The 56,785-nt window shown below is 55.4% G+C and carries 56 protein-coding genes and 2 pseudogenes (1 of these 58 cut by a window edge); 46 read left to right on the top strand and 12 right to left on the bottom strand.

Annotation, left to right across the window (positions count from 1 at the left end):
- The 6 genes from accD to HMPREF1144_RS27470 form a co-directional block, all read left to right on the top strand.
- Positions 1–798 carry the 3' portion of an acetyl-CoA carboxylase, carboxyltransferase subunit beta gene (gene accD / locus HMPREF1144_RS27495; RefSeq protein ID WP_004870882.1) on the top strand. The gene continues 117 nt to the left of window position 1, outside the view, so 798 of the gene's 915 nt are visible here — the last part of the coding sequence; its start codon lies off the left edge, out of view; the stop codon is at positions 796–798.
- 71 nt (positions 799–869) lie between these two features.
- The gene (gene folC / locus HMPREF1144_RS27490) at positions 870–2,138 is read left to right on the top strand and encodes a bifunctional tetrahydrofolate synthase/dihydrofolate synthase (protein WP_004852892.1); all 1,269 of its coding nucleotides are present in this window, start codon (positions 870–872) and stop codon (positions 2,136–2,138) included.
- The gene (dedD, locus tag HMPREF1144_RS27485; RefSeq protein WP_004852890.1) at positions 2,128–2,817 is read left to right on the top strand and encodes a cell division protein DedD; all 690 of its coding nucleotides are present in this window, start codon (positions 2,128–2,130) and stop codon (positions 2,815–2,817) included. The genes folC and dedD overlap by 11 nt, the downstream gene beginning before the upstream one ends.
- 199 nt (positions 2,818–3,016) lie before the next feature.
- Entirely contained in the window at positions 3,017–3,505 is a 489-nt protein-coding gene (gene cvpA / locus HMPREF1144_RS27480) for a colicin V production protein (RefSeq protein ID WP_004104143.1), read from the top strand.
- Positions 3,506–3,538: 33 nt separating this feature from the next.
- Positions 3,539–5,056 (top strand): amidophosphoribosyltransferase, encoded by a 1,518-nt coding sequence (gene purF, locus HMPREF1144_RS27475; protein ID WP_004123211.1) that lies wholly within the window; start codon positions 3,539–3,541, stop codon positions 5,054–5,056.
- A gap of 136 nt (positions 5,057–5,192) precedes the next feature.
- Complete coding sequence (locus HMPREF1144_RS27470; RefSeq protein WP_009654655.1) at positions 5,193–5,762, top strand: UbiX family flavin prenyltransferase; 570 nt, start codon at positions 5,193–5,195, stop codon at positions 5,760–5,762.
- A gap of 112 nt (positions 5,763–5,874) precedes the next feature.
- Here HMPREF1144_RS27470 and HMPREF1144_RS34035 read toward each other — a convergent pair.
- Positions 5,875–6,024: pseudogene (locus tag HMPREF1144_RS34035) on the bottom strand (hypothetical protein).
- A gap of 29 nt (positions 6,025–6,053) precedes the next feature.
- Here HMPREF1144_RS34035 and argT point away from each other — a divergent pair.
- From argT to hisP, 5 genes are all read left to right on the top strand, one after another.
- On the top strand, positions 6,054–6,836 hold the full coding sequence (gene argT / locus HMPREF1144_RS27465) for a lysine/arginine/ornithine ABC transporter substrate-binding protein ArgT (RefSeq protein WP_004123206.1): 783 nt from the start codon (positions 6,054–6,056) through the stop codon (positions 6,834–6,836).
- 257 nt (positions 6,837–7,093) lie between these two features.
- Entirely contained in the window at positions 7,094–7,876 is a 783-nt protein-coding gene (gene hisJ / locus HMPREF1144_RS27460; protein WP_004123203.1) for a histidine ABC transporter substrate-binding protein HisJ, read from the top strand.
- A gap of 66 nt (positions 7,877–7,942) precedes the next feature.
- Positions 7,943–8,629, top strand: coding sequence for a histidine ABC transporter permease HisQ (locus HMPREF1144_RS27455; protein ID WP_004852884.1), 687 nt, complete (start codon positions 7,943–7,945; stop codon positions 8,627–8,629).
- On the top strand, positions 8,626–9,342 hold the full coding sequence (gene hisM, locus HMPREF1144_RS27450; RefSeq protein WP_004852883.1) for a histidine ABC transporter permease HisM: 717 nt from the start codon (positions 8,626–8,628) through the stop codon (positions 9,340–9,342). Before HMPREF1144_RS27455 ends, hisM begins: the two co-directional genes overlap by 4 nt.
- Before the next feature lie 7 nt (positions 9,343–9,349).
- Positions 9,350–10,123, top strand: a complete 774-nt coding sequence (gene hisP / locus HMPREF1144_RS27445; protein ID WP_004852881.1) for a histidine ABC transporter ATP-binding protein HisP — start codon at positions 9,350–9,352, stop codon at positions 10,121–10,123.
- Positions 10,124–10,164: 41 nt separating this feature from the next.
- Here hisP and HMPREF1144_RS27440 read toward each other — a convergent pair whose 3' ends face one another.
- The 5 genes from HMPREF1144_RS27440 to yfcG form a co-directional block, all read right to left on the bottom strand.
- A complete protein-coding gene (locus tag HMPREF1144_RS27440) occupies positions 10,165–10,662 on the bottom strand; it encodes a GNAT family N-acetyltransferase (RefSeq protein ID WP_071532323.1) in 498 nt (165 codons plus the stop codon).
- Positions 10,663–10,729: 67 nt separating this feature from the next.
- Positions 10,730–10,951 (bottom strand): hypothetical protein, encoded by a 222-nt coding sequence (locus HMPREF1144_RS27435; RefSeq protein WP_009654646.1) that lies wholly within the window; start codon positions 10,949–10,951, stop codon positions 10,730–10,732.
- Positions 10,952–10,999: 48 nt separating this feature from the next.
- A complete protein-coding gene (locus HMPREF1144_RS27430) occupies positions 11,000–11,893 on the bottom strand; it encodes a TIGR01777 family oxidoreductase (RefSeq protein WP_004852876.1) in 894 nt (297 codons plus the stop codon).
- A gap of 20 nt (positions 11,894–11,913) precedes the next feature.
- Positions 11,914–12,276 (bottom strand): dihydroneopterin triphosphate 2'-epimerase, encoded by a 363-nt coding sequence (gene folX, locus HMPREF1144_RS27425; RefSeq protein WP_004104107.1) that lies wholly within the window; start codon positions 12,274–12,276, stop codon positions 11,914–11,916.
- 65 nt (positions 12,277–12,341) lie between these two features.
- Entirely contained in the window at positions 12,342–12,971 is a 630-nt protein-coding gene (yfcG, locus tag HMPREF1144_RS27420) for a GSH-dependent disulfide bond oxidoreductase (protein ID WP_009654670.1), read from the bottom strand.
- A gap of 209 nt (positions 12,972–13,180) precedes the next feature.
- On the opposite strand from yfcG, the gene yfcF reads away from it, so the two are divergent.
- From yfcF to yfcD, 3 genes are read left to right on the top strand one after another with little or no spacing between them, the layout of a single operon-like run.
- A complete protein-coding gene (yfcF, locus tag HMPREF1144_RS27415; protein ID WP_004852870.1) occupies positions 13,181–13,825 on the top strand; it encodes a glutathione transferase in 645 nt (214 codons plus the stop codon).
- A 56-nt stretch (positions 13,826–13,881) separates the two neighbouring features.
- Positions 13,882–14,433: a phosphodiesterase gene (yfcE, locus tag HMPREF1144_RS27410; protein ID WP_004852868.1), complete on the top strand. Its 552-nt coding sequence runs from the start codon at positions 13,882–13,884 to the stop codon at positions 14,431–14,433.
- Positions 14,434–14,491: 58 nt separating this feature from the next.
- Positions 14,492–15,046, top strand: coding sequence for an NUDIX hydrolase YfcD (gene yfcD / locus HMPREF1144_RS27405; RefSeq protein ID WP_004852867.1), 555 nt, complete (start codon positions 14,492–14,494; stop codon positions 15,044–15,046).
- Positions 15,047–15,050: 4 nt separating this feature from the next.
- Here yfcD and HMPREF1144_RS27400 read toward each other — a convergent pair whose 3' ends face one another.
- Positions 15,051–16,070, bottom strand: coding sequence for a LacI family DNA-binding transcriptional regulator (locus HMPREF1144_RS27400; protein WP_004852866.1), 1,020 nt, complete (start codon positions 16,068–16,070; stop codon positions 15,051–15,053).
- 235 nt (positions 16,071–16,305) lie between these two features.
- Here HMPREF1144_RS27400 and HMPREF1144_RS27395 point away from each other — a divergent pair, with 235 nt between their 5' ends.
- From HMPREF1144_RS27395 to HMPREF1144_RS27375, 5 genes are all read left to right on the top strand, one after another.
- On the top strand, positions 16,306–16,749 hold the full coding sequence (locus tag HMPREF1144_RS27395; RefSeq protein ID WP_004852865.1) for a PTS sugar transporter subunit IIA: 444 nt from the start codon (positions 16,306–16,308) through the stop codon (positions 16,747–16,749).
- A 79-nt stretch (positions 16,750–16,828) separates the two neighbouring features.
- Entirely contained in the window at positions 16,829–17,101 is a 273-nt protein-coding gene (locus HMPREF1144_RS27390; RefSeq protein ID WP_004870916.1) for a PTS sugar transporter subunit IIB, read from the top strand.
- Positions 17,102–17,121: 20 nt separating this feature from the next.
- Positions 17,122–18,513 carry a PTS ascorbate transporter subunit IIC gene (locus tag HMPREF1144_RS27385; protein ID WP_004852862.1) on the top strand — a complete coding sequence of 464 codons (1,392 nt, stop codon included), beginning with the start codon at positions 17,122–17,124 and terminating at the stop codon, positions 18,511–18,513.
- The gene (locus tag HMPREF1144_RS27380; RefSeq protein WP_009654660.1) at positions 18,510–19,340 is read left to right on the top strand and encodes a transketolase; all 831 of its coding nucleotides are present in this window, start codon (positions 18,510–18,512) and stop codon (positions 19,338–19,340) included. The genes HMPREF1144_RS27385 and HMPREF1144_RS27380 overlap by 4 nt, the downstream gene beginning before the upstream one ends.
- Complete coding sequence (locus HMPREF1144_RS27375) at positions 19,333–20,286, top strand: transketolase family protein (RefSeq protein ID WP_004852860.1); 954 nt, start codon at positions 19,333–19,335, stop codon at positions 20,284–20,286. Before HMPREF1144_RS27380 ends, HMPREF1144_RS27375 begins: the two co-directional genes overlap by 8 nt.
- 47 nt (positions 20,287–20,333) lie before the next feature.
- On the opposite strand, the gene pta is transcribed toward HMPREF1144_RS27375, so the two are convergent.
- Complete coding sequence (gene pta, locus HMPREF1144_RS27370; RefSeq protein ID WP_004852859.1) at positions 20,334–22,478, bottom strand: phosphate acetyltransferase; 2,145 nt, start codon at positions 22,476–22,478, stop codon at positions 20,334–20,336.
- A gap of 200 nt (positions 22,479–22,678) precedes the next feature.
- Positions 22,679–23,881: an acetate kinase gene (gene ackA, locus HMPREF1144_RS27365; protein ID WP_004123156.1), complete on the bottom strand. Its 1,203-nt coding sequence runs from the start codon at positions 23,879–23,881 to the stop codon at positions 22,679–22,681.
- A gap of 336 nt (positions 23,882–24,217) precedes the next feature.
- Between ackA and yfbV the strand changes: the two genes are divergently transcribed.
- From yfbV to HMPREF1144_RS27345, 4 genes are all read left to right on the top strand, one after another.
- Positions 24,218–24,673, top strand: coding sequence for a terminus macrodomain insulation protein YfbV (gene yfbV, locus HMPREF1144_RS27360; RefSeq protein ID WP_004104090.1), 456 nt, complete (start codon positions 24,218–24,220; stop codon positions 24,671–24,673).
- A gap of 86 nt (positions 24,674–24,759) precedes the next feature.
- Entirely contained in the window at positions 24,760–25,254 is a 495-nt protein-coding gene (locus HMPREF1144_RS27355) for a YfbU family protein (RefSeq protein WP_004852855.1), read from the top strand.
- Positions 25,255–25,265: 11 nt separating this feature from the next.
- Positions 25,266–25,925, top strand: coding sequence for a sugar phosphatase (locus tag HMPREF1144_RS27350; RefSeq protein ID WP_009654668.1), 660 nt, complete (start codon positions 25,266–25,268; stop codon positions 25,923–25,925).
- Between the two features lie 76 nt (positions 25,926–26,001).
- The gene (locus tag HMPREF1144_RS27345) at positions 26,002–27,834 is read left to right on the top strand and encodes an SLC13 family permease (protein WP_009654671.1); all 1,833 of its coding nucleotides are present in this window, start codon (positions 26,002–26,004) and stop codon (positions 27,832–27,834) included.
- A 53-nt stretch (positions 27,835–27,887) separates the two neighbouring features.
- Here HMPREF1144_RS27345 and yfbR read toward each other — a convergent pair whose 3' ends face one another.
- Complete coding sequence (gene yfbR, locus HMPREF1144_RS27340; protein ID WP_004852850.1) at positions 27,888–28,487, bottom strand: 5'-deoxynucleotidase; 600 nt, start codon at positions 28,485–28,487, stop codon at positions 27,888–27,890.
- A gap of 87 nt (positions 28,488–28,574) precedes the next feature.
- Positions 28,575–29,792: an alanine transaminase AlaA gene (gene alaA, locus HMPREF1144_RS27335; protein ID WP_004852849.1), complete on the bottom strand. Its 1,218-nt coding sequence runs from the start codon at positions 29,790–29,792 to the stop codon at positions 28,575–28,577.
- 885 nt (positions 29,793–30,677) lie between these two features.
- Here alaA and HMPREF1144_RS27330 point away from each other — a divergent pair.
- The 21 genes from HMPREF1144_RS27330 to HMPREF1144_RS27230 all read left to right on the top strand — a co-directional run bounded on the left by HMPREF1144_RS27330 (position 30,678) and on the right by HMPREF1144_RS27230 (position 54,441).
- Complete coding sequence (locus tag HMPREF1144_RS27330) at positions 30,678–31,604, top strand: LysR family transcriptional regulator (RefSeq protein WP_004852846.1); 927 nt, start codon at positions 30,678–30,680, stop codon at positions 31,602–31,604.
- 652 nt (positions 31,605–32,256) lie between these two features.
- Entirely contained in the window at positions 32,257–32,703 is a 447-nt protein-coding gene (gene nuoA / locus HMPREF1144_RS27325; RefSeq protein ID WP_004123140.1) for an NADH-quinone oxidoreductase subunit NuoA, read from the top strand.
- Positions 32,704–32,718: 15 nt separating this feature from the next.
- Positions 32,719–33,393, top strand: coding sequence for an NADH-quinone oxidoreductase subunit NuoB (gene nuoB / locus HMPREF1144_RS27320; RefSeq protein ID WP_002913178.1), 675 nt, complete (start codon positions 32,719–32,721; stop codon positions 33,391–33,393).
- Between the two features lie 86 nt (positions 33,394–33,479).
- The gene (gene nuoC / locus HMPREF1144_RS27315) at positions 33,480–35,288 is read left to right on the top strand and encodes an NADH-quinone oxidoreductase subunit C/D (protein WP_004104077.1); all 1,809 of its coding nucleotides are present in this window, start codon (positions 33,480–33,482) and stop codon (positions 35,286–35,288) included.
- Positions 35,289–35,290: 2 nt separating this feature from the next.
- The gene (nuoE, locus tag HMPREF1144_RS27310) at positions 35,291–35,791 is read left to right on the top strand and encodes an NADH-quinone oxidoreductase subunit NuoE (protein ID WP_004104075.1); all 501 of its coding nucleotides are present in this window, start codon (positions 35,291–35,293) and stop codon (positions 35,789–35,791) included.
- A complete protein-coding gene (gene nuoF, locus HMPREF1144_RS27305; protein ID WP_004852841.1) occupies positions 35,788–37,125 on the top strand; it encodes an NADH-quinone oxidoreductase subunit NuoF in 1,338 nt (445 codons plus the stop codon). Before nuoE ends, nuoF begins: the two co-directional genes overlap by 4 nt.
- Positions 37,126–37,157: 32 nt before the next feature.
- Entirely contained in the window at positions 37,158–39,884 is a 2,727-nt protein-coding gene (nuoG, locus tag HMPREF1144_RS27300) for an NADH-quinone oxidoreductase subunit NuoG (RefSeq protein WP_004852839.1), read from the top strand.
- Positions 39,881–40,858 carry an NADH-quinone oxidoreductase subunit NuoH gene (nuoH, locus tag HMPREF1144_RS27295; protein ID WP_004104068.1) on the top strand — a complete coding sequence of 326 codons (978 nt, stop codon included), beginning with the start codon at positions 39,881–39,883 and terminating at the stop codon, positions 40,856–40,858. Before nuoG ends, nuoH begins: the two co-directional genes overlap by 4 nt.
- Before the next feature lie 14 nt (positions 40,859–40,872).
- A complete protein-coding gene (gene nuoI, locus HMPREF1144_RS27290) occupies positions 40,873–41,415 on the top strand; it encodes an NADH-quinone oxidoreductase subunit NuoI (protein WP_004104066.1) in 543 nt (180 codons plus the stop codon).
- A gap of 10 nt (positions 41,416–41,425) precedes the next feature.
- On the top strand, positions 41,426–41,980 hold the full coding sequence (gene nuoJ, locus HMPREF1144_RS27285) for an NADH-quinone oxidoreductase subunit J (protein ID WP_004852836.1): 555 nt from the start codon (positions 41,426–41,428) through the stop codon (positions 41,978–41,980).
- Positions 41,977–42,279, top strand: coding sequence for an NADH-quinone oxidoreductase subunit NuoK (nuoK, locus tag HMPREF1144_RS27280; protein WP_004104062.1), 303 nt, complete (start codon positions 41,977–41,979; stop codon positions 42,277–42,279). The genes nuoJ and nuoK overlap by 4 nt, the downstream gene beginning before the upstream one ends.
- Entirely contained in the window at positions 42,276–44,117 is a 1,842-nt protein-coding gene (gene nuoL / locus HMPREF1144_RS27275) for an NADH-quinone oxidoreductase subunit L (protein WP_042928629.1), read from the top strand. The genes nuoK and nuoL overlap by 4 nt, the downstream gene beginning before the upstream one ends.
- Positions 44,118–44,280: 163 nt before the next feature.
- Positions 44,281–45,810 (top strand): NADH-quinone oxidoreductase subunit M, encoded by a 1,530-nt coding sequence (gene nuoM / locus HMPREF1144_RS27270; RefSeq protein WP_004104059.1) that lies wholly within the window; start codon positions 44,281–44,283, stop codon positions 45,808–45,810.
- A gap of 6 nt (positions 45,811–45,816) precedes the next feature.
- The gene (gene nuoN, locus HMPREF1144_RS27265) at positions 45,817–47,274 is read left to right on the top strand and encodes an NADH-quinone oxidoreductase subunit NuoN (RefSeq protein ID WP_004852828.1); all 1,458 of its coding nucleotides are present in this window, start codon (positions 45,817–45,819) and stop codon (positions 47,272–47,274) included.
- 201 nt (positions 47,275–47,475) lie between these two features.
- Positions 47,476–48,027 (top strand): tyrosine-type DNA invertase, encoded by a 552-nt coding sequence (locus tag HMPREF1144_RS27260; protein WP_009654663.1) that lies wholly within the window; start codon positions 47,476–47,478, stop codon positions 48,025–48,027.
- A gap of 425 nt (positions 48,028–48,452) precedes the next feature.
- Complete coding sequence (locus tag HMPREF1144_RS27255; protein ID WP_009654652.1) at positions 48,453–48,989, top strand: fimbrial protein; 537 nt, start codon at positions 48,453–48,455, stop codon at positions 48,987–48,989.
- Positions 48,990–49,051: 62 nt separating this feature from the next.
- Complete coding sequence (locus HMPREF1144_RS27250; RefSeq protein ID WP_009654669.1) at positions 49,052–49,714, top strand: molecular chaperone; 663 nt, start codon at positions 49,052–49,054, stop codon at positions 49,712–49,714.
- 30 nt (positions 49,715–49,744) lie between these two features.
- Positions 49,745–52,294, top strand: a complete 2,550-nt coding sequence (locus tag HMPREF1144_RS27245) for a fimbria/pilus outer membrane usher protein (RefSeq protein ID WP_004852819.1) — start codon at positions 49,745–49,747, stop codon at positions 52,292–52,294.
- Between the two features lie 19 nt (positions 52,295–52,313).
- Entirely contained in the window at positions 52,314–53,354 is a 1,041-nt protein-coding gene (locus HMPREF1144_RS27240) for a fimbrial protein (protein ID WP_004852817.1), read from the top strand.
- A gap of 12 nt (positions 53,355–53,366) precedes the next feature.
- Positions 53,367–53,876, top strand: a complete 510-nt coding sequence (locus HMPREF1144_RS27235; RefSeq protein WP_009654661.1) for a fimbrial protein — start codon at positions 53,367–53,369, stop codon at positions 53,874–53,876.
- 34 nt (positions 53,877–53,910) lie between these two features.
- Positions 53,911–54,441 carry a tyrosine-type recombinase/integrase gene (locus HMPREF1144_RS27230; RefSeq protein ID WP_004852812.1) on the top strand — a complete coding sequence of 177 codons (531 nt, stop codon included), beginning with the start codon at positions 53,911–53,913 and terminating at the stop codon, positions 54,439–54,441.
- Between the two features lie 46 nt (positions 54,442–54,487).
- Here the strand turns inward: HMPREF1144_RS27230 and rnz are convergent, their stop codons facing one another.
- Positions 54,488–55,408: a ribonuclease Z gene (gene rnz, locus HMPREF1144_RS27225; protein WP_009654647.1), complete on the bottom strand. Its 921-nt coding sequence runs from the start codon at positions 55,406–55,408 to the stop codon at positions 54,488–54,490.
- A gap of 184 nt (positions 55,409–55,592) precedes the next feature.
- Here rnz and HMPREF1144_RS27220 point away from each other — a divergent pair, with 184 nt between their 5' ends.
- Positions 55,593–56,054, top strand: a complete 462-nt coding sequence (locus tag HMPREF1144_RS27220; protein ID WP_004852808.1) for a GNAT family N-acetyltransferase — start codon at positions 55,593–55,595, stop codon at positions 56,052–56,054.
- 97 nt (positions 56,055–56,151) lie between these two features.
- A pseudogene (locus HMPREF1144_RS27215) lies at positions 56,152–56,785 on the top strand (isochorismate synthase MenF); the annotation flags it as partial.

Here is a 56,785-nt window from a genome sequence, read left to right as displayed (position 1 = left end):
GAGCGCAACCTGGAGGTTTGCCCTAAGTGCGATCACCACATGCGTATGTCGGCGCGCAACCGCCTGCATAGCCTGCTGGACGAAGGTTCCCTCGTGGAGCTGGGAAGCGAGCTCGAGCCGAAAGATGTGCTGAAGTTCCGCGATTCGAAAAAGTATAAAGACCGTCTGGCGTCCGCCCAGAAAGAGACCGGCGAAAAAGACGCGCTGGTGGTCATGAAAGGCACCCTGCATGATATGCCGGTTGTTGCCGCCGCTTTCGAATTCTCCTTTATGGGTGGGTCGATGGGCTCCGTGGTCGGCGCGCGCTTTGTTCGCGCGGTTGAGCAGGCTCTGGAAGACAACTGCCCGCTGATTTGCTTCTCCGCATCCGGCGGCGCCCGTATGCAGGAAGCGCTGATGTCGCTGATGCAGATGGCGAAAACCTCCGCTGCGCTGGCGAAAATGCAGGAGCGCGGCTTGCCGTATATCTCCGTGCTGACCGACCCAACCATGGGCGGCGTGTCTGCGAGCTTTGCGATGCTGGGCGATCTCAACATCGCTGAGCCAAAAGCGCTGATCGGCTTTGCCGGCCCCCGCGTTATCGAGCAGACCGTTCGCGAGAAGCTGCCGCCGGGATTCCAGCGCAGCGAGTTCCTGATTGAGAAAGGGGCGATCGACATGATCGTACGCCGCCCGGAAATGCGTCTGAAGCTGGCCAGCATTCTGGCGAAGCTGATGAACCTTCCGGCGCCAAATCCGGAACCCGCTCACGAAGGTGAGGTGGTGCCACCGGTGCCGGATCAGGAACCAGAGGCCTGATAATGCAGAGGGCAGGCCTGACGGCGCTGCCCTTTTTTTACGCGTAGTTATCCTAACTCTTGCCGGACATCATGGAAAAACAACCTATTCCTCAGGCCACGTCGCCCCTGGCTACGTGGCTTTCTTATCTGGAACATCTGCACAGCAAAACTATCGATCTCGGGCTGGCGCGCGTCAGCGAGGTCGCGCAGCGGATGGCGGTAATGAAACCTGCGCCGTTTGTCTTTACGGTGGCGGGGACCAACGGCAAAGGCACCACCTGCCGTACCCTGGAGTCGGTGCTGATGGCGGCGGGCTATAAGGTTGGCGTTTACAGTTCGCCGCATCTGGTGCGCTACACAGAGCGGGTGCGGGTGCAGGGCGAAGAGCTGGCGGAGCTCGCGCATACGACCTCTTTTGCCGAAATTGAAGCCGCGCGCGGCGAGATCTCCCTGAGCTATTTCGAGTTTGGCACACTCTCCGCGCTGTGGCTGTTTCAGCAGGCGCGGCTGGATGTGGTGATTCTTGAGGTGGGCCTGGGCGGCCGCCTGGATGCGACCAATATCGTCGATGCTGACGTGGCGGTGGTGACCAGTATTGCCCTCGACCATACCGACTGGCTGGGGCCCGATCGCGAAAGCATCGGCCGCGAAAAGGCGGGGATTTTCCGCCCTGGTAAACCGGCTGTCGTCGGCGAACCCGATATGCCGTTGACCATCGCTGAGGTGGCGAGCGATAAAGGGGCGCGGCTCCTGCGCCGTGACGTTGACTGGCAGTATGACGCCCGTGAACAAGGCTGGTCCTTCCGCGATCGTCAGGGGGCGTTAAGCGACCTGCCGCTGCCGCAGGTCCCGCTGCCGAATGCGGCTACGGCGATTGCGGCCTTGCGCGCCAGCGGGCTTAAGGTCAACGAGCAGGCGTTGCGCGATGGCGTTCAAAACGCGATGCTGCCGGGGCGTTTTCAGATAATCAGCGATGCTCCCCGGACGATCCTGGATGTTGCCCATAATCCGCATGCGGCGGCCTATCTCGCCGGGCGTCTCAAAACCTTATCGAAAACGGGGCGCGTGCTGGCGGTTATTGGTATGCTGCATGACAAGGATATCGCAGGAACGCTGGCAAATTTGCAGGCCGAAGTTGACGACTGGTACTGCGCGCCGCTGGAAGGCCCGCGCGGAGCCACGGCGGAGCAGCTGCTGGAACATTTGCGCGCAGGTAAAGTCTATACTAGCGTCGCTGAGGCGTGGCATGCCGCGATGGCGGACGCCGGGCCTGAAGATACGGTGCTGGTGTGTGGTTCATTCCATACGGTGGCGCATGTAATGGAAGAAATAGACGCGGGGAGAATCGGTGGCGAGTAAGTTTCAGAACCGTTTAGTCGGGACGATTGTGCTGGTGGCGCTGGGGGTGATTATCCTGCCAGGGCTGCTGGATGGTCAGAAAAAACATTATCAGGATGAGTTTGCCGCCATTCCTCTGGTGCCAAAACCGGGGGATCGCGATGAGCCGGATATGCTGCCAGCGGCGACCCAGGCGCTGCCTTCTCAGCCTCCTGAAGGGGCGGCGGAAGAGGTGAGGGCCGGCGATGCCGCTGCGCCATCGCTGGATCCGTCGCGTATACCGGTGAACAACAACAGCTTTGATGTGGTGCAGGAGCCGGTTGTGACGCCTAAGCCACAGCCGAAACCTCAGCCGAAGCCTCAGCCTAAGCCGGTAGATAAACCACAGACGCAGCAGGTTGCGGCGCAGACGCCGCCGCCTAAACCGCAGCAGCAGGCTGAAATCCCGGCACCGACCGGCAAAGCGTATGTTGTGCAGCTAGGCGCGCTGAAGAACGCCGATAAGGTTAACGAGATTGTTGGTAAGCTGCGTGCTTCTGGCTTTAAAGTTTACACGTCGCCTTCGACGCCGGTGCAGGGTAAAATCACCCGTATTCTCGTGGGGCCGGATACTTCGAAGGATAAGCTGAAAGGCCAGCTTGGCGAGCTGAAGCAGATTTCAGGACTTAGCGGCGTGGTCATGGGCTACAGCCCGAACTAACTCTCTCTTTTTTAAAGGAGTAGAGGGCCGGAACCCCTGTCTGACGCGCCCTGAAGAGGCGAAAGACAGTATGGCGTTGAATGTTTTTTCAGCGCCATTTTTATTTCTGTAGGGCACGGAAATCCCTACGCAAACGTTTTCTTTTTCTGTTAGAATGCGCCCCGAACCGGACGACAGGGCGTAAAATCGTGGGACGTATATGGTCTGGATTGATTACGCCATAATTGCGGTGATTGGTTTTTCCTCACTGGTTAGCCTGATCCGCGGCTTTGTTCGTGAAGCTTTATCGCTGGTAACCTGGGGATGCGCTTTCTTTGTTGCCAGTCATTACTACACTTACCTGGCTGTCTGGTTCACGGGCTTTGAAGACGAACTGGTCCGAAATGGGATTGCTATCGCGATACTGTTTATCGCAACGCTTATCGTCGGCGCTATCGTTAACTTTGTGATAGGTCAGCTGGTGGAAAAAACCGGCCTGTCGGGAACCGACAGGGTGTTAGGGATCTGCTTTGGCGCCCTGCGCGGGGTGCTAATCGTCTCGGCGATTCTGTTCTTTCTCGATAGCTTTACAGGTATGGCGAAAAGCGAAGACTGGCAAAAGTCTGAGCTTATCCCGCAGTTCAGTTTCGTTATCAGATGGTTCTTTGACTATCTGCAGAGCTCGTCAAGTTTCTTGCCCAAAGCATAAGCGTTGGGATGTAGCTTAACGAGGAAAAGACGTATGTGCGGTATTGTCGGTATCGCCGGTGTTATGCCGGTAAACCAGTCGATTTATGACGCGTTAACGGTGCTTCAGCATCGTGGCCAGGATGCCGCAGGCATCATCACCATTGATGCGAACAACTGTTTCCGTTTGCGTAAGGCGAACGGTCTGGTGAGCGACGTTTTTGAAGCTCGCCATATGCAGCGTATGCAGGGCAATATGGGTATTGGTCACGTTCGTTACCCGACGGCTGGCAGCTCCAGCGCCTCCGAGGCACAGCCTTTCTACGTCAACTCGCCGTACGGCATTACGTTGGCGCACAACGGTAACCTGACTAACGCTCACGAGCTGCGTAAAAAGCTGTTTGAAGAAAAACGCCGCCACATCAACACCACCTCTGATTCCGAAATCCTGCTCAATATCTTCGCCAGCGAGCTGGACAACTTCCGCCACTACCCGCTGGAAGCAGACAACATTTTTGCGGCGATCGCTGCTACCAACCGCCAGATTCGCGGCGCTTACGCCTGCGTGGCAATGATTATCGGTCACGGCATGGTCGCCTTCCGCGACCCGAACGGCATCCGTCCGCTGGTGCTGGGCAAGCGCGATATTGGCGATGGCCGTACCGAGTATATGGTCGCTTCGGAAAGCGTGGCGCTCGATACGCTGGGCTTTGAGTTTCTGCGCGACGTGGCGCCTGGCGAAGCGGTGTATATCACCGAAAAAGGCCAGCTGTTTACTCGCCAGTGCGCGGAAAACCCGGTCAGCAACCCGTGCCTGTTCGAGTACGTCTATTTTGCGCGTCCGGACTCCTTCATCGACAAAATTTCCGTTTACAGCGCCCGCGTCAATATGGGCACGAAGCTGGGCGAGAAAATTGCCCGCGAGTGGGAAGATCTGGATATCGACGTGGTCATTCCTATCCCGGAAACCTCCTGCGATATCGCGCTGGAAATTGCCCGTATTCTCGACAAACCTTACCGCCAGGGGTTTGTTAAAAACCGCTACGTTGGCCGTACCTTTATCATGCCGGGCCAGCAGCTGCGCCGTAAGTCCGTGCGCCGTAAGCTTAACGCCAACCGCGCCGAGTTCCGCGATAAGAACGTGCTGCTGGTGGATGACTCCATCGTGCGCGGCACCACCTCTGAGCAGATTATCGAGATGGCGCGCGAAGCCGGGGCGAAGAAAGTGTATCTGGCCTCCGCTGCGCCGGAAATTCGCTTCCCGAACGTGTATGGCATCGATATGCCGACCGCCAATGAGCTGATTGCTCACGGGCGTGAAGTGGATGAGATTCGCCAGATCATCGGTGCGGATGGCCTGATTTTCCAGGATCTGGACGATCTGATTGACGCGGTGCGCGCGGAGAATCCGGATATTCAGCAGTTTGAATGCTCGGTTTTCAACGGTATCTACGTCACTAAAGATGTCGATCAGCAGTACCTGGACTATCTCGACTCTCTGCGTAACGACGACGCAAAAGCGGTTCAGCTGCAGAATGAGGTTGAAAACTTAGAGATGCATAACGAAGGGTAATCCTCTGTTTTGCTGAGAGCCCGCGGTCTGACGGCCGCGGGCTTTTTTATTTTCTCGCGCCAAATGCAGGTCCGCGGTTGCGTCGGAGACTATAATCCGGCAAAGTCTGCGCCATTGTGTGAAAGGGGCAATCATCGTGAAGCGACTCATTATCGGTATTTCTGGCGCCAGCGGCGCGATTTACGGCGTACGCTTGCTCCAGGTTTTGCGCGAGGTTTCGGATGTTGAAACCCATCTGATTTTAAGCCAGGCCGCGCGCCAGACGCTGGCGCTGGAGACGGATTTCTCCCTGCGCGAGGTGCAGGCGTTAGCAGACGTGGTGCACGATGCCCGCGATATCGCCGCCAGCATCTCTTCCGGCTCTTTTAAAACCGCCGGGATGGTGATTTTGCCATGCTCAATGAAGACCCTCTCGGGCATTGTTCATAGCTATACCGACGGGCTGCTGACCAGGGCGGCGGACGTGGTGCTTAAAGAGCGCCGCCCGCTGGTGCTGTGCGTACGGGAAACGCCGTTCCACCTTGGCCATTTACGGCTGCTGGTTCAGGCGGCGGAAATGGGCGCGGTGATTATGCCGCCGGTTCCGGCGTTTTATCATCGCCCGAAAAACCTGGACGATGTGATTAATCAGACGGTCAATCGCGTGATCGATCAGTTCGATATCTCTCTTCCGCAAGACCTCTTTTCCCGCTGGCAGGGCGCGTAGGGCGCACTAAGATAGTGCGCTTTGTTCACATCTGCCTCCCCGCAGTGCAATTTTGTCGCCTCGATCAAATCCTCAACATTTAATTTGTTTTTTTGCGCTGCGGCACTGCGGTTTATCCGTTATTGCTGGTATCTTCCCTTTTAAGACAAACCTGCAACCTTTATTTAACAAATTTAACGCCATTTCCAGCACGCACTGAGAAAATGGCATAAAACGTGCAAGATTTTGTCGGCAGTACAAATAACAAGATAACGCATCGCATAACAACATCACGACACTTAAGGGTAACCTATGAAGAAGACGGTCCTGGCTCTCTCTTTAATGATGGGAATTTGCAGCGCCTCCAGCGCGTTCGCCGCGCTGCCGCAGAGTATTCGCATTGGCACCGATGCCACCTACGCGCCTTTCTCTTCTAAGGATGCGAAAGGGGATTTCGTGGGTTTTGACATTGATTTGGGCAATGAGCTCTGTTCGCGTATCAAAGTAAAATGTACCTGGGTTGGCAGCGATTTCGACTCCCTGATCCCGTCGCTGAAGGCCAAGAAAATCGACGCCATCATCTCTTCGTTGTCGATTACGGAAAAACGCCAGCAGGAAATTGCGTTTTCTGACAAGCTCTACGCCGCCGACTCCCGCCTGATCGCCGCCAAAGGCTCGCCGATTCAACCGACGCTGGAATCCCTCAAAGGCAAGCATGTTGGCGTACTGCAGGGCTCCACCCAGGAGGCCTATGGTAATGAACGCTGGCGTAGCCACGGCGTGGACGTTGTGGCCTATCAGAACCAGGATTTGATCTACTCAGACCTCTCCGCTGGCCGTCTTGACGCCGCATTGCAGGATGAAGTGGCCGCGAGCGAAGGTTTCCTCAAACAACCCGCCGGTAAAGATTTTGCCTTTGCCGGTCCTTCCGTTAAAGACAAAAAATTCTTCGGTGATGGTACCGGCATCGGCCTGCGTAAGGACGATAGCGAGCTGAAGGCCGCGTTTGATAAAGCGCTGGCCGACATGCGTAAAGACGGCACCTACGACAAAATGGCGAAGAAATACTTCGACTTCAACGTATACGGTGATTAAGACGCCCGGTGGCCCGGACGCCGGGCCATGCGCATCCCTTTCTGTCTGATTTTGGTGCGGCTGTGCTTTTAGTGGATCAATTTGGTGCAGGAAATTGCGCACGCTATGTTAAAAAGTGCATAGTTAAGCGTTTCTGATGCGAAAAAATTTGCTTCCCGGCGCGGAATGTTTTGCCTTACCGGGGCGAATAATGGCACGATAACTGCCGTAAGTACTTCTAATAAATCCGTTAGAATGACAGTCTGTTGAGGATAGTTATGAAAAAACTGGCGTTGTCTCTCTCTTTAGCGCTGGCCCTTTCCAGCGTTTCCACTGTATTCGCAGCCATTCCGCAAAAAGTCCGCATCGGCACCGATCCTACTTATGCTCCGTTCGAATCGAAGAATGCGCAGGGTGAACTGGTGGGTTTTGACATCGATCTGGCAAAAGAGCTCTGTAAGCGTATCAATACGCAATGTACCTTCATTGAGAACCCGCTGGACGCGCTGATCCCGTCTTTAAAAGCGAAGAAAATCGACGCCATTATGTCTTCACTTTCGATCACCGAAAAACGCCAGCAGGAAATTGCCTTCACCGACAAACTGTATGCGGCTGATTCGCGCCTGGTCGTGAAAAAAGGCAGCGATATTACGCCAGACCTCGCGAAGCTGAAAGGCAAGCGCGTTGGCGTTCTGCAGGGCACCACCCAGGAAACCTACGGCAACGAGCACTGGGCGCCAAAAGGTATTGAAATCGTTTCCTATCAGGGACAGGACAATATTTATTCCGACCTGACCGCTGGACGTATCGATGCAGCGTTCCAGGATGAAGTCGCCGCCAGCGAAGGCTTCCTCAAACAGCCTATCGGCAAGGATTATCAGTTCGGCGGTCCGTCGATTAAAGACGAGAAGCTGTTCGGCGTCGGCACCGGTATGGGGCTGCGCAAAGAGGATAACGAACTACGTGAAGCACTGAATAAAGCCTTTGCCGAGATGCGCCAGGATGGCACCTACGACAAGCTGGCGAAGAAATATTTCGATTTTAACGTGTACGGCGACTAACCATCCCGCGTACCCCGTCGCGCGTTATTTTGCGCGCGATGGTTGATGACAGACAGGGCAGACAGCATGCTGTACGGGTTTTCACAGGTTATTTTTCAGGGCGCGCTGGTCACCCTTGAGCTGGCGTTAAGCTCGGTCGTTCTGGCGGTGCTTATCGGTCTGGCGGGCGCCGGGGCGAAACTTTCCAACAATCGTCCGTTGGCGTTGATTTTTGAAGGCTATACCACCTTAATCCGCGGCGTGCCCGATCTGGTGCTGATGCTGCTGATTTTCTACGGGCTACAGATTGCGCTCAACAGCGTAACCGACGCGCTTGGCCTGGCGCAGTTTGATATCGACCCCATGGTGGCGGGGATCATCACGCTGGGCTTTATTTACGGGGCCTACTTCACCGAAACCTTTCGCGGCGCCTTCCTGGCGGTGCCAAAGGGACATATTGAAGCGGCGACGGCCTTCGGCTTTAGCGGTGGGCAAACCTTTCGTCGTATTCTGTTTCCGGCCATGATGCGCTATGCGCTGCCCGGAATCGGCAACAACTGGCAGGTTATCCTCAAAGCGACCGCGCTGGTCTCACTGCTGGGACTGGAAGATGTGGTCAAAGCAACCCAGCTGGCGGGTAAAAGCACCTGGGAGCCGTTCTACTTCGCTATCGTCTGTGGCCTGATTTATCTTGTATTTACAACGGTTTCCAATGGTGTGCTGCTGATGCTCGAACGCCGTTATTCTGTGGGCGTGAAGAGGGCCGACCTGTGATTGATATTATTCAGGAGTACTGGAAATCCCTGCTGTGGACCGACGGCTATCGCTTTACCGGCGTGGCGATTACGCTCTGGCTGCTGATCTCTTCCGTGGTGATGGGCGGCATCCTGGCGGTTTTCCTCGCCATTGGCCGAGTGTCGAGCAATAAATTTATCCAGTTCCCCATCTGGCTGTTCACCTATATCTTTCGCGGCACGCCGCTGTACGTCCAGCTGCTGGTGTTCTATTCCGGAATGTACACGCTGGAGGTCGTCAAAGGCACAGAACTGCTGAACGCCTTCTTTCGCAGCGGCCTGAACTGTACGGTGCTGGCGCTGACGCTGAATACCTGCGCCTACACCACGGAGATTTTCGCCGGGGCGATTCGTTCAGTGCCGGCAGGCGAGATAGAAGCCGCCCGGGCGTACGGTTTTTCTTCGGTTAAAATGTATCGCTGCATTATTTTGCCTTCCGCGCTGCGTATTGCGCTGCCTGCATACAGCAACGAAGTGATTCTGATGCTGCATTCCACCGCGCTGGCTTTTACCGCCACGGTGCCGGATCTGCTGAAAATTGCCCGCGATATTAACTCGGCAACCTACCAGCCGTTTACCGCCTTCGGTATTGCCGCAGTACTGTATTTAATTATCTCGTATGTGTTGATTAGCCTGTTCCGCAGGGCGGAAAAGCGCTGGCTCCAGCATATCAAACCTTCTTCGACGCACTGAGAACGCCATGTCCGACAATAAATTAAATGTAATCGATCTGCATAAACGTTACGGCGAGCATGAAGTACTGAAGGGCGTCTCACTGCGGGCGAAAGCCGGAGACGTGATCAGTATTATTGGCTCATCCGGTTCCGGGAAAAGTACCTTTTTGCGCTGTATTAACTTTCTAGAGAAGCCCAGCGAAGGGACGATCGTTGTTAACGGGCAAAACATTGGCCTGGTTCGCGATAAAGACGGTCAGTTAAAGGTTTCTGATAAAAATCAGCTACGTTTGCTACGTACTCGCCTGACGATGGTATTCCAGCATTTTAACCTGTGGAGCCATATGACGGTGCTGGAAAACGTGATGGAGGCGCCGATTCAGGTGCTGGGCCTGAGTAAACAGGAAGCGCGCGATCGGGCGGTAAAATACCTGGCGAAAGTCGGTATTGATGAGCGCCAGCAGATTAAATATCCGGTTCATCTCTCCGGCGGCCAGCAGCAGCGCGTTTCCATTGCCCGCGCGCTGGCGATGGAGCCCGACGTACTGCTGTTTGATGAACCGACGTCGGCGCTTGACCCTGAACTGGTGGGCGAAGTGCTGCGGATCATGCAGCAGCTGGCGGAAGAGGGGAAAACCATGGTCGTGGTCACCCATGAAATGGGCTTTGCACGCCACGTCTCCTCGCACGTGATCTTCCTGCATCAGGGCAAAATTGAAGAAGAAGGGCATCCTGACGAGGTCTTCGGCAATCCGAAAAGCCAGCGTCTGCAGCAGTTCCTGAAGGGCTCTTTGAAGTAAACACTGTCCAGCCCCCGGCGGAACACTCTCCGTCGGGGCGGTTAACGCTCCAGCCGATACACCCAGTCGTCATAGTCAATGCCGTTCAGATGGTACGCTTTTTCGAGCACCTGAATGCGGATAAAGCCGTTTTTTTCCAGCAGACGGGAAGAGCCCGCGTTACTGCCCAGCACCCAGGCATTTATTGCGTGAACGCCGAGCTGCTGAAATCCGTAGTTGCAAATCGCTTTTAGCGCTTCACTGGCGTAACCCTTCCCCTGAGCCTCAGGCAGGAGAGCGTATCCGACATCCGCTTCGTGCGGATTTTTACCGCTGATGCGCAGGCCAATATCGCCAACCGCCGCGCCGCTGGCGTCGCGCAGTACGAATACGCCCGTGTCAGCGCAGCGTGATGCAAACAGCGTCCGCAGCGCCGGCTCCTCAAGAATCTCGCCCATATAGCGCATCACTTCCGGGTCTCGTCGTAAGCGCAGGAAAAAAGGCCAGTCGGATGAGTGAAACGGAGAGAGGCGCAGGCGCGGAGTGGTGAGTATTCTCATAAAGCAGTCCATAGCGGTGGATTATTCCGCCACCTTAACATCATAAAGCGCCGGAAGGGCAATGCGTCTAAGTAACCGTCGGACAAGCCCGGGGCTGATTTTCGAAGCCGCGAAGATAGCGCAGCACGGTGGTGCTCTCCGGCGTCGCCCTCAGTTGCAGCGCCAGGTTGAGGTTATCCAGAACTGTCGCATGGGCGACCAGCGGTGAGTCTTCGGCAGTATCGCTTAAACCGACCAGCGCGGAATCGACGGATTCAACCCGGGCGTTCAGAGCCGATGCGGATTCCACGAATTACAGATCGGGGAGATCGCCGAGACCTCCCTGATGGCCCCTGAACTATTTCAGCACATCGGCAAGGGCTTCTTCCAGATCGTACCAACGAAAGCCAAATCCGGCGGCTTCCAGGCGTTTAGGCAGCGCGCGCTGGCCGCCGAGTACCAGAACGGAAGATTCTCCCATCAGCAGGCGAATAGCCGCAGCCGGGACGCGGAAAATGGCAGGGCGATTTAGCGCATGCCCCAGCGCGTGGGCGAACTGCTCGTTGCGCACCGGGTAAGGGGAAACCATATTAAACGGCCCCCGCAGATCGTTATCCAGCAGCCAGAGAATACCGTTGACCATGTCGTCGATGTGGATCCACGCCAGATATTGCCTTCCGCTACCAATAGGGCCGCCGAGGCCAAGCTTAAAGGCCGGCGTCATTTTAGCCAGAATGCCGCCACGCGGCGCCAGCACCACGCCGGTACGCAGCAGGCAGACGCGGGTACGATCGCTCTGCGCTTCGCAGGCGATTTGCTCCCAGCGGGCGCAAAGCTTGTGGGTAAACTCGTTGTGCGGCGGCTCCTCTTCGGTTACCACGACTTCACCGAGGTCGCCATAATAGCCGGCGGCGGAGCCGCTAATCAGCACCGCGGGCGGCGTGTCGCTGGCGGTGAACAGCGTGACCAGCTTTTGGGTGGTATCCCAGCGGCTGTGGCAGAGGCGCTGTTTCTGCTCCGCCGTCCAGCGCTTATCGGCGATCGGCTCGCCGGCCAGATTAATGACGGCATCAATGCCGTTGAGGTTCGCCTGATGTTCGAAGTCGCGCCACAGGGTGACGCGGGAATCGAGGCGGCTTTTGGCCTTTTCAGGGCTGCGCGTTGAAACCGTTACGTGATGTCCAAGCTCCAGTAGCCGGGGGATCAGATGGCGGCCAATCAGGCCGGTACCGCCAGTAAGCAGAACGTTCATAGCGCCTCCCTAAGATGCGTCTAGCGCCGCCAGCTCATCGTCATGGATACCGAATCGGCGTAGCGCAGCGCATGCAGTTTATCGATCTCTACTTCAGCATATGTGACCCAGTGATGTTCGCGTGCGATGTCGAGCACATCCTGAGTTAATTTTTCCAGCAGAGAAAAGCGGTTATTCTCAATATGGCTAATAATGCGCTTGGTGATGGTGCGGTAGTTCAGCGCATCGTTAATATCTTCGCTGTTGCGTGATTTTTCCGCCGGGTAGTGGATCGCGACGTTAACCACCACGTCCTGGCGGTTGGCGATCTCTTCCTCTTTAATTCCGATAAAAGTACGCAGGCGCAGGTTCTTAATTCGAATAATGGCGTCTGGTTGAGACATGGCAGGCTTCCTCCGTGTAGTAATTTCCGCAATCATACATCAAAGCTTCCCGGGCGAGCAGGGGGTTAATGGGCTTCTGTTTTCAGAAGCGCTTCAACGGTGGCCGGGCGCTGGCGAATACGTTCAAACCAGTTATGCACCGCCGGGAAATTGGCAAGGTCGATACGCTGGCGCTGATGGGCATTCACCCACGGCCAGCAGGCGATATCGGCGATGCTGTAGTGATTGCCTCCAAGCCAGGGACTCTCGCCAAGGCGCCGATTGAGCACGCCATACAGGCGCTGCGTTTCCACCTGATAGCGCTCAATGGCGTAGGGCACAGCCTGCGGAGCAAAGTGGTTGAAGTGATGATTTTGTCCGAGCATCGGCCCCAACCCACCGACCTGCCAGAATAACCACTGTAGGATGACGTGGCGCTCCCGGAGCTCGCCGCTCAATAATTTTCCAGTTTTTTCAGCTAGATAGAGCAGGATGGCGCCGGATTCAAACAGGCTTAATGGACCACCACCGTCGGCGGGAGCGTGGTCAACGATCGCCGGGATCTTGTTGTTGGGTGAGATCGCGAGAAACTGCGGATGAAACTGTTCCCCCTTGCCGATATCCACCCGGATAAGGCGATACGCCAGCTGCGCTTCTTCGAGGAATAACGTGATTTTGTGGCCATTAGGAGTGGGTGCGTAGTAAAAATCGATCATGAAAATTCCTCGCCGTCACAGGTCGCAAACTTTTCGAGTATAGGTGAACTGGCATCATCCGACAGGTTTGCCGCATCCTGGATGACTTTCGCCAATCGCGTTCACCCTCTGAGAAGTATGTAAGATCCTCAGCGTGGCGGTCAGTGACATCATCTGAAAGACAGGATATGTTGGCGTATCGCCCCATTACATTAGCCATTGAGGATGCTATGAGCCAGCCCGCGATTACCCTGTGGTCCGACGCCGATTTTTTCTCGCCATATGTGATGTCCGTATACGTTGCCCTGCAGGAAAAGAGCCTGCCTTTTACCCTGAAAACCGTCAACCTCGACAGCGGCGAACATTTGCAAAGCGGCTGGAAAGGCTACAGCGCGACGCGTCGCGTACCGCTGCTGGAGATCGGGGAGTTCTTCCTGAGTGAATCCTCCGCAATTACCGAATATCTGGATGAGCGCTTTGCGCCCCCGGAATGGGAGCGACTTTACCCGCATGACCTGCAAAAGCGCGCCCGGGCGCGTCAGGTGCAGGCCTGGCTGCGTAGCGATTTAATGCCGATTCGCGAAGAGCGCTCCACGGACGTGGTCTTTGCCGCAGCAAAGAAACCTCCGCTCAGCGAAGCCGGGAAAAAAAGCGCCGACAAGCTGTTTGAAACGGCTGGCGTTTTGCTGTCCCATGGCGGGCAGAATCTATTTGGCGAATGGTCCATTGCCGATACCGACCTGGCGCTGATGCTTAATCGCCTGGTTCTGAACGGCGATGAGGTTCCCGCCGCGCTGGTGGATTACGCCACCTTCCAGTGGCAGCGGGCGTCGGTTCAGCGCTACGTCGCACTCTCAGCCAAACGCGCGGGCTGATAAGCGCCAGCGGTTCCGTTATCATAGCCGCATCGTAATGCGTGGAGATGAAATGTATGAAGCTGATGTTTGCCTCGGATATCCACGGCTCTCTGCCTGCCGCTGAACGCGTGCTTGCGCTGTTCGCGCGCAGTGGGGCGCAGTGGCTGGTTATCCTCGGCGATGTGCTCAATCACGGGCCGCGTAACGCCCTTCCCGAAGGCTATGCGCCTGCCCAGGTCGCGGAGGCGCTAAATAGCGTGGCGGAGCGGGTGATTGCCGTACGCGGCAACTGCGACAGCGAAGTCGATCAAATGCTGCTGCGGTTCCCCATTACCGCCCCCTGGCAGCAGATTTTGAGCGCGCGAACCCGTCTGTTTCTGACCCACGGGCATCTGTATAGCCCCGAAAATTTGCCTCCTCTCGCCGCTGGCGATGTGCTGGCTTATGGCCATACTCATATTCCGGTTGCCGAGAAACGCGGCGAGATTTTTCTCTTCAATCCCGGCTCGGTCAGCATCCCTAAAGGGGAATTTACCGCCAGCTACGGTCTTCTGAACGAGGGGCAATTGCAGGTTTTAGCACTCGATGATAATCAGGTTATTGCAGAGGTCGCAATTTACCCGTAATTTACCCCTCAACCGTATAGACGCGCCGCAAGAGCGCTTTAAAAAGTAAGGTTTCCTGATGGCGGAACAGAATCATTTGGCAAGCACAGAATGGGTCGATATTGTTAATGAAAACAATGAGGTGATAGCACAGTCCAGCCGCGAACAAATGCGTGCGGAGTGCCTGCGTCATCGGGCGACCTACATTGTTGTTCATGATGGGATGGGCAAAATCCTGGTACAGCGTCGTACCGAAACAAAAGATTTCCAGCCGGGCATGCTGGACGCGACCGCCGGCGGCGTGGTGCAGGCTGACGAGCAAATGCTGGAATCCGCGCGCCGTGAGGCGGAAGAAGAACTCGGTATTGCCGGCGTGCCTTTTGCTGACCACGGACAGTTCTACTACGAAGATAAACACTGCCGCGTCTGGGGCGGCCTGTTTAGCTGCGTATCGCACGGGCCGTTCGCGCTGCAGGAAGAAGAAGTGAGCGAAGTGTGCTGGCTGACGCCGGAAGAGATCACCGCCCGCTGCGATGAGTTCACTCCGGACTCATTAAAAGCGCTGGCGCTGTGGATGACCCGCAATGCGAATAATGAGTCAGCAAAAAGCGAAAAGCAGGAAGAGGCTGAGTAGTTTTCTAACAGCTGTCCCTCATGCATAAACTGGACGCGATGGGCTTTCTGTCGCTCCAGTTTCCCTCCGTAAGACGCTCCAGAAGGGCGCGCCCGGCTTCTATACCAATCTTATGGTGCGGTACCGCCATGGTCGTTAACGGCGGCTGGCAGACCCGGCTCACGTCGCTGTCGCCAAAACCGACGACGGCTAAATCATCCGGTACCTTTATGCGCCGACGCTGACATTCATACAGCGCTCCGCATGCCAGCTCATCGGAAACGCAAACCAGCGCATCCAGCTCCGGCCATGCCAGCAAAAACTCCGGCAGCTGCGAAGCGCCGGTGGAAAAGTTGGCGGGCAGCGCGGCGTTAATTACCCGGTTAGGCGACATGTGATGGCGCAGCATGGCTTTATACCACCCCTGCAAATGCTGCTGAAAAATCCACTGTTCCTGATTGGCGCACAGCAGACCGATATTCTGATAGCCGCGGTGGATAAGCATCTCCGTCAGCTCGAACATCGCCGCCACGTTATCAATGCCGATATTCATGTCGATCGGATCGGCGCGCATTGCGCCCATCTCCACCACCGGAATCGAGGCGTTCTTCAGCCAGTGGCGTACGGTATCGCTGTGTTCAACGCTAAGCAGAATGGCGGCGGCGATGTTAGAGGCCAGCAGCGTTTCCAGCAGCTTTTCTTCCTGCTCCAGACGGTGTAGCGATTCTGCCAGCATGATTTGATACCCTGCCGGCTGTAATACCTGCTGAAGCCCGGCAAACATCGCCGAACAGCCCGCCTCTGCAAGATTTGGCACCACCATCGCGATGGTTCTTGAGGAGGCAGACGCCAGCGCGCTGGCGGCGAGATTAGGCATGTACCCTAGCTCTTGCACCGCCGCTTCGATTTTTTCACGTAGCTTATCGGAAACCTGTTCCGGCGTGCGAAGGGCGCGGGACACGGTCATGGTTCCCACACCAGCCAGCTGAGCAACATCGGCGATCGTGACTTTACCGGTACTACGCCGTTTTCGGGTTAGAGACATACATATTCCTGCTAAACAGACGTTTTTATTATCATCCATTACTTCACGTGTCAGGGAGTATACGCCTTAAACGGGCCTTTTTGCTGCGTTTTGATGGGATGATTACGAATTGATAGCGCTATCACAAATCTGAATGTTCAGCGTTGGTAGCGCTATCTTTGTGATCGTTCTCGCAGATAACTATTGGCTGCTTGCATAAAGTTTGCCCATCTTTTGCTAAAAGAGGCGGGACAAAATGCTCAAGACTTGGCTCTCTGATGCCACCATTGCGCTGCGGCAAAGCGTAGAGACCTGGCCACAGGCGCTGGACATCTGCGCCCGGCCGCTGCTGAAGGCCGACGTTATCCAACCTGCCTACGTGACGGCCATCGTGGAGCAGCACCAGCGGCTCGGGCCGTACTACGTGCTGGCCCCGGGATTGGCGATGCCGCATGCGCGGCCTGAGGAGGGCGCGAAGGGCCTGGGGCTGTCGCTGTTGAAACTGCAACAAGGGGTATCGTTTGGCTCTGAGGAGTTCGACCCGGTTGATATTATCATTATGCTTGCGGCGCCGGATAAACATAGCCATATCGAAATGATTTCTGCCCTGGCGGAATTATTTTCCAGCGATGAAGATATGAATAAATTACATCAGGCAACCAATATTGAGGAGATAAAAACGATCATCGCGCGCTACTGATTCAATTTTATTATCCGGCTTATAACCCATTACGCGCCTGCGTGATGTGGACTTACTCTACCCAAAAAAGGTGATAACAATGAAAATTATGGCAATTTGCGGCTCTGGCCTGGGCAGTAGTTTTATGGTTGAGATGAATATAAAAAAAGTGCTTAAAAAACTCGATATCGAGGCCGAGGTAGAGCACTCCGATCTGTCGTCGGCAACGCCGGGCGCGGCGGATTTATTCGTGATGGCAAAAGACATTGCCGCCAGCGCCAGCGTGCCGGAAAGCCAGCTGGTGGTGATTACCAACATCATCGATATTAACGAACTCGAAGCGCAGCTGCGCGCGTGGTTCGCCAGACAATAATTATTGATAGCGAGGTGGATATGTTTATCCTTGAAACGCTGAATTTTGTTGTTGATATTCTAAAAGTACCCTCGGTGCTGGTCGGTTTAATTGCGTTAATTGGTCTGGTAGCGCAAAAGAAATCTTTCTCCGATGTCGTCAAGGGAACCATTAAAACAATTTTGGGTTTTATTGTTCTTGGCGGCGGCGCGACGGTATTAGTCGGTTCGCTGAATCCGCTGGGGGGCATGTTTGAACATGCTTTTAATATTCAGGGCATTATTCCTAATAATGAGGCGATTGTTTCTATTGCACTGGAAAAATACGGTGCTTCAACCGCGCTGATTATGGCGTTCGGGATGGTAGCGAATATTGTGGTCGCCCGGTTTACGCGTCTGAAGTATATCTTCCTGACCGGTCACCACACTTTCTATATGGCCTGTATGATCGGCGTGATTCTTACCGTGGCGGGTTTCGAAGGCGTCGGGCTGGTCTTCACCGGCTCCCTGATCCTCGGGCTGGTGATGGCGTTCTTCCCGGCGCTGGCCCAGCGCTATATGAAGCGTATTACCGGTACGGATGATATCGCTTTCGGCCATTTCGGCACCCTGGGCTATGTTCTGTCGGGTTGGATCGGTAGCGTCTGCGGTAAAGGATCGCGTTCAACTGAAGAGATGAACCTGCCGAAAAACCTGAGCTTCCTGCGCGACAGCTCCATCTCCATTTCGCTGACCATGATGATCATTTATCTGATTATGGCGGTGAGCGCGGGGCGTGAGTACGTGGAAAGCACTTTTAGCGGAGGCCAGAACTACCTGGTTTACGCCATTATTATGGCGATTACCTTCGCCGCCGGGGTGTTCATCATCCTGCAAGGGGTACGTCTGATCCTCGCGGAAATCGTGCCGGCCTTTACCGGCTTTTCAGAAAAGCTGGTGCCCAACGCCCGTCCGGCGCTGGACTGCCCGGTCGTTTACCCCTACGCGCCCAACGCGGTGCTGATTGGCTTCCTGTTTAGTTTTCTCGGCGGTCTGGTTGGGCTGTTCCTCTGCGGGCAGTTTAAATGGGTGCTGATCCTGCCCGGCGTGGTGCCGCATTTCTTTACCGGCGCGACCGCAGGCGTCTTTGGCAACGCCACAGGCGGGCGGCGCGGGGCGATGATTGGCGCGTTTGCCAACGGCCTGCTGATCACCTTCCTGCCGGTGCTGCTGCTGCCGGTACTGGGGGCGATTGGCTTTGCCAACACCACTTTCTCGGATGCGGATTTCGGCGCTGTGGGTATCGTGCTGGGTAACCTGGCCCGCTACCTGTCGCCGTTTGCGATTACCGGCCTTGTTGTGGCGTTGTTTGTGCTGCTGGTGGCGTACAACGTTTTTGTGAAAAAGAAACCTGTGGGCGGCGGCGCGCAGGAGAACAGCGGAGCGAAATCATGAATGTGCAAGAAGTGACTAACCTGGCGCGGGACATTCGCGTCGCTACCCTGAAATCGCTGACGGACCTCGGTTTCGGCCACTACGGCGGCAGTATGTCGGTCGTGGAGACGCTGGCGGTACTGTACGGCGCGGTGATGAAAATTGATCCCGCGGACCCGGACTGGCCAGAGCGCGACTACTTTGTGTTATCAAAAGGTCATGCCGGCCCGGCGCTATACAGTACGTTAGCGATTAAGGGGTATTTCCCGATGGAGGAGCTGAGTACGCTAAACCAGAACGGTACGCGGCTGCCAAGCCATCCGGACCGGCTGAAAACGCGTGGGGTGGACGCCACTACGGGCTCGCTGGGGCAGGGGATTTCCATCGCCGGCGGCATGGCGCTGTCGCATAAGCTGGCGGGGCGGGCGAATCGCGTGTTCTGTATCGTTGGCGACGGCGAGCTGAATGAAGGCCAGTGTTGGGAAGCCTTTCAGTTTATTGCCCATCACCGTCTGAATAATCTGACCCTGTTTGTTGACTGGAACAAGCTACAGCTTGACGGCAGGCTGGATGAAATCATTTGCGCTTTCAACCTGGAGGATAAATTCCGCGCCTTTGGTTTTGATGTTGTCACCGTCAAAGGTGATGACATCCCCGGGCTGCTGGCCGCGGTTCAACCCGTACCTCCCGCCGATGCGCGCCCGCGCGTGGTTATTCTCGATAGCGTGAAAGGCCAGGGCGTGCCGTATCTCGAGAATCTCAGTAATAACCACCACTTACGCCTGACGGCGGAGATGAAAGAGACGCTAAACGAGACGATTCGCCAACTGGAGGCTGAACATGATTAAGGTTGCACCCGCAGGGCAAAAAGATGCCATAGAGATGCGTAAAGTCTATGCCGGATTCGTCGCGCAGCAAATTGAAGCCAGGAGCCCGATTATCGCGCTGGAAGCGGATCTGATGAGCTCCATGGCGATGGATGGCGTCGCGCGGGAGCATCCGCAGCACGTTATCAACTGCGGCATTATGGAAGCCAACGTGATCGGCACCGCCGCCGGGCTATCGTTGACCGGACGCAAGCCGTTTGTCCATACCTTTACCGCTTTCGCCAGCCGCCGCTGCTTCGACCAGCTGTTTATGTCGCTCGATTATCAGCGGAATAACGTCAAGGTGATCGCCTCTGACGCCGGGGTGACCGCCTGCCATAACGGCGGAACCCATATGTCGTTTGAAGATATGGGGATCGTGCGCGGTCTGGCGCATTCGGTGGTGCTGGAAGTGACCGATGCGGTGATGTTCGACGATCTCCTGCGTCAGCTTATCGATCTCGACGGTTTTTACTGGGTACGCACGATCCGCAAACAGGCGCCGAGCGTGTACGCGCCGGGTTCGACGTTTACGATTGGCAAAGGTAATGTGCTGCGCGAAGGCGATGATATTACCCTGATTGCCAACGGGATCATGGTGGCGGAAGCCCTTGAGGCGGCGCGTCAGCTTGAGCAGGAAGGGGTCAGCGCGGCGGTGATTGATATGTTTACCCTGAAGCCCATCGACCGCATGCTGGTGAAAAATTATGCCGAGAAAACCGGGCGTATCGTGACCTGTGAAAACCACAGTATTCATAACGGACTGGGATCGGCGGTGGCGGAAGTGCTGGTGGAGACCTGCCCGGTTCCGATGCGTCGCGTGGGGGTGAAAGAGCGCTACGGCCAGGTGGGAACGCAGGAGTTTTTGCAGAAGGAGTATGGCCTGACGGCGCATGATATTGTCTCGGCGGCGCGAGAGCTGCTGTAAATAAAAAAGGCGACCATGCGGTCGCCTTTTTTCATGCAGCGGGCAGATTAAGCTTGCTGCTGGGACGACTGAATCGCGGTCAGGGCGATGGTATAGACGATATCGTCAACCAGCGCGCCACGGGACAGGTCGTTCACCGGCTTACGCATCCCTTGCAGCATCGGCCCGATGGAGATCAGGTCGGCAGAACGCTGTACGGCTTTGTAAGTGGTGTTACCGGTGTTCAGGTCCGGGAAGATGAACACGGTAGCGCGGCCGGCAACCGGAGAGTTCGGCGCTTTGGATTTCGCTACGTCAGCCATGACCGCAGCATCGTACTGCAGCGGGCCGTCGATCATCAGGTCAGGACGTTTTTCCTGCGCCAGACGAGTCGCTTCGCGTACTTTCTCTACATCGCTGCCGGCGCCAGAGGTGCCGGTGGAGTAGGAGAGCATGGCCACACGCGGTTCGATGCCGAAGGCAATTGCGGAGTCTGCGGACTGGATAGCGATTTCAGCCAGCTGTTCAGCGGTCGGATCCGGGTTGATCGCGCAGTCGCCGTAAACGTAAACCTGTTCCGGCAGCAGCATGAAGAATACGGAGGAGACCAGAGAGCTGCCCGGCGCAGTTTTGATCAACTGCAGCGGCGGACGGATGGTGTTGGCGGTAGTGTGAACCGCGCCGGATACCAGACCGTCGACTTCGTCCTGCTCGAGCATCAGCGTGCCGAGAACCACGTTGTCTTCCAGCTGCTCGCGGGCAACCGCTTCGGTCATCCCCTTGCTCTTACGCAGCTCGACCAGGCGAGCAACGTAGCTTTCGCGAACCACTTCCGGGTCAACGATTTCAATACCGGCGCCCAGCTCTACGCCCTGAGAGGCGGCCACGCGGGTGATTTCATCCGGGTTACCCAGCAGTACGCAGGTGGCGATACCGCGCTCGGCGCAGATAGCCGCGGCTTTAACGGTACGCGGCTCGTTGCCTTCCGGCAGCACGACGCGCTTGCCAGCTTTACGCGCCAGCTCGGTAAGCTGATAGCGGAAGGCTGGCGGAGAGAGGCGACGGCTGCGCTCGGAAGTCGCGGTCAGCGATTCAATCCAGTCGGCATTGATATAGTTAGCCACGTATTCCTGAACTTTCTCGATGCGCTCGTGATCGTCAACCGGAACTTCCAGGTTGAAGCTCTGCAGGCTCAGAGAGGTCTGCCAGGTGTTGGTGTTAACCATGAATACCGGCAGGCCGGTTGCAAACGCGCGTTCGCACAGTTTGCTGATGCGGGCGTCCATTTCGTAGCCGCCGGTCAGCAGGATAGCGCCGATTTCCACGCCGTTCATCGCGGCCAGGCAGGCGGCGACCAGAACGTCAGGACGGTCCGCGGAAGTGACCAGCAGGGAGCCTGCGCGGAAGTGTTCCAGCATGTGCGGAATGCTACGCGCACAGAAGGTGACGGACTTCACGCGACGGGTATTGATGTCGCCTTCGTTGATGATGGTGGCGTTCAGGTGATGCGCCATATCAATCGCGCGGGTGGCGATCAGATCGAAGCTCCACGGCACCGCGCCCAGAACCGGTAACGGGCTACCGCTCTGCAGCTGAGCTGGATCGATCTTCACGACTTTTGCTTTGGAAGAGTCGTCGAAGATTTCCGACAGGTCAGGGCGAGTACGGCCCTGTTCGTCAACCGGCGCATTCAGCTTGTTGACGATCACGCCGGTGATACTGGTGTTTTTCGCGCCGCCGAAGCTGCTGCGAGTCAGCTCAATGCGCTCTTTCAGCTGTTCAGGAGTATCGGTACCCTGGGACATCACAAAAACGATTTCAGCGTTCAGCGTTTTCGCGATTTCGTAGTTCAGAGACTGGGCAAACTGATGTTTGCGGGTCGGGACCAGACCTTCAACCAGCACCACTTCCGCATCCTGAGCGTTGGCGTGGTAGTTGGCGATGATCTCTTCCATCAGCACGTCTTTCTGGTTGCTGGAGAGCAGCGACTCAACGTGGCTCATCTTCAGCGGTTCTGCGGCCGGAAGGTCGGAGTTCGCGCGAATAATAGTGGTCGTCTGGTCTGGCGCATCGCCACCGGCACGCGGTTGAGCGATAGGTTTAAAGACGCTCAGACGAACGCCTTTACGTTCCATAGCACGGATAACACCGAGGCTGACGCTGGTCAGGCCTACGCTGGTTCCGGTAGGGATCAGCATGATTGTACGGGACACGATATATCCTCTTTCGTTACCGCCAGTATCAGGCGGGATACAAAACTGCACCACCAGCTTCCCGTCATACTTCAAGTTGCATGTGCGTTGGCTTTACTCGCTCACCCCAGTTACGTACTACTCGTACGCTCCTGGGGATTCTCTGCGTCGCCGCCTTCCTGCAACTCGAATTATTTAGGGTTATGGCTGGCGGTGTGGAATCAGGCGGTCAGACGGTTGGCGTCTTGCGCGATGACCAGCTCTTCGTTGGTCGGAATGACGATAGCCGGGCGAGTGCCTTCTTTGTTGATGAAGCCAGACTTGCCGAAACGGGCTGCCAGGTTACGCTCGTGATCAACTTCAAAGCCCAGTACGCCCAGTTTGCCCAGAGACAGTTCGCGAACCATCGCGGCGTTCTCACCGATACCACCGGTGAATACGACGGCGTCCAGACGACCGTCCATTAGCGCGGTGTAGGAGCCGATATATTTCGCCAGGCGGTGGCAGTAAACGTCCATGGCACGTTTAGCGTCAGCTTTTTCCTGGTAGTTGTCTTCAACGTAGCGGCAGTCGCTGGTCACTTCGGTCAAACCGAGCAGACCGGACTCTTTGGTCAGCATTTTGTTGATGGCGTCTACGCTCATGCCCAGGGCATCGTGCAGATGGAAAATGATTGCCGGGTCGATATCGCCAGAACGCGTACCCATAACCAGACCTTCCAGCGGAGTCAGACCCATGGAAGTGTCAACGCATTTACCGTTGCGAATAGCGGAAACGGAACCACCGTTGCCCAGATGGCAGGTGATGATGTTCAGCTCTTCAACCGGTTTGTTCAGAACTTTCGCGGCTTCCTGAGTCACATAGAAGTGGCTGGTGCCGTGCGCGCCGTAGCGACGTACGCCGTGTTCTTTGTACAGGCTGTACGGCAGGGCATAGAGGTAAGATTCTTCCGGCATGGTCTGATGGAACGCGGTGTCGAACACGGCAACGTTCTTGTCTTTCAGATTAGGGAAAGATTTCAGCGCCTCAGCGATACCGATCAGGTGCGCCGGGTTGTGCAGCGGAGCGAAAGAGGCGGAGTCTTTGATTCCCTGAATCACGGAGTCATCGATAACAACGGAGCTGGTGTATTTTTCACCACCGTGAACGATGCGGTGGCCGATTGCGGTCAGCTGAGCAGACAGTTCTGGTTTTTGTGCCAGAATAGTGTTAACGATAAAGTTCAGCGCTTCACTATGAGCAGCGCCAGCGCCTAATTCGGCTTCTTGCTTGCTGCCGTCCATTTTCCATTTGATACGGGCTTCAGGAAGATGGAAACATTCTGCTAAACCAGACAGGTATTCGTCACCGTTGACGGCATCAAGGATAGCGAATTTCAGAGAGGAGCTACCGCAGTTCAGAACCAGTACTAACTTACTCGACATGGAAGTACCTTTTATGATACGTGGCTAAAAAAACGTCAGTGTGTCACAAAGCGTAGCGCAGGATGACATCGACATTTATGATTAACATCATGCCTTGTACTGTTTTCGGGCACGATGAGAGAAGTACATTTGATTTTATGTCATTTTGCATAATTTTCAGCCGGTGGCAGAATATGCGATAATTTGACTAACCTGGTAAAAGGGTCTAACCGCCCCTCAGGTGCGCACAGAATACCTGATTGAGGCCGCCATTGCCAAAATCTTTTGAACGTTGTCATGCACAGTTGGTGTTTTGCACAAATTTTTTAAGTTTTATATGTAAAGTTGAGGTAAGCCATGTCCGGTCCCGAGAATCGCCCTGTGAGTTTTTTTGGCTTGTTTCGCCACGGGCAGCACTATGCAAAGACCTGGCCTCTGGATAAGCGCCTTGCCCCGGTGTTTATTGAAAACCGTATTATTCGCGCCACGCGCTATGCGATTCGCATCATGCCGCCGGTGGCGATTTTCACGCTGTGCTGGCAAATCGCCCTCGGCGGCCAGCTGGGCCCGGCCGTGGCTACCGCGCTGTTCGCGCTGAGTCTGCCGATGCAAGGCTTATGGTGGCTGGGTAAGCGTTCGGTAACGCCGCTGCCGCCATCGATACTGAACTGGTTTTATGAAGTACGGGGTAAACTGCAGGAGGCGGGACAAGCGCTGACGCCGGTTGACGGCAAGCCGGATTATCAGGCTTTAGCTGACACGCTTAAGCGCGCCTTCAAACAACTGGATAAAACTTTCCTTGATGATTTGTAATTGCATCGGGAAAACGCATATAAAAGAAGGCGCATAATTGATGCGCCTTCTTTTTTCACGTCGTAAAAGTGCCACAGGAGTCAAAAATGGAAATGACCAATGCGCAGCGTCTGATTCTGTCGAATCAATACAAAATGATGACGATGCTCGATCCGGACAACGCGGAACGCTATCGCCGCCTGCAGACCATCATTGAGCGTGGATACGGGCTGCAGATGCGTGAGCTGGACCGCGAGTTTGGCCAGCTTACCGAGGAAACGTGTCGTACCATCATTGATATCATGGAGATGTATCACGCGCTGCATGTCTCCTGGACGAACCTGAAGGATGCCAGCGGGATTGACGAGCGTCGGGTCACCTTCCTCGGCTTTGATGTAGCGACCGAAGCCCGCTATCTCGGCTATGTCCGCTTTATGGTTAACGTTGAAGGGCGCTACAGCCACTTTGACGCCGGCACCCACGGCTTTAACGCCCAGACCCCGATGTGGGAAAAATACCAGCGCATGTTGAGCACCTGGCACTCCTGCCCGCGTCAGTACCATTTAAGCAGTAACGAAATTAACCAAATTATCAACGCCTGATGGAGGTTCTCGTGCAGTGTAAAGGTTTCCTGTTTGATCTTGACGGGACATTGGTCGATTCGCTGCCGGTTGTGGAGCGTTCATGGTGCAAATGGGCGGATCGGTTCAGTATCCCTCATGATGAAGTGCTGAACTTCATTCATGGTAAACAGGCGATAACCTCGTTGCGTCATTTTCTCCCCGGCCGCAGCGAAGAGGAGATTCAGGCAGAGTTCACCCTGCTGGAAACGGTAGAAGCAACGGATACGGATGGCGTAACGGCGCTGCCGGGCGCGGTGGCGTTGCTAAGGACGCTCGATCGCGCGGGGATTCCGTGGGCGATCGTGACGTCGGGGTCGATACCCGTCGCTCACGCTCGTCATCGTGCCGCGGGACTGCCTGAGGCGAAGGTTTTTGTTACCGCCGAGCGCGTAAAGCACGGGAAACCCGCACCGGACGCCTACCTGCTGGGGGCCGAACTGTTGGGGCTGGCGCCGGGGGATTGCGCCGTCGTGGAGGATGCGCCTGCCGGTCTGCTCGCCGGGCTGAATGCCGGCTGTCGCACCATCGCGGTCAATGTGCCCGCCGATGCGCCGCGTCTTGATGAAGCGGATTTAGTATTAACGACGCTGGAGAGCCTGCAGGTTGAACGCCTGCCTGACGGCAACGTGAATATTATCCTTAAAGATTAATCTCATGATTTAGCCCCGCGCCGGCGGGGCTTTTTTATGCCAGACTTCTAACTCCATCTTCTGACAAGGATAAGTTGTGAACGGTGAATTGATTTGGGTGTTATCTCTTCTTGCCGTAGCTGTCGTGCTCTTTGCCACCGGAAAAGTGCGCATGGACGCTATCGCATTGCTGGTGATTGTCGCTTTCGTTCTCAGCGACACTTTAACGCTCAGCGAGGCCTTCTCCGGCTTTAGCGATCCTAACGTTATTCTTATTGCCGCGCTTTTTATTATTGGCGATGGGCTGGTGCGCACCGGGGTCGCCACCAAAATGGGCTCCTGGCTGGTGAAGGTTGCCGGGAACAGCGAAACCAAAATGCTGGTCTATTTGATGCTAACCGTTGCCGGATTAGGGGCGTTTATGAGCTCGACCGGCGTGGTGGCCATTTTTATTCCCGTGGTGCTCAGCGTGTCGATGCGCATGAACACCTCCCCTTCGCGGTTGATGATGCCGCTCAGTTTTGCCGGACTTATCAGCGGGATGATGACCCTGGTGGCCACACCGCCCAACCTGGTCGTCAACGGCGAACTTTTACGCGAAGGGCTGCAAGGATTCAGCTTTTTTAGCGTTACGCCGATAGGTCTGGTGGTGTTGGTTCTGGGCGTTTTCTATATGCTGGTGATGCGCTTTATGCTTAAGGGAGACGAAAGCGAACAGGTTAGAGATGGGCGCAAACGCAGCACCTTCCGCGATCTTATCAAAGATTATCATCTCACGGGGCGCGCGCGCCGCCTGGCCATTCGCCCCGGCTCGCCGATGATTGGCCAGCGCCTGGACGACCTGAAGCTACGCGAACGCTACGGGGCGAACGTTATCGGCGTTGAGCGCTGGCGGCGCTTCCGGCGGGTTATCGTTAACGTTAACGGCGTATCGGAGTTCCGCGCTCGCGACGTTTTGCTGATCGATATGTCGGCGTCTGACGTGGATTTACGCCAGTTCTGCGGCGAGCAGATGCTCGAACCGATGGTGCTGCGCGGTGAATATTTTTCCGATCAGGCGCTGGACGTGGGGATGGCGGAAGTCTCTCTGATCCCGGATTCCGAACTGATTGGCAAGTCGGTGCGCGAAATCGCCTTTCGTACCCGTTTCGATTTGAACATCGTGGGGCTGAAACGCGATGGCAAAGCCCTTGACGGCGCGGTGACCGATGAAGCTTTGCAGCTTGGCGATATCATGCTGGTGGTGGGCAACTGGCGGCAGATAGCGCTGCTGGCTAAGCGGGGCCGTGACTTTGTGGTGCTGAATATGCCCATCGAGGTCAACGACGCCTCGCCGGCGCACAGCCAGGCGCCGCACGCGATTTTCTGTCTGGTGCTGATGGTCGCGCTGATGCTGACTGACGAAATTCCGAACCCTATAGCGGCCATTATTGCCTGCCTGCTGATGGGTAAATTCCGCTGTATTAACGCCGAGAGCGCCTATAAAGCTATCCACTGGCCGAGCATTATCTTGATTGTCGGAATGATGCCTTTTGCTCTGGCACTGCAGAAAACCGGCGGCGTGGATCTGGTGGTTCAGGGACTCATGGACGTGGCGGGGAGCAAAGGACCGTACCTGATGCTTGGCTGTCTGTTTGTGATGTGCGCGGCTATCGGCCTGTTTATTTCCAATACCGCCACCGCGGTGCTGATGGCGCCCATTGCGCTGGCCGCGGCAAAGTCGATGGGCGTTTCGCCTTATCCCTTTGCGATGGTGGTCGCCATGGCGGCCTCGGCGGCGTTTATGACCCCGGTATCGTCGCCGGTGAACACCCTGGTGCTGGGGCCGGGGAAATATTCATTCAGCGATTTTGTCAAAATCGGCGTACCGTTCACCCTCCTGGTGATGGTGGTGTGCGTCCTGCTGATCCCGGTGCTGTTTCCGTTCTGATTCAGCGGCGTCCTTCCCCGGTCAGGCTGACGCTGGCCGGGGAACGGTGGGGTTTATAAAGGCGAATCCTGACTAATTTCATCGAGGGAAAGATGGAAGCTCGGGACAAACACCTGCATAAAGTAGTCCATCTCTGCGCTGCGGCGCGATTCCAGCGTTTTCTCAAGGCGGCCTTTGGCCAGCAGAAATTCATTGTTCCCCGCCGATAGCTCTTCCAGACACTTCAGGTAGGCGCAAAGCGCATCTGCCTGCTTGACAAGGGATTTTTCCTCTTCGCTGTAGTGATGTTCATCGATCAGCGGTTCAAAAATGTCGCGCAGTTCATCAGGAACCATATCGACCAGCTTCTGCTGGGCGATTTTTTCGATGGCTTTGTACTCTTGCGCGATCTGCGAATTGAAATATTTTACCGGCGTCGGCAGGTCGCCGGTCAGGACTTCCGAGGCATCGTGATACATCGCCAGCAGCGCGATGCGTTCGGCGTTAACCCGCCCGCCGAATTTACGATTTTTGATCGCCGCCAGCGCATGGGCCACCATCGCGACCTGTAAGCTGTGTTCGGAGACGTTTTCAGTGCGCACATTACGCATCAGTGGCCAGCGGTTGATCAGTTTCAGGCGGGAGAGGTGGGCAAAGAAATGACTCTGACTCATAGGAACCCTTAATCAGTTACGACGTCGGGTGCCATTGTGCGCAGGGATTGCCGCCGGATGCAAATCCCGGCGGCTGGACAGATAAAATCAGAGCTGATGATAGCCGGAAAGGAAACGCCCGAAACGGGTAATTGCCATTTCAAGATCGTCTTCGCGCGGAAGGGTCACAATACGCACGTGGTCCGGCCACGGCCAGTTAAAGGCAGTACCCTGAACCAGCAGGACTTTCTCCTGCAGCAGAAAATCGAGCACCATCTTCTGGTCATCGTGAATATTAAAGCGTTTAGCGTCGATTTTCGGGAACATATACAGCGCGCCTTTCGGCTTAGTGCACGAGACGCCCGGAATGTCGTTAATCAGCTCCCAGGCGCGATTACGCTGTTCATACAAGCGTCCGCCGGGAACAATAAATTCGCTGATGCTCTGATAGCCGCCGAGAGCGGTTTGGATCGCATGCTGGGCCGGGACGTTGGCGCACAGGCGCATAGAGGCCAGCATTTCCAGGCCTTCGATATAGCCTTTTGCGTGTTTCTTCGGCCCGTTCAGCACCATCCAGCCCTGACGGAAGCCGGCAACGCGGTAGGTTTTTGACAGGCCGTTAAAGGTAACGGTGAGCAGATCGGGAGCCAGCGGCGCTATTGAATGGTGCTGCGCTTCATCGTAGAGGATCTTATCGTAGATCTCATCGGCGAAAATAATCAGGTTATGCTGGCGGGCGATCTCGACGATCTCCATCAGCAGCTCTTTTGAGTACACCGCGCCGGTTGGGTTATTCGGGTTGATAATCACGATGCCGCGGGTACGCGGGGTGATTTTCGCGCGGATATCGTCGAGGTCCGGAAACCAGTCGGAGGACTCATCGCAAAGATAATGCACCGCTTTACCGCTGGAAAGCGCGACCGCGGCTGTCCACAGCGGATAATCCGGCGCCGGGACCAGCATTTCATCGCCGCTGTTTAGCAGCGCCTGCATGGCCTGCACGATAAGCTCCGAAACGCCGTTACCAATATAGATATCTTCGACCGTCACATCACGCATACCGCGGGCCTGGTAGTGCTGCATGATGGCCTTACGGGCGGAATAGAGGCCCTTTGAATCGCTGTAGCCCTGCGAGGTAGGGAGGTTGCGGATAACGTCAACGAGGATTTCGTCAGGCGCGTCAAAGCCAAACGGCGCTGGGTTGCCGATGTTCAGCTTCAGGACTTTATTGCCTTCTTCTTCAAGGCGTTTCGCCTCTTTCAGAACCGGGCCGCGGATGTCGTAACAGACGTTATCTAACTTGCTGGATTTTTCGATGGGGGACATGAACCTTGACCTTTTAGCTGTTATCGCCACTCCCTGCCGTGGAAGTCAGCACGGAATAATGTACTCCGCCTCCCCGCTGTTTTGAAGGGTTAACAGGAGAAGATTTTGCTATTCATCGCTTTTTGGTTTAATCAATTTCTCTGGTGGAAAGCGCTTTTGTTTATACATTACACCTTTAATAATTTTATTGATGGTCTTATATTGTGCCTGGTTGTGTTTTGGTGAACGTTTATCTGGTTTGTTGATTTAAAGAGGACCTGCGCTTGTTTTTTGCGCGTTAAACGAATCATTGTCTGGTGAACGTTTAATTCACAATATGCTGAAGGTTGTAACAACTTTGCTAGATATTTTTAATGAAAGTATTTAATAGCTAAGTGAGTTTTATTTTATGCAAGGAATATTCTTAGATTTGTTAATTTAATTAAAGCGCTGACCAGCATTTAAAGTGGCCTGAGATAATACTGATTAACGCTTATAAATATTGTGGTTTTCGGTTAGAATATCGCCGTTAATACCGACATACGGCTATGCCAGGTAGCTTATTTCTTTATTAATACATTGTTATTGCAGGTTTTTGTTCTGCCTGAGCCCAATGGCAAGGTTTGTCGCCGGTGAGGATGCAGACAATGGTCATTGACGGCTATTTTTTGCGTCACATCACAAAAAAATGCGTCGTAATTAAAAGTGCTTAGGCGTACGAGCAAAATATTACTCTGAAATTCCGCGCATTTGCTGCGGATGAGTGCTTTCTAATGCAATAACGTTCGTCCAGTTGTTCATCCGTTCGTCTCTGGCGGGTAACGCGAAGCTTAAGGATTAGCCGGAAGCCTGGAGCACAGCATCAACAAGGCAGGTAAGCATTAGCCGCCTGAATGTGAAGCAAATATGATAAATGAAAATCGTTCGATACTAAATTTAGACCTCGATCTCTTGAGAACCTTTGTTGCCGTCGCCGATCTCAGTACCTTTGCCGCTGCCGCCGTCGCGGTGCGCCGGACCCAGTCAGCGGTTAGCCAGCAGATGCAGCGGCTGGAGCAGCTGGTTGGCAAAGAACTTTTTGCTCGCCACGGGCGCAACAAGCTTCTGACCGAGCAGGGCATTCAGCTGCTGGGCTATGCGCGGAAAATTCTGCGCTTTAATGATGAAGCCTGTATGTCGCTCATGTTTGGCAGCCTGCAGGGAACGCTGACCGTGGGAGCCTCTGATGAGACGGCGGATACCATTTTACCGTGCCTGTTAAACCGGATTGGTAGTTTTTATCCCAGGCTGACGCTAGAAATCAAAGTCCTCAAACACCTTGATATCGTCGATATGCTGAAGAGCGGGGCAATCGATCTTGCGCTGACGACCCGACAAACCAAGGATTCTGACATGCTGACGCTGCGCACGTCGCCAACGCTGTGGTACTGCGCAGCGGATTATGTCCTCCCTCAGGGCGAGTCTGTCCCGCTTGTTTTGCTGGATGCCCCGGATCCGTTTCGGGAAGAGATCGTTGAGGTACTCAACGCCGCCGGCGTTGCGTGGCATCTTTCCCATGCGGCAAGCTCAATGGCGGGGGTGAAGGCGGCGGTGAAAGCCGGGCTTGGCGTGACCGCGCAGCCGGTAGAGATGATGAGCCCCGAATTTCGCGTACCGGGCCGGAGTGACGGTTTACCCGTACTGCCGGATACCCGCTACATGCTGAACTGCAATCCGCAGAAGGCAGGCGAGCTGACGCAGGCCATTTTTCAGTCGCTGAGCGCAGAGTACCAACCGTGGTCCACGCAGCGCGTTTATACTCCCGAAGGGGGAGATAATTCCCTAATTTCCTGAGCGGGAAAAGCTAACAAACATCACAAAAACTGGTAACAAAATGTAAGTGTAAAAACGAACCCCAGACGTGTGAAATTGCCGCTGCGGTTCGTTTTTTTCAAATTTTATTGATTAATAGAAACTTTTGTTGATTTCTTTTGAGCTAAATCAGTAAGTTAGATCCGCTCCTCCTCTCATTTCTCGACTTTTCTCTGCACTTTCAATACTTCCTGCTAATGTTAAAAAACCATCTGGTTTGTTGCTGTTTTCTTGGTTGAATTAACAAAAGCGTGTCGCAGATCAAGAAAATACCCCTCCTTAGGGGGAGGAATCGTGTCTGAATCCTGTCAAAATAGGCGGGCCATTTTGATTTACGGCGGAAACGGACACGATTCAACAACACTAAAGCCGAACAGTATGCAAGGTTATTCCGCATGAAAGGGCATTTAATGTTAATGAAAAAAATCCAATGTAAATTAATGTTGTGAAAACTTTTGTTAAAGTTGACAAAAGGTTAATGAAAGGAGTAAAAAGCCACCGCAACTGGCCTTCCACATCACCCAGGGACGCTTTTTTGCACGGCTATTTTTTTTATTCCTCCCCGTGAAACGCTGTGGCGTTCATCTGCCAGTAAGAGCAGAGGGTTTTAGCGCTACACTTTTTTGGTTAAGCAATGCGTATGTCAACATCCACTGAAGTCATCGCTCATCATTGGGCATTCGCTATATTTCTCATCATCGCTATCGGCCTGTGCTGCCTGATGCTCGTCGGCGGCTGGTACCTTGGCGGACGCGCGCGCGCGCGAAGCAAGAACACGCCGTTTGAATCCGGGATCGACTCCGTCGGTTCGGCTCGCTTACGTCTTTCTGCGAAGTTTTATCTGGTTGCCATGTTCTTCGTTATCTTCGACGTGGAAGCCCTGTATCTCTACGCATGGTCGACTTCTATCCGTGAAAGCGGCTGGGTCGGCTTTGTGGAAGCCGCAATTTTCATTTTAGTGCTACTGGCTGGTCTGGTTTACCTCGTTCGTATCGGCGCACTGGACTGGACGCCTGCGCGCTCCCGTCGCACGCTGGTTAACCCGGAAACAGACAGTCCCACTAACCGTCATACGCAGTAAAAGCGAGGCAATAAGATGGATTATACGCTCACCCGCATCGATCCTAACGGTGAGAACGACCGTTACCCCCTGCAAAAACAGGAGATCGTAACCGACCCCCTGGAGCAAGAAGTCAATAAAAGCGTGTATATGGGGAAACTCGAACACGCCTTGCATGACATGGTGAACTGGGGCCGTAAGAACTCAATCTGGCCTTACAACTTCGGCCTTTCTTGCTGCTACGTGGAAATGGTGACGTCATTCACCGCGGTGCATGACGTTGCGCGCTTTGGTGCAGAAGTATTACGCGCCTCCCCGCGTCAGGCTGACCTGATGGTGGTCGCCGGCACCTGCTTTACCAAAATGGCGCCGGTCATTCAGCGTCTTTATGACCAGATGCTGGAGCCGAAGTGGGTTATCTCGATGGGCGCATGCGCCAACTCCGGCGGAATGTACGATATTTACTCTGTCGTCCAGGGCGTGGATAAGTTTATTCCGGTCGATGTTTACATCCCGGGCTGCCCGCCGCGTCCGGAAGCTTACATGCAGGCGCTGATGCTGCTGCAGGAATCCATTGGTAAAGAACGCCGTCCGCTCTCGTGGGTGGTTGGCGATCAGGGCGTGTACCGCGCCAATATGCAGTCGGAACGCGAGCGTAAACGCGGCGAACGTATTGCAGTGACCAATCTGCGGACTCCGGACGAGATTTAACTTGCGCCTGCGGGCGGGATAAAAACTTCGCAAATCAATCTACTACAGCGCGAAGCCTCGCCGGCAGTCACCACGGACCTTTTGCAATGGTGAACAATATGACCGATTTAACCGCGCATGACGCCGCACCAGCCTGGCAAACCCGCGATCACCTTGATGACCCGGTGATCGGCGAACTGCGCAACCGTTTTGGGCCGGATGCCTTTACCGTTCAGCCAACCCGCACCGGCGTTCCGGTGGTTTGGGTGAAGCGTGAACAGCTGCTTGAGGTGGGTGATTTCCTGAAGAAATTGCCGAAGCCTTACGTGATGCTGTTTGACCTGCACGGCATGGACGAACGTCTGCGCACGCACCGCGACGGTTTACCCGCCGCGGATTTTTCCGTTTTCTATCATCTGATTTCAATAGACCGCAACCGCGACATCATGCTCAAGGTTGCCTTGTCTGAAAACGATCTGCATCTGCCGACCTTCACCAAACTGTTCCCTAACGCCAACTGGTATGAGCGTGAAACCTGGGAGATGTTTGGCGTGACCTTCGATGGTCACCCGAATCTGCGCCGCATCATGATGCCGCCGACCTGGGAAGGCCATCCGCTGCGTAAAGACTACCCGGCGCGCGCCACCGAATTTGACCCGTTTGAGCTGACCAAAGCCAAACAGGATCTGGAAATGGAAGCGCTGACCTTCAAACCGGAAGAGTGGGGCATGAAGCGTGGGACCGAAAACGAGGACTTCATGTTCCTTAACCTCGGCCCGAACCACCCCTCCGCTCACGGTGCGTTCCGTATTATTCTGCAGCTTGATGGCGAAGAGATCATCGACTGCGTGCCAGATATCGGCTACCACCACCGCGGCGCCGAGAAAATGGGCGAGCGCCAGTCCTGGCACAGCTACATTCCGTATACCGACCGTATTGAATATCTCGGCGGCTGCGTTAACGAAATGCCTTATGTGCTGGCGGTTGAGAAACTGGCGGGGATAACCGTGCCGGATCGCGTCAATGTGATCCGCGTGATGCTCTCCGAGCTGTTCCGTATCAACAGCCATCTGCTGTACATCTCCACCTTTATTCAGGACGTCGGGGCGATGACGCCGGTGTTCTTTGCCTTTACCGACCGTCAAAAGATCTACGATCTGGTGGAAGCGATTACCGGTTTCCGTATGCACCCGGCCTGGTTCCGTATCGGCGGCGTCGCGCACGACCTGCCCCGCGGCTGGGATCGCCTGCTGCGCGAATTCCTCGAGTGGATGCCGAAGCGTCTGGATTCCTATGAGAAAGCCGCGCTGCGCAACACCATCCTCATCGGTCGTTCGAAAGGGGTTGCCGCCTACAACGCGAAAGAGGCGCTGGAGTGGGGCACCACCGGCGCGGGCCTGCGCGCGACCGGCATCGGCTTCGACGTACGTAAATGGCGTCCCTATTCTGGCTATGAAAACTTCGACTTTGAGATCCCGACCGGCGGTGGCGTCTCCGACTGCTACACCCGCGTGATGCTGAAAGTGGAAGAGCTGCGCCAGAGCCTGCGCATTCTTCAGCAGTGCCTCGATAACATGCCGGAAGGCCCGTTCAAGGCGGATCATCCGCTGACGACGCCGCCGCCAAAAGAGCGCACGCTGCAGCATATCGAAACCCTGATTACGCACTTCCTGCAGGTTTCCTGGGGCCCGGTCATGCCGGCGCAAGAATCCTTCCAGATGATTGAAGCGACCAAGGGTATTAACAGTTACTACCTGACTAGCGACGGCAGCACCATGAGCTACCGTACCCGCGTGCGCACGCCAAGCTTCGCGCACCTGCAGCAGATCCCGGCCGCTATTCGCGGCAGTCTGGTCTCCGACCTGATTGTCTATCTGGGTAGTATCGATTTTGTTATGTCAGACGTGGACCGCTAATTATGCACGAGAATCAACAACCACAAACCGAGGCTTTTGAGCTGAGTGCGGCAGAGCGTGAGGCGATTGAGCACGAGAAGCACCACTACGAAGACCCGCGTGCGGCGTCCATTGAAGCGCTGAAGATCGTTCAGAAGCAGCGCGGCTGGGTGCCGGACGGCGCAATCTACGCTATCGCCGATGTGCTGGGGATCCCGGCCAGCGACGTAGAAGGCGTTGCGACCTTCTATAGCCAGATTTTCCGCCAGCCGGTGGGCCGTCACGTGATTCGCTACTGCGACAGCGTGGTGTGCCACATCACCGGGTTCCAGGGCATTCAGTCGGCGATTGAGAAGAAGCTGGATATCAAACCGGGTCAAACCACCTTTGATGGCCGCTTCACTCTGCTGCCGACCTGCTGCCTGGGCAACTGCGACAAGGGGCCGACCATGATGATTGATGAGGACACTCACAGTTATCTGACGCCGGAAGCGATTCCTGACCTCCTGGAGCGGTATAAATGAAAACCATTATTCGTACTGCCGAAACCCATCCGTTAACCTGGCGTCTGCGCGACGACAAACAGCCGGTATGGCTGGATGAATACCAGAGTAAAAACGGCTACGCCGGGGCGCGTAAAGCGCTTTCCGGTATGGCGCCGGATGAAATCGTCACTGCGGTAAAAGACGCCGGCCTGAAAGGGCGCGGCGGCGCGGGCTTTTCCACCGGTCTGAAGTGGAGCCTGATGCCGAAAGACGAGTCCATGAACATCCGTTACCTGCTGTGTAACGCTGATGAAATGGAGCCGGGCACCTATAAAGACCGCCTGCTGATGGAACAGCTGCCGCACCTGCTGGTGGAAGGCATGCTGATCTCCGCGTTCGCGCTGAAAGCCTGGCGCGGCTATATCTTCCTGCGCGGCGAATATATCGAAGCGGCGCAGCATCTGCGCCGGGCCATTGCCGAAGCGACCGAAGCGGGCCTGTTGGGTAAAAATATCCTTGGCACCGGTTTTGACTTCGAACTGTTTGTGCACACCGGGGCAGGGCGCTATATCTGCGGTGAAGAAACCGCGTTGATTAACTCCCTCGAAGGCCGCCGCGCCAACCCACGTTCGAAGCCGCCGTTCCCGGCCAGCTCCGGCGTCTGGGGCAAACCGACCTGCGTAAACAACGTTGAAACCCTGTGCAACGTTCCGGCGATTCTGGCCAACGGCGTCGAGTGGTATCAGAACATTTCGACCAGTAAAGACGCCGGCACCAAGCTGATGGGTTTCTCCGGCCGCGTGAAGAATCCGGGCGTCTGGGAGCTGCCGTTCGGCACCACCGCGCGCGAGATCCTCGAAGAGTACGCGGGCGGCATGCGCGATGGCCTGAAGTTCAAAGCCTGGCAGCCGGGCGGCGCGGGCACCGACTTCCTGACCGAAGCGCATCTCGACCTGCCGATGGAGTTCGAAAGCATTGGTAAAGCGGGCAGCCGTCTGGGCACCGCGCTGGCGATGGCGGTTGACCATGAGATTGGCATGGTGCCGCTGGTACGCAACCTGGAAGAGTTCTTTGCCCGTGAGTCCTGCGGCTGGTGTACGCCTTGCCGTGACGGTCTGCCGTGGAGCGTGAAAATTCTGCGCGCTCTCGAGCGCGGCGAAGGCCAGCCGGGGGATATCGAGACGCTTGAGCAACTGTGTCGATTCCTCGGTCCGGGTAAAACCTTCTGCGCGCACGCGCCGGGTGCGGTTGAGCCCCTACAGAGCGCGATTAAATATTTCCGCGAAGAATTCGAAGCTGGCATTAAACAGCAGTTCAGCAATACCCATGCAATCAACGGGATTCAGCCGAACCTGCTTAAGACGCGCTGGTAATCTAAAGGTTTTTTTATTTTGGAAGCACGCTAATGGCTACGATTCATGTAGACGGCAAAGAGTACGAGGTCAATGGAGCGGACAACCTGCTAGAAGCTTGTCTCTCTTTGGGCCTTGATATTCCCTATTTTTGCTGGCATCCGGCGCTGGGAAGCGTTGGTGCTTGCCGCCAGTGTGCGGTGAAGCAATATCAGAACGCGGAAGACACGCGTGGCCGCCTGGTGATGTCCTGTATGACACCGGCATCCGACGGCACTTTTATTTCCATCGACGACGCAGAAGCGAAGCAGTTCCGCGAAAGCGTAGTTGAGTGGCTGATGACCAACCACCCGCACGACTGTCCGGTGTGCGAAGAGGGCGGCAACTGCCACTTACAGGATATGACCGTAATGACCGGTCATAGCTTCCGTCGCTACCGCTTTACCAAGCGTACTCACCGCAACCAGGATCTGGGGCCGTTCATCTCTCACGAAATGAACCGTTGCATCGCCTGCTACCGCTGCGTTCGCTACTACAAAGACTATGCCGACGGTACCGACCTGGGCGTCTACGGCGCTCACGACAACGTCTACTTTGGCCGCCCGGAAGACGGTACGCTGGAAAGCGAGTTCTCCGGTAACCTGGTGGAAGTCTGTCCGACCGGCGTCTTTACCGATAAAACGCACTCCGAGCGCTATAACCGTAAGTGGGACATGCAGTTTGCGCCAAGCATCTGCCAGCAGTGTTCCATCGGCTGTAACATCAGCCCCGGCGAGCGCTACGGCGAACTGCGTCGTATAGAAAACCGTTATAACGGTACCGTTAACCGTTACTTCCTCTGCGACCGCGGTCGTTTCGGCTATGGCTATGTCAATCTGAAAGATCGTCCGCGTCAGCCGGTTCAGCGCCGCGGTGACGATCTGATCACCCTCAACGCCGAACAGGCGATGCAGGGGGCGGCAGATATTCTGCGCCAATCGAAGAAGGTGATTGGTATCGGCTCCCCGCGCGCCAGCATTGAAAGCAACTTTGCGCTGCGCGAGCTGGTCGGTGCCGAAAACTTCTATACCGGCATCGCGAAGGGCGAACAAGTGCGCCTGCAGATGATGCTGAAAGTGCTGCGCGAAGGCGGTATTCATACCCCGGCGCTGCGCGAGATCGAATCCTACGATGCGGTGCTGATCCTCGGTGAGGACATTACCCAGACCGGCGCGCGTATCGCGCTGGCGGTGCGTCAGGCGGTGAAAGGCAAAGCGCGTGAAATGGCGGCGGCGCAGAAAGTCGCCGATTGGCAGATCGCCGCGATCCTTAATATCGGCCAGCGCGCGAAGCATCCCCTGTTCGTGACCAATATCGACGACACGCGTCTTGATGATATCGCCGCATGGACCTACCGCGCGCCGGTGGAAGATCAGGCGCGTCTTGGCTTCGCCATCGCCCACGCGCTGGACGATAGCGCGCCGGCGGTTGAAGGACTGAGCAGCGAGCTGAAAGGCAAAATCGACGTGATCGTTCAGGCGTTAGCCGGAGCGAAAAAACCGCTGATTGTTTCCGGAACCAACGCCGGCAGCATCGAGGTGATTCAGGCCGCCGCCAACGTGGCGAAAGCCCTGAAAGGCCGCGGTGCTGACGTTGGCGTGACCATGGTCGCCCGGGCAGTGAACAGCGTAGGCCTTGGGATGATCGGCGGCGGCTCGCTTGAAGAGGCGCTGAGCGAACTGGAGACCGGTAACGCCGATGCGGTTATCGTGCTCGAAAACGACCTGCACCGCCACGCTTCAGCCGCCCGCGTTGACGCGGCGCTGGCGAAAGCGCCGCTGGTAATGGTGGTTGACCATCAGCGTACGGCAATTATGGAAAAAGCGCATCTGGTGCTCTCCGCGGCAAGCTTCGCGGAAAGCGACGGTACCGTGGTCAACAACGAAGGTCGCGCCCAGCGCTTCTTCCAGGTTTACGACCCGGCCTACTACGACGCGAAAACCGTGATGCTGGAAAGCTGGCGCTGGCTGCACTCATTGCACAGCACCGTTAACAACCGCCAGGTTGACTGGACGCAGCTGGACCACGTGATTGACGCCGCCATTGCCGCGCTACCGCAGCTGGCCGGTATCAAAGACGCCGCGCCGGATGCGACCTTCCGCATTCGCGGTCAGAAGCTGGCCCGTGAACCGCACCGCTATAGCGGTCGTACGGCGATGCGCGCCAACATCAGCGTGCATGAACCCCGTCAGCCGCAGGATAAAGACACCATGTTTGCCTTCTCCATGGAAGGGAACAACCAGCCGTCCGCGCCGCGCTCGCAAATTCCCTTTGCCTGGGCTCCGGGCTGGAACTCCCCGCAGGCGTGGAACAAGTTCCAGGATGAAGTGGGCGGTAAACTGCGCCACGGCGATCCGGGCGTGCGTCTGATTGAAGCCTCCGCCAGTGGTCTTGAGTACTTTACCGCGGTACCGGCAAGCTTCCAGGCTGAAGAAGGGAAATGGCGTATCGCGCCTTACTACCATCTGTTCGGCAGCGACGAGCTGTCGCAGCGTGCGCCGGTATTCCAGAGCCGCATGCCGCAGCCGTACGTTAAGCTGAACCCGGCAGATGCCGCGAAGCTTGGCGTGAACGAAGGGGCGATGGTTTCCTTCAGCGTTGATGGCCAGGCGCTTAGCCTGCCGCTGGTAATCTCGGCCGGGCTGACGGCAGGGCAGGTTGGCTTACCGATGGGCATGCCAGGGATTGCGCCGGTGCTGACCGGAGCGCGTATTGATACTCTGCAGGAGGCGAAAGCATGAGTTGGTTAACTCCCGATCTCATCGACATTCTGTTAGGCATCCTTAAAGCGGTGGTGATTCTGCTGGTGGTGGTGACCTGCGGCGCGTTTATGAGCTTTGGCGAACGTCGTCTGCTGGGGCTGTTCCAGAATCGTTACGGGCCTAACCGCGTGGGCTGGGGCGGTTCGCTGCAGCTCGTCGCCGACATGATCAAAATGTTCTTTAAAGAGGACTGGGTTCCGCGCTTCTCGGATCGCGTGATCTTTACTCTGGCGCCGGTTATTGCCTTTACTTCGCTGCTGCTGGCCTTCGCCATTGTGCCGGTCAGCCCGACGTGGGTGGTGGCCGATCTGAACATCGGGATCCTGTTCTTCCTGATGATGGCAGGTCTGGCGGTCTATGCGGTGCTGTTCGCCGGCTGGTCGAGCAACAACAAATACTCGCTGCTTGGCGCGATGCGTGCTTCTGCCCAGACCCTGAGCTACGAAGTGTTCCTCGGGCTTTCCCTGATGGGCGTGGTGGCGCAGGCCGGTTCATTCAACATGACCGATATCGTCAACAACCAGGCGCATCTGTGGAACGTCATCCCTCAGTTCTTTGGCTTCGTGACCTTTGCGATTGCGGGCGTAGCGGTATGTCACCGTCACCCGTTTGACCAACCGGAAGCGGAACAGGAGCTGGCTGACGGTTATCACATCGAATACTCCGGCATGAAGTTCGGTCTGTTCTTCGTCGGTGAATATATTGGGATTGTTACCGTATCGGCGCTGATTGTGACGCTGTTCTTCGGCGGCTGGAATGGCCCATGGTTACCTCCTTTCATCTGGTTCGCGCTGAAAACCGCGTTCTTTATGATGATGTTCATTTTGATCCGCGCATCATTACCGCGTCCGCGCTATGACCAGGTAATGTCCTTTGGCTGGAAGGTATGCCTGCCGTTAACGCTGATCAACCTGTTGGTAACGGCGGCTGTCATTCTCTGGCAGGCGCAATAAGGGGTGAATTGACCATGACCTTAAAAGAATTATTGGTAGGGTTTGGCACCCAGGTCCGCAGTATCTGCATGATCGGGATGCACGCCTTTGCCAAACGAGAAACTCGGATGTACCCGGAAGAGCCGGTATATCTGCCGCCGCGCTACCGTGGCCGCATCGTGCTGACGCGCGATCCGGACGGCGAAGAGCGCTGTGTTGCCTGTAACCTGTGTGCGGTAGCCTGTCCGGTAGGCTGTATCTCTCTGCAAAAAGCGGAGACCAAAGATGGCCGCTGGTACCCGGAGTTTTTCCGCATCAACTTCTCGCGCTGCATTTTCTGCGGCCTGTGCGAAGAAGCGTGCCCGACCACGGCGATTCAGTTGACCCCGGACTTTGAGCTGGGCGAATACAAACGTCAGGATCTGGTGTACGAAAAAGAGGATCTGCTGATTTCCGGTCCGGGTAAATACCCGGAATATAACTTCTACCGGATGGCGGGTATGGCAATCGACGGCAAAGATAAGGGCGAAGCAGAGAACGAAGCTAAGCCTATCGACGTCAAGAGCCTGTTACCGTAAGGAGAGGGCAATGGAATTCGCTTTTTATATCTGTGGCCTGATAGCCATCCTCGCAACCCTGCGGGTGATCACCCATACCAATCCGGTGCACGCGCTGCTGTACCTGATCATTTCGCTGTTGGCGATCGCCGGGGTGTTCTTCTCCTTAGGGGCCTATTTCGCCGGTGCGCTGGAAATTATCGTCTACGCCGGGGCCATCATGGTGCTGTTCGTGTTCGTGGTGATGATGCTCAACCTGGGCGGCAGCGAAATTGAGCAGGAGCGTCAGTGGCTGAAACCTGGGATCTGGATCGGTCCGGCCGTTCTCGCAGCGGTACTGCTTGTGGTTATCGTTTACGCCATCCTTGGTATTAACGATCAGGGTATCGACGGCGCGGCGATTAACGCCAAAGAGGTCGGTATTGCGCTGTTTGGTCCGTACGTTCTGGCGGTGGAGCTGGCCTCCATGCTGCTGCTCGCGGGCCTGGTTGTTGCCTTCCATATCGGCCGTGAAGAGCGCGTCGGGGAAGTGCTGAGCAACCGTCCGAACGACAGCGATAAAAGAAAAACGGAGGAACACGCATGATCCCCTTAACACATGGACTGATCCTCGCCTCTGTCCTGTTTGTCCTCGGCCTGACGGGGCTGGTTATCCGCCGCAATCTGCTGTTTATGCTGATTAGCCTGGAGATCATGATCAATGCCGCGGCGCTGGCTTTCGTGGTTGCAGGGAGCTACTGGGGCCAGACCGATGGCCAGATAATGTATATCCTCGCCATCACCCTCGCCGCCGCGGAAGCGAGTATCGGCCTGGCGCTGCTGCTGCAGCTCCATCGTCGTCGCCAGAACCTGAACATCGATTCAGTAAGTGAGTTGCGCGGATGAACATGCTTGCCTTAACCATTCTTTTGCCATTGATTGGCTTTGTTTTGCTGGCCTTCTCCCGTGGCCGCTGGTCGGAAAACTTATCCGCCACCGTGGGGGTAGGCTCGGTAGGCCTGGCGGCGCTGGTCACGGCCTTTGTCGGCGTTGACTTCTTCGCCAACGGCAAACAGGCGGTCAGCGTGCCGCTGTGGACCTGGATGTCGGTGGGCGACTTCAACGTCGGCTTCAACCTGGTGCTGGACGGTCTCTCTCTGACCATGCTGTCCGTGGTGACCGGCGTCGGCTTCCTGATCCACATGTTCGCCTCCTGGTACATGCGCGGCGAAGAGGGCTACTCCCGCTTCTTCGCCTATACCAACCTGTTTATCGCCAGCATGGTGGTTCTGGTGCTCGCTGATAACCTGCTGCTGATGTATCTCGGCTGGGAAGGCGTGGGCCTGTGCTCCTATCTGCTGATCGGCTTCTACTACACCGATCCGAAGAACGGCGCGGCTGCGATGAAAGCCTTTGTGGTGACCCGCGTCGGCGACGTGTTCCTGGCGTTCGCGCTGTTCATTCTCTACAACGAGCTGGGCACCCTGAACTTCCGCGAAATGGTCGAACTGGCGCCTGCACATTTCGAAGCCGGTAATAACATGCTGTGGTGGGCAACTCTGATGCTGCTGGGCGGCGCGGTGGGTAAATCTGCGCAGCTGCCGTTGCAGACCTGGCTTGCGGACGCGATGGCCGGTCCAACCCCGGTCTCCGCGCTGATCCACGCCGCCACCATGGTGACCGCCGGCGTCTACTTGATTGCGCGTACCCATGGCCTGTTCCTGATGACCCCGGAAATTCTGCATCTGGTGGGTATCGTCGGAGCGGTAACGCTGGTGCTGGCAGGCTTCGCCGCGCTGGTGCAGACCGATATCAAACGCGTGCTCGCGTATTCCACTATGAGCCAGATTGGCTACATGTTCCTCGCGCTCGGCGTGCAGGCGTGGGATGCGGCGATTTTCCATCTGATGACCCATGCGTTCTTTAAAGCGCTGCTGTTCCTGTCGTCCGGTTCGGTGATTCTGGCCTGCCACCACGAACAGAATATCTTCAAGATGGGCGGTCTGCGTAAGTCTATTCCGCTGGTATACGTCTGCTTCCTGGTGGGGGGAGCGGCGCTGTCCGCGCTGCCGCTGGTGACGGCAGGCTTCTTCAGTAAGGATGAGATTCTGGCGGGCGCGATGGCGAAAGGTCATCTGAATCTGATGGTTGCCGGCCTGGTCGGGGCGTTTATGACCTCCCTGTACACCTTCCGTATGATTTTCATCGTGTTCCACGGCAAAGAACAAATTCACGCTCACGCAGGGAAGGGGATTACCCATCATCTGCCGCTGATTGTGCTGCTGGTGCTCTCGACCTTCGTTGGCGCGCTGATTGTGCCGCCGCTGGAAGGCGTACTGCCGCAGACCACCGAGCTTGAACACGGACGCGTCATGACGCTGGAAATTGCCTCCGGGGTGATTGCTATCGCCGGTATTCTGATTGCCGCCTGGCTGTGGCTGGGTAAACGCACGCTGGTGACGTCGATTGCCAACAGCGCGCCGGGTCGTCTGCTCGGTACCTGGTGGTACAACGCCTGGGGCTTTGACTGGCTGTATGACAAAGTGTTCGTTAAGCCGTTCCTCGGCGTGGCGTGGCTGTTGAAGAGCGACCCGCTGAATGCCCTGATGAACATTCCGGCGATCCTTTCCCGTTTCGCAGGCAAAGGCCTGGTGGTGAGCGAGAATGGCTATCTGCGCTGGTACGTGGCTTCAATGGGCATTGGCGCTGTCGTGGTGCTGGCGCTGCTGATGGTATTGCGTTGAGTTTGAGGATTGTGGGCGTTGTCGGTTAACCCGACTTACAAGCAGTAGGCCCGGCAAGCATAGCGCTGCCGGGCAATAACACCCGCAATCCGAAGTGAATTTTCTGTGAGAATTCGTTGAAAATCGGTCCTGAACGGGACTTTAACAAGGAATAAAGATCGCCATGTTATTACCCTGGCTAATATTAATTCCCTTCATCGGCGGCTTCCTGTGCTGGCAGACTGAACGCTTTGGCGTGAAGATGCCGCGCTGGATCGCGCTGATCACTATGGGATTGACGTTTCTGCTTGGCCTGCAGTTGTGGATGCAGGGCGGCTATTCTCTCACGCAATCTACCGGTATTCCGCAGTGGCAGTCGGAATTCGTGATGCCGTGGATCCCGCGATTCGGGATTAGCATTCATCTGGCTATCGACGGTCTGTCGCTGCTGATGGTGGTGCTGACCGGGCTGCTCGGCGTGCTGGCGGTGCTCTGTTCATGGCGCGAAATCGAGAAATATCAGGGGTTTTTCCATCTTAACCTGATGTGGATCCTGGGCGGCGTGATCGGCGTATTCCTGGCTATCGACCTGTTCCTGTTCTTCTTCTTCTGGGAAATGATGCTGGTGCCGATGTACTTCCTGATCGCGCTGTGGGGCCATAAGGCTTCCGACGGTAAAACGCGTATCACGGCGGCAACCAAGTTCTTCATTTATACCCAGGCGAGCGGTCTGGTGATGCTGATATCCATCCTGGCGCTGGCGTTTGTTCACTTCAACGCTACCGGCGTATGGACCTTCAACTATGAAGAGCTGCTGAAGACGCCGATGTCCCACGGCGTGGAATACCTGCTGATGCTGGGCTTCTTTATCGCTTTCGCGGTAAAAATGCCGGTGGTTCCGCTGCACGGCTGGCTGCCGGATGCGCACTCTCAGGCGCCGACCGCGGGTTCCGTTGACCTCGCGGGGATCCTGTTGAAAACCGCGGCCTACGGCCTGCTGCGCTTTGCGCTGCCGCTGTTCCCGAACGCTTCCGCCGAATTTGCCCCCATCGCAATGTGGCTGGGCGTCATCGGTATCTTCTACGGCGCGTGGATGGCCTTCAGCCAGTACGATATCAAGCGTCTGATTGCTTACACCTCCGTTTCCCACATGGGCTTCGTGCTGATTGCTATCTACACCGGCAGCCAGCTGGCTTATCAGGGCGCGGTGATTCAGATGATTGCTCACGGTCTGTCCGCTGCCGGCCTGTTTATTCTTTGCGGTCAGCTTTACGAGCGTCTGCATACGCGCGATATGCGTCAGATGGGCGGTCTGTGGAGCAAGATCAAGTGGCTGCCTGCGCTGTCGATGTTCTTTGCGGTCGCGACCCTCGGGATGCCGGGTACCGGTAACTTCGTCGGCGAATTTATGATTCTGTTCGGCAGCTATAAAACCGTGCCGGTGATTACCGTTATTTCGACCTTTGGTCTGGTGTTCGCTTCCGTGTACTCGCTGTCGATGCTGCATCGCGCGTACTTTGGTAAAGCAAAAAGCGAAATCGCCGCGAAAGCGCTGCCGGGAATGTCCCTGCGTGAACTGTCGATCATCCTGCTGCTGGTCGTTCTGCTGGTGCTGCTGGGCTTCTTCCCGCAGCCGATTCTGGACACCTCGCACTCTGCGATGAGCAACATTCAGCAGTGGTTTGTTAATTCTGTTTCTACTACAAGGCCGTAATTCGCCATGACAATAACTCCACAACAACTGATCGCACTGCTACCGCTGCTGATCGTCGGCTTGACGGTGGTGGTTGTGATGCTCTCCATTGCGTGGCGACGCAATCATTTCCTCAATGCCACGCTGTCGGTTCTCGGCCTGAACGCCGCGCTGATATCACTCTGGTTCGTGGGTCAGAACGGAGCGATGGACGTCACGCCGCTGATTCGCGTTGACGGTTACGCGATGCTCTATACCGGGCTGGTGCTGCTGGCGAGCCTCGCCACCTGTACTTTCGCCTACCCGTGGCTTGAGGGTTACAAGGACAACAAAGAAGAGTTCTATCTTCTGGTGCTGATCGCCGCGCTGGGCGGTATTCTGCTGGCGGGCGCTAACCATCTGGCAGCGCTGTTCCTCGGCATTGAGCTGATTTCGCTGCCGCTGTTCGGCCTGGTGGGCTACGCCTTCCGCCAGAAACGTTCGCTGGAAGCCAGTATCAAATACACGATTCTGTCCGCCGTTGCCTCTTCGTTTCTGCTGTTCGGTATGGCGCTGGTGTATGCCAACTCCGGTAACCTCTCCTTCCTGGCGCTCGGTAAGAGCCTGACGGATGGCATGCTGCATGAGCCGCTGCTGCTGGCTGGTCTCGGTCTGATGATTGTCGGTCTCGGCTTTAAGCTGTCGCTGGTGCCGTTCCATCTGTGGACGCCGGACGTATACCAGGGCGCGCCTGCTCCGGTTTCCACCTTCCTGGCGACCGCCAGTAAAATCGCCATCTTTGGCGTGGTCATGCGCCTGTTCCTCTATATGCCGGTGGGCGACAGCGAGGCGGTACGCGTGGTGCTGGGCCTGATCGCCTTTGCTTCGATTATCTTCGGGAACCTGATGGCCCTGAGCCAGACCAATATTAAACGTCTGCTGGGCTACTCTTCCATTTCTCATCTTGGCTATCTGCTGGTGGCGCTGATTGCTCTGCAGAGCGGTGAGATGTCGATGGAAGCGGTGGGCGTTTACCTGGCAGGGTACCTGTTCAGCAGCCTCGGCGCGTTCGGCGTGGTGAGCCTGATGTCCAGCCCGTACCGCGGCCCGGATGCCGATTCGCTCTACTCCTACCGCGGCCTGTTCTGGCATCGTCCGATTCTGTCGGCGGTAATGACGGTGATGATGCTGTCTCTTGCCGGTATTCCGATGACGCTGGGCTTTATTGGTAAGTTCTACGTGCTGGCGGTGGGTGTGCATGCGCACCTGTGGTGGCTGGTCGGCGCGGTAGTGGTGGGTTCAGCGATTGGCCTCTACTACTACCTGCGCGTGGCGGTGAGCCTCTATCTGAGCGCGCCGGAGAAACTGAATCGCGATGCGCCGTCTAACTGGCAGTACAGCGCCGGAGGCATCGTGGTGCTCATCTCCGCGCTGCTGGTGCTGGTGCTGGGCGTTTGGCCGCAGCCGCTCATCAGCATCGTACAATTGGCTACGCCGCTGATGTAATGCTATCTGTCGGTAGAGAAAAGGATCGCTTCGGCGGTCCTTTTTTTATCTTCACGAAAGCGATGAGCACTTTCTTTGCTCTTTTTCGTATTATTCATGCTTTTTATCATATTAATCTCACTTTACGTTTCCACTCCTCCTCTTATTTTCCGTACTATTATTACTGCGCACACTATTGTGTTTTATAGATGGAGAAAGTGAATGAAAACAAGACGTAAGCATTTGACTGTCGGGGAGGTTCAGCGTTTGGTTGAAGCGGCCAGGTGGGGAGCAAACCCGGAGCGCGATGTCTGTTTACTGTGGATGTGTTTTAATCATGGTTGTCGAGTGAGCGAAATTCGTCATTGGAAGCTCTCTGATATCGATATTCAAAGTGGGGTCATTTATATTCGTCGACTGAAGAACGGCTTTTCAACCACTCATCCTATTTATAAACAAGAGGTAAAGGTACTCAAAGAATGGTTGCGCGTGCGTAATAATTATCCCGGAAATAATTCTGGCTGGCTCTTTCTGTCACGAAATGGTCAGCCTTTATCCCGGCAGAGAATATACCAGATGATGAAGAATCTGAGCCTCGTCGCCCAACTGGAAATCAACGCGCATCCGCATATGCTGCGCCACGCATGCGGTTTCGCGCTGGCTAATAAGGGGGTGGATACGCGATTAATTCAGGACTTTCTTGGACATCGGAATATTCAGCACACGGTTATCTATACAGCCAGTAATGATGCGAGGTTTAGAGAGGTTTGGTAAACGGAATAGTCATTTTGTATCAAACTGACTCCTATGCTATCCACAGGTAGTAACAATGTCAATTCATGATTAACAATATTTTTTACTATTATTTTCATATGGTTATATTAAGTATAGGTGTCATTTATTTTTTAATTGTTTTAATTGGCTTTATGTATGGTTTGTTCCACCTCTCATTCTTTAGCTTTTTATCGTGTTGATTGGGATTTTTCCTGAAAAATATGAAATAAAAAACGCCTTCCCTGGCAATTTATATTCTAATTAATTGAGGTGGTCATATTGATACATAATGACCACTTCGAAATATTATATCCATTTTATGGGTCAATGTTTTGTTGCGTTATTAATATCAAACGTAAATAAAAGGATGCGCAGGGTATTGCGCTTATAAGTTAATGCATTGACTGCATTGGAAAGGATAAATCATGAAAAAAACATTACTTGCTGCTGTTGTCGCTGGTTGCGCGGCGTTCTCTGGTGCTGCGCTGGCGGATGACGGTCAGGTGAAGTTTATCGGCGATATTATTGATGCGGGCTGCGACGTGGTGAACGACCTGTCCAACCCGCTGGAAGTTCAGATGGGGCAGATTGCCAAGACCTCGTTTAGCGGTACGGGGTCTACTGCGGCTGAACAGAATTTCGCGATCAAACTGGAAAACTGCCCGACTACCGTCACCAAAGCATCGGTACTGTTCTCCGGCGCTAACGTCAACGGCGATAATGAAAAACTGCAGCTGACCGGAGCGGGTACCGATCCTGACGTTGCCGAAGGCGTGGCCCTGCAGCTGGTTGATGCCAGCAAAAACGCGACGCTGCCGCTCTATACGCGTTCTACCAGCCTGACCATCCCCGCTACCGGCAATATCGATCTGCCGTTCCGCGTCCGTTATATCCAGACTGAGACCGCCATCGTTGCCGGTAAGGCTAACGGTACAGCCAACTTTACAATCAGCTATAACTAATTTTCCTTCTATATGACAGTGTTAGCGAGCCCTATGTGGCTCGCTTTTCCAGGGAGCTGGAGATGCAAAAATACCTGAAAGTGCTAATAGCTGGATGGCTGTTGGTTGGTGCTGCGGCACATGCGGGCGTAGTGACCGGCGGCACTCGTCTGATTTATCCCGGCGGTAAAAAAGAGTCCTCATTGAGCGTAACCAATAATGATGCTACGCCTTATCTCATTCAAAGCTGGGTTGAAAGTAATAAGGGCGCAGCCCCTTTTCTGTTAACGCCGCCTTTATTTCGCCTTGAGGGCGAACAGCAGACCCGACTTCGGGTAATTTACAGCGGTGGCTTACCGGAAAATAAAGAAAGTATGTTCTGGATGAACATCAAAGCGATTCCCTCTTCTCAGGCTAAAGCCGGCGCAAATACCTTACAGATCGCTATCAAAACGCGCATCAAATTAATTTATCGACCTAAATCCGTTCAGGGAACGCCTGAGATGGTGACGGAGCAGCTTCGCTGGACGCGCAGCGGCAATACGCTACAGGTCATGAATCCCACCGCCTTTTATATGAATTTTGCCGAGGTCAAAGTGGGGGGCGCCGAAGTTAAAGAGGCCAATTGGGTGGGGCCGGGGGAAACGGCGCGCTTTCAACTGCCGGGCGTCAGTGCGGGCGCTTTGCAGTGGAAACTGATTAACGATTATGGCGGTACCGGCGAACTGCACCACGCGAATTTGTAAAGGCTTTCAGGCCAGGGAGTTCCAGAGAAAATGAAAAATAATCATAATAAATGGCGGCTGAACCGGATAGCCAGCGCTCTGGCCGTTGCGCTGCTACCGCTGTGCGATGAGGTCCTGGCGCGGGATGTTTTTAACCCTGCCCTGCTGGAAATGGACGGCCCTCATACGGGCGTCAGGGATTTATCCGCTTACGAGCAGGCTGGCGGTCAGTTGCCCGGCACCTATCGGGTTGATATTTATCTTAATAACGAATTTATGGATACTCGCGATGTGGCTTTTCAGCAGAGCAAAGTCCTGGGAACGGCGGAACTTCAGCCTTGCCTGACGGTAGACGATCTGGCCGAATGGGGCGTACGCGTCTCCCAATTTCCAGAGCTGGGCCGCAGGTTACCCGGATGCGCGGATATCAGCGTGATACCGCAGGCAAAATCCGATTTTCGCTTCAGCCAGCAGCGCCTGCTATTGAGCTTCCCGCAGGCGGCGGTAACCAGCGCCGCACGCGGTTGGGTGGATCCGAAACAGTGGGATGACGGAGTGCCGGCACTCCTGCTGAATTACTCCTTTAGCGGGGCAAATAACTGGTCACGTCAGAACGATACGCCGGACAGCGATAACCAATACGTTAACCTGCGCCCCGGTATCAACGTCGGGCCGTGGCGTTTACGTAACTATACCACCTGGGCGCGCAGCAGCAGCGGGGGAGAGTCCAGTAATAGTTGGGACACGGTTTATACCTATGCGCAGCGCAACATCAAATCGCTACAGGGAGTGATGACGCTGGGCGATAGCAGCACGGACGCCGATGTTTTTGAGGGTGTTCCCTTCCGCGGGGCGATGCTGGCTTCCGATGACGATATGCTGCCGGAAAGCCTGCGCGGCTATGCGCCCGTCGTTCGCGGGATTGCGCGCACTAATGCTCAGGTCATTATTCGCCAGAACGGCTATGAGATTTACCAGACCTACGTTGCGCCTGGCGCTTTTGAAATCACCGATATGTACCCGACCGGCGGCTCGGGTGATTTAGCCGTCACTATCAAAGAGGCGGACGGCAGCGAGCAGAACCTGATCGTGCCTTATGCGTCGCTCCCTGTTCTGCAGCGTGAAGGGCGTCTGAAATATAGCGTGACCTCCGGCGTGTATCGCGCCTACGACAACAGCATTGACGAAACGCCCATCACTCAGGCGACGGCAATCTACGGCTTGCCCTGGGGGTTAACCCTGTACGGCGGCGGTCAGTTTAGCAGTAAGTACCAGTCGGTGGCGCTGGGGATGGGGAAAAACCTCGGTGAATTGGGCGCCGTATCAACCGATATTATCCAGGCCTGGTCGACCCGACAGGATAAAGATAAAGAGAGCGGACAGTCGGTACGTCTCCGTTATAGCAAAGACCTCCCGGGGCTGGGAACTAACGTAAGCCTGGCGGGATATCGCTATGCGACCAGCGGTTACTGGGATATGCAGGAAGTGCTGGATACCTATCGGGATGACAACTACACGCCTTCTATTGAACGGCGGCGTAATCGGGGAGAAGTGACTATCAGCCAGAGCCTTGGCGAAGAAATGGGGTCGCTGTCGCTGAGCTATATTCGCGAGGATTACTGGAATACCGGCCGCACCATGGAGTCAGTGGGCGTCGGATACAACAACAGCTGGCGCGGCATCAGCTATAGCATGAACTACAGCTATAACCGCAATACTACCGACCAGAACACCGGTAAGCGTAATGACGAAGACCACCTCTTTGCCCTGAGCATCAGCGTGCCTTTGGGGGAATGGCTACCGAAGCCGGTTTATGCCAACTACTCCCTGAACAGCAGCAAAAATGGCTCCACCAGCAACAATCTGGGCCTCTCCGGCACCTTGCTGGAGCGTAATAACCTGAGCTGGAGCGTGCAGGAAGGCTACACCAGCCAGGGAAGAGGGGAGAGCGGCAGCGTCAATGCGGACTGGCGCGCAACCTATGCTGAACTTACCGGCGGCTACAGTCATGATAAATACAGCCATCGGCTGAACTACGCCCTGCGCGGCGGAGCGTTGGTACATGAAAATGGCCTGACGCTGGGGCAGCCTTTCGGCGAAACCGTCGCTTTAATCAAGGCGCCCGGTGCCGCAGGCGTCGGCGTGAATAGCCAGACAGGGGTCAGAACCGACTGGCGAGGCTATACCGTTGTGCCTTACGCCTCGCCGTATCGTAAGAATATCCTGACGCTTGATACTACGACGATGCCGGACAATGTCGACCTCGAGTTGGCGGCGCAGACGGTCGTGCCTACCCGCGGGGCGGTGGTTCGCGCAAATTATGCCACCAGCGTGGGTAACCGGGTACTGATGACGGTACGCCAGGAGAACGGGCAACCCCTGCCTTTCGGAGCCATGGTCAGCGTCCCCGGGGCGGCATCCTCTGAGCAGGCGTTTATCGTTGGTGATGGCGGACAGGTCTACCTGACCGGACTGGAATCTAACGGCGTACTCAACGTTAAGTGGGGCTCCGGGGCGCAAGAACGCTGCCAGATTCACTATGCGCTGCCGTCAGCAAAAGAACTTACCGGCATTATTGTGGCCCAGGCGCAATGCCGATAATTGAAAGGATGCAGAAACGATGAAACGATTTTCATGGGGAATATTAGCGGGCCTGACGGCGCTGGCGATCGCGCCGCAGGCGATGGCGGCAACCGGATGGTGTCAGAATACCGGTAATGGCGGGGCGCCTTTTCAGGACAGCTTTTCATTTATTGAAAGCTTTACTAATCCCTCACAAAATCAGGCCGGAATGGAGTTTCCCCGTTTGTACCACTGGAGTACCGGGGGAACTTACAAGGCAAAATGTGACTGTGATAGCGCCAGCGGGGTGACGTATTTTAAAGCCACGGTGCCAGGCCTTACCGCGACGCAAAGCCGCAACGGATTAAATTATTACCAGTTAAATAAATATCTGGAAATTGCCACCGAGTTATTTATTGCCGGTGGGGTGAATAAATATATACCTACGCCGATCGAGGATAAAAGTAATCAGAATAACCAGAGCTTTGCCTGTAACCCCGGCGGCGCGATTTTTGATACAGGGTCGCTGGGATACATTTCGCTTTATTTTACCCGGCCTTTTGTTGGCCAGGTGACGATCCCTCCGACGGTTATTCTGAGTGTCTACGGGACGCGAAAAACGGGTAGCTACAGCGGTATTCCCCTGACGCAAATTTCAATGAGCGGGTCGGTAACGGTTCCGCAGTCCTGCGAGATTAATACCGGCAAACCGATTAATATTGATTTTGAGGATATTGCCGCCAACCATTTTAAAACTGCGGGCCAGATGCCGAAGGACTTCTCTCCACATGTTGTTAATATGACGGTGGCTTGTACCAATATATCCGCTGGGGTAAAAATCGCGCTGTCGTTCCAGGGAATGGCGGATACTAACGATAGTACTGCGCTGGCAACCACCAATCGTGATATTGCGGTGCGCATTGAAAATATTACCGGCGTCAAAATACCCGTTATTTCAGGTTTACTGTCGGTTAATTTTAATTACCCGAATCAGACCGGGGATACGACTATGAAAATTTATCCGATTAATACCACCGGGAATTTACCCAGCGGCGGTGGCTTTACCGCCACGGCAACCATTCAGGCAGAAATTGAATAGCAGGAGTCGATAATGAAAAAGGCGCTATGGTTGGCATTGCTGCTGCCTGTTTTTTCATCCTGGGGCGGCATCCCTCTGAACGTGAAGGGTAATATTTATTATCTCCCCTGTGACGTCAGTACCGATACGAAGTATCAAGAGGTTAATTTTGGCCCGCTCCTGAATATTGACTTTCAAACGGCCGGTAACGCTTCAGAGTGGAAATCTTTTTATCTGAATGTCGAAAACTGCCCGGCGGGGACAACAAAAGCCACGGTAAAATTTGACGGCGTTATCGACGGGGATGATGCCAGACATTTTGCCAATATGGCCGCCAGCGACGCGGCGCAGAATATTGCACTGGAAATCACCAGTAGCGATCATTCTACTATCTATAAAAATCAGGACCAGATGAGTATTGCTATCGACGGCAGTACCGGGAAAGGCGTATTCCCGCTTGCTGCCCGCTTATATTCGACCCGGGGTGGAGCAACGGTGGGTAAATTTGAGTCTATTGTACAGCTGACTTTTACCTATCAATAATTTTATAAGCTAAATGGATGAAAAGGAAGAACGTATGCAGGAAGATACGGAATATCTGAGCGTCAAGGACGTTGAGCGTCTGGTGCTTGCCGCACATTATTGCGCGCACCCCGAGAGAAATAGCTGCATGATCCAGATGTGTTTTTTGCACGGTTGTCGGATTAACGAAATTACCGCCTTGACCTTGCGGGATGTCGACCTTCCGGGGAAACGAATTTATATTCGCCGGGCGCGTCATGGTATCTCTGGGTATCATCCCTTACAACCTAAAGAGATTATCTCATTACAGCGCTGGCTGCTGGCCAGAGAGTGTTACCCGGCCCATAACGATTTGCTGTTTATCTCTTCCCGGGGTAATCAGATAACTCGCCAGCGTTTTTATCAAATTATTCGTGAGTGCTGCGAGCTGGCGAAGCTGAAGCAAAATATTCATCCCCGGATGCTGCGCCATGCGTGCGGCTATGAGCTGGGAAAAAAAGGAATTGATGACGACTCGATCCTGGATTACCTGGGCTATCGCAATTTAAAATCTATTCTGCGTTATAACAGCTATGCTGAAGAGTAATGGCTGGCGTATTCGCGACGTCTCTCTGCCGCGGTACGCCGCTTTTTTATTCTACGGTATATGTCATGAAATCTTCCGCCAGCACGGTAGACGGAAATACCTCTCTGCACTCTGCCAGCAGACGCTGGCAGCCTTCAGCGTCATAGCGAGAGCTAAAGTGGGTGGCGATAAGCGTGCCGACGCCCGCATCGTGCGCCAGCGCCGCCGTTTGCTGACTGGTTGAATGCCCGCGGCTGTTTGCTTTTTCCGCCATCGCCTGTTCGAGCGTCACCTCGTGAACCATGATATCCACGCCCTGGGCCAGTTCCCGCGCCGCCTCGCAGGGGGCGGTATCGCCGAAAATAGCCAGCTTCTTACCCGGCGTTGCCGGGCCGAGGTAGCGGCTGCCGTCAATCCGCCGTCCATCTTCCAGCTCAACCGTTAATCCCTGTTTTAAGCGCTGAAATAACGGACCGGGAGGCACGCCTTCGGCGATAAGCTGCACGGCGTCAAGGGTGCCCGGCTTATCATGCTGTTCGATACGATAGCCATAGCATTCGACCGGATGGTTGAGCGGCCAGGCGGTGACCCGGAAGCCGGCTTCATCGAGCACCAGCCCCGGCCCGACTTCGATAATCGTCAGCGGGTAATCGGTCCAGGAGCCGCTGAGGCGCAGCGCGGTTTCCACGAACGCTTTAAGTCCTTTCGGTCCATACAGCGTCAGCGGCAGAGAATTACCCTGCATCGAGCGGCTGCACAGCAGGCCGGGGAGACCGAAGAGATGATCGCCATGTAAATGCGTAATAAAAATCTTATTCAGCTTGCCGGGATGATAAGGGGTGCGCAGAAACTGATGCTGCGTTCCTTCCCCGCAGTCGAACAGCCACATCTCAGCCATTGTTGGCTGTTGCAAATTCAGCACTATCGACGTCATATTACGCGTACGGGTAGGCACGCCAGCGGATGTCCCCAAAAAGAGTAATTCCATCGTCCAGTGTCCTTAGGGCGAGAGTCAAAAAACAAAGTATACCCGTCATACTTCAAGTTGCATGTGTGTTGGCTGCACTCGTTCACCCCAGTCACTTACTCATGTAAGCTCCTGGGGATTCACTCGCTGGCCGCCTTCATGCCACTTGAATTATTTAGGGTTAAAATTAATTAAGGAAGCGCAGATGATTACATGGCAGGATCTTCACCACGGTGAACTGACCGTCCCACAGCTCTACGCCGTGCTGAAATTACGCTGTGCGGTGTTCGTTGTCGAACAAACCTGCGCCTATCAGGACGTCGACGGCGACGATTTGGTGGGGGAAAATCGCCATCTTCTCGGCTGGCGCGGCGATGAGCTGGTAGCCTACGCGCGCATTCTCAAGAGCGATGATGAGTTTGAACCGGTGGTGATTGGCCGGGTGATTGTCAGCCAGGCGGTGCGCGGCGAGAAGCTGGGCTATCAGCTGATGGAACAGGCGCTGGCCAGCTGCCGGCAACACTGGCCGCAAAAGGCTATTTATCTTGGCGCCCAGGCGCACCTGCAAAAATTCTACGCCAGCTTCGGTTTTGTGCCGGTGACCGAGGTTTACGACGAGGACGGCATTGACCATATCGGCATGGCGTTCGAAATCGCCACCCACTAACCGCCGCGCTAATTAAAAGCCGCTCCCTCATCGTGGGTACTGCTATTCCTCAGTAGTACCCCGTATAATGTGGGGTTTTTACTCCGTGGAGGTTTGCGTGCTGTCTGTATCCACCGCGCTGGAAAGCCTGTATCGCTGCCTGGATGAAGCATTCCCGCCATCGCCCGGCACGCGAATTTTCGATGTCCCCTTCGCGCTAAATGACGCATTTGATCCGCTTTTGTGGTGCACGCATCAGCCGCAGTGGCCGCAGTTCTACTGGCAGCAGCGCAGCGGCGATGAAGAACTGGCCGCGCTGGGGGCGGTGCAAATCTTTGCTTCCCTTGAGCTGGCGCACGCTTTTTTGCGCCAGCAGGGGCGTGACGATCTGCGAATTTGTGGCCTTAATGCTTTTCATCCTCAGCAGGGCCTGTTGATCTTGCCGAGGCTGGAGTGGCGTCGGCTGGGCGGCAGCGCCACGCTGCGCCTGGTATTATATAGCGAGACCTCGCTACGCGATGATGCCCGTGCGGCACGTGAATTTCTCGATTCGCTGGTGGCGAAACAGGCGCAGGCTACCGAGATGCCCTCTCTGCTGAGCGAACAGCATTTCCCGGCTTATCCGCAGTGGCGAGAGCTGATTGCGCAGGCGACGCAGGCGATAGCGGCGGGGGAGATGGAAAAAGTGGTGCTGGCTCGCGCCACCGATTTGCACTTCGCCGCCCCGTTAAACGCCGGAGCGATTATGGCGG

It is taken from the genome of Klebsiella sp. OBRC7, assembly GCF_000293135.1.
GTDB lineage: Bacteria > Pseudomonadota > Gammaproteobacteria > Enterobacterales > Enterobacteriaceae > Klebsiella > Klebsiella michiganensis.
Note: the sequence above shows the minus strand (reverse complement) of the source record. Positions and strands in the feature narration are given on the sequence as shown.

Bases quoted from the DNA above. Each gene is read 5' to 3' on its own strand.
- HMPREF1144_RS27255 (WP_009654652.1), top strand. From the start codon at position 48,453: ATGAAAAAAACATTACTTGCTGCTGTTGTCGCTGGTTGCGCGGCGTTC.
- HMPREF1144_RS27400 (WP_004852866.1), bottom strand. From the start codon at position 16,070: ATGTCTCTAACCCGAAAACGGCGTAGTACCGGTAAAGTCACGATCGCC.
- alaA (WP_004852849.1), bottom strand. From the start codon at position 29,792: ATGTCCCCCATCGAAAAATCCAGCAAGTTAGATAACGTCTGTTACGAC.
- HMPREF1144_RS27455 (WP_004852884.1), top strand. From the start codon at position 7,943: ATGCTGTACGGGTTTTCACAGGTTATTTTTCAGGGCGCGCTGGTCACC.
- yfcD (WP_004852867.1), top strand. From the start codon at position 14,492: ATGGCGGAACAGAATCATTTGGCAAGCACAGAATGGGTCGATATTGTT.
- hisJ (WP_004123203.1), top strand. From the start codon at position 7,094: ATGAAAAAACTGGCGTTGTCTCTCTCTTTAGCGCTGGCCCTTTCCAGC.
- HMPREF1144_RS27330 (WP_004852846.1), top strand. From the start codon at position 30,678: ATGATAAATGAAAATCGTTCGATACTAAATTTAGACCTCGATCTCTTG.
- nuoJ (WP_004852836.1), top strand. From the start codon at position 41,426: ATGGAATTCGCTTTTTATATCTGTGGCCTGATAGCCATCCTCGCAACC.
- HMPREF1144_RS27235 (WP_009654661.1), top strand. From the start codon at position 53,367: ATGAAAAAGGCGCTATGGTTGGCATTGCTGCTGCCTGTTTTTTCATCC.
- nuoH (WP_004104068.1), top strand. From the start codon at position 39,881: ATGAGTTGGTTAACTCCCGATCTCATCGACATTCTGTTAGGCATCCTT.
- yfbV (WP_004104090.1), top strand. From the start codon at position 24,218: ATGTCCGGTCCCGAGAATCGCCCTGTGAGTTTTTTTGGCTTGTTTCGC.
- HMPREF1144_RS27230 (WP_004852812.1), top strand. From the start codon at position 53,911: ATGCAGGAAGATACGGAATATCTGAGCGTCAAGGACGTTGAGCGTCTG.
- HMPREF1144_RS27260 (WP_009654663.1), top strand. From the start codon at position 47,476: ATGAAAACAAGACGTAAGCATTTGACTGTCGGGGAGGTTCAGCGTTTG.
- HMPREF1144_RS27220 (WP_004852808.1), top strand. From the start codon at position 55,593: ATGATTACATGGCAGGATCTTCACCACGGTGAACTGACCGTCCCACAG.
- yfcE (WP_004852868.1), top strand. From the start codon at position 13,882: ATGAAGCTGATGTTTGCCTCGGATATCCACGGCTCTCTGCCTGCCGCT.
- HMPREF1144_RS27250 (WP_009654669.1), top strand. From the start codon at position 49,052: ATGCAAAAATACCTGAAAGTGCTAATAGCTGGATGGCTGTTGGTTGGT.
- HMPREF1144_RS27430 (WP_004852876.1), bottom strand. From the start codon at position 11,893: ATGAACGTTCTGCTTACTGGCGGTACCGGCCTGATTGGCCGCCATCTG.
- HMPREF1144_RS27240 (WP_004852817.1), top strand. From the start codon at position 52,314: ATGAAACGATTTTCATGGGGAATATTAGCGGGCCTGACGGCGCTGGCG.
- HMPREF1144_RS27375 (WP_004852860.1), top strand. From the start codon at position 19,333: ATGATTAAGGTTGCACCCGCAGGGCAAAAAGATGCCATAGAGATGCGT.
- nuoN (WP_004852828.1), top strand. From the start codon at position 45,817: ATGACAATAACTCCACAACAACTGATCGCACTGCTACCGCTGCTGATC.
- nuoM (WP_004104059.1), top strand. From the start codon at position 44,281: ATGTTATTACCCTGGCTAATATTAATTCCCTTCATCGGCGGCTTCCTG.
- cvpA (WP_004104143.1), top strand. From the start codon at position 3,017: ATGGTCTGGATTGATTACGCCATAATTGCGGTGATTGGTTTTTCCTCA.
- hisP (WP_004852881.1), top strand. From the start codon at position 9,350: ATGTCCGACAATAAATTAAATGTAATCGATCTGCATAAACGTTACGGC.
- HMPREF1144_RS27390 (WP_004870916.1), top strand. From the start codon at position 16,829: ATGAAAATTATGGCAATTTGCGGCTCTGGCCTGGGCAGTAGTTTTATG.
- HMPREF1144_RS27380 (WP_009654660.1), top strand. From the start codon at position 18,510: ATGAATGTGCAAGAAGTGACTAACCTGGCGCGGGACATTCGCGTCGCT.
- HMPREF1144_RS27385 (WP_004852862.1), top strand. From the start codon at position 17,122: ATGTTTATCCTTGAAACGCTGAATTTTGTTGTTGATATTCTAAAAGTA.
- nuoG (WP_004852839.1), top strand. From the start codon at position 37,158: ATGGCTACGATTCATGTAGACGGCAAAGAGTACGAGGTCAATGGAGCG.
- yfcG (WP_009654670.1), bottom strand. From the start codon at position 12,971: ATGATCGATTTTTACTACGCACCCACTCCTAATGGCCACAAAATCACG.
- folX (WP_004104107.1), bottom strand. From the start codon at position 12,276: ATGTCTCAACCAGACGCCATTATTCGAATTAAGAACCTGCGCCTGCGT.
- HMPREF1144_RS27440 (WP_071532323.1), bottom strand. From the start codon at position 10,662: ATGAGAATACTCACCACTCCGCGCCTGCGCCTCTCTCCGTTTCACTCA.
- HMPREF1144_RS27355 (WP_004852855.1), top strand. From the start codon at position 24,760: ATGGAAATGACCAATGCGCAGCGTCTGATTCTGTCGAATCAATACAAA.
- folC (WP_004852892.1), top strand. From the start codon at position 870: ATGGAAAAACAACCTATTCCTCAGGCCACGTCGCCCCTGGCTACGTGG.
- nuoK (WP_004104062.1), top strand. From the start codon at position 41,977: ATGATCCCCTTAACACATGGACTGATCCTCGCCTCTGTCCTGTTTGTC.
- argT (WP_004123206.1), top strand. From the start codon at position 6,054: ATGAAGAAGACGGTCCTGGCTCTCTCTTTAATGATGGGAATTTGCAGC.
- yfcF (WP_004852870.1), top strand. From the start codon at position 13,181: ATGAGCCAGCCCGCGATTACCCTGTGGTCCGACGCCGATTTTTTCTCG.
- nuoC (WP_004104077.1), top strand. From the start codon at position 33,480: ATGGTGAACAATATGACCGATTTAACCGCGCATGACGCCGCACCAGCC.
- purF (WP_004123211.1), top strand. From the start codon at position 3,539: ATGTGCGGTATTGTCGGTATCGCCGGTGTTATGCCGGTAAACCAGTCG.
- yfbR (WP_004852850.1), bottom strand. From the start codon at position 28,487: ATGAGTCAGAGTCATTTCTTTGCCCACCTCTCCCGCCTGAAACTGATC.
- HMPREF1144_RS27395 (WP_004852865.1), top strand. From the start codon at position 16,306: ATGCTCAAGACTTGGCTCTCTGATGCCACCATTGCGCTGCGGCAAAGC.
- rnz (WP_009654647.1), bottom strand. From the start codon at position 55,408: ATGGAATTACTCTTTTTGGGGACATCCGCTGGCGTGCCTACCCGTACG.
- nuoL (WP_042928629.1), top strand. From the start codon at position 42,276: ATGAACATGCTTGCCTTAACCATTCTTTTGCCATTGATTGGCTTTGTT.
- nuoB (WP_002913178.1), top strand. From the start codon at position 32,719: ATGGATTATACGCTCACCCGCATCGATCCTAACGGTGAGAACGACCGT.
- nuoF (WP_004852841.1), top strand. From the start codon at position 35,788: ATGAAAACCATTATTCGTACTGCCGAAACCCATCCGTTAACCTGGCGT.
- HMPREF1144_RS27245 (WP_004852819.1), top strand. From the start codon at position 49,745: ATGAAAAATAATCATAATAAATGGCGGCTGAACCGGATAGCCAGCGCT.
- nuoA (WP_004123140.1), top strand. From the start codon at position 32,257: ATGCGTATGTCAACATCCACTGAAGTCATCGCTCATCATTGGGCATTC.
- ackA (WP_004123156.1), bottom strand. From the start codon at position 23,881: ATGTCGAGTAAGTTAGTACTGGTTCTGAACTGCGGTAGCTCCTCTCTG.
- nuoI (WP_004104066.1), top strand. From the start codon at position 40,873: ATGACCTTAAAAGAATTATTGGTAGGGTTTGGCACCCAGGTCCGCAGT.
- nuoE (WP_004104075.1), top strand. From the start codon at position 35,291: ATGCACGAGAATCAACAACCACAAACCGAGGCTTTTGAGCTGAGTGCG.